This is a genomic window from Allomuricauda sp. R78024 (assembly GCF_044596045.1).
Taxonomy (GTDB): domain Bacteria; phylum Bacteroidota; class Bacteroidia; order Flavobacteriales; family Flavobacteriaceae; genus Flagellimonas.
The window spans coordinates 807,399-865,069 of sequence record NZ_CP138995.1; the positions used below are offsets into that span (position 1 = coordinate 807,399).

General features: G+C 37.3%; 53 protein-coding genes (2 of these 53 cut by a window edge). 20 read left to right on the plus strand and 33 right to left on the minus strand.

Annotated features, from left to right (window positions below; translation table 11 throughout):
• The 3 genes from SJY44_RS03580 to SJY44_RS03590 form a co-directional block, all read left to right on the plus strand.
• Positions 1-325, plus strand: partial view of a ribonucleotide-diphosphate reductase subunit beta gene (locus SJY44_RS03580; protein ID WP_396591317.1) — the final stretch only. 950 nt of this gene lie to the left of the window's left edge; 325 of the gene's 1,275 nt are visible here — the last part of the coding sequence; its start codon lies beyond the left edge, outside the window; its stop codon occupies positions 323-325.
• The gene (locus SJY44_RS03585; protein ID WP_396591318.1) at positions 326-2,116 is read left to right on the plus strand and encodes a ribonucleoside-diphosphate reductase subunit alpha; all 1,791 of its coding nucleotides are present in this window, start codon (positions 326-328) and stop codon (positions 2,114-2,116) included. It begins immediately after the preceding gene.
• 82 nt (positions 2,117-2,198) lie between these two features.
• Positions 2,199-2,909: an SDR family oxidoreductase gene (locus SJY44_RS03590; protein ID WP_396591319.1), complete on the plus strand. Its 711-nt coding sequence runs from the start codon at positions 2,199-2,201 to the stop codon at positions 2,907-2,909.
• Here the strand turns inward: SJY44_RS03590 and SJY44_RS03595 are convergent, their stop codons facing one another.
• From SJY44_RS03595 to SJY44_RS03610, 4 genes are all read right to left on the minus strand, one after another.
• On the minus strand, positions 2,910-5,636 hold the full coding sequence (locus tag SJY44_RS03595) for a PD-(D/E)XK nuclease family protein (protein WP_396591320.1): 2,727 nt from the start codon (positions 5,634-5,636) through the stop codon (positions 2,910-2,912).
• A 69-nt stretch (positions 5,637-5,705) separates the two neighbouring features.
• A complete protein-coding gene (locus SJY44_RS03600) occupies positions 5,706-7,064 on the minus strand; it encodes an OmpA family protein (RefSeq protein WP_396591321.1) in 1,359 nt (452 codons plus the stop codon).
• A 104-nt stretch (positions 7,065-7,168) separates the two neighbouring features.
• Positions 7,169-8,371, minus strand: coding sequence for a glycine C-acetyltransferase (kbl, locus tag SJY44_RS03605; RefSeq protein WP_298923768.1), 1,203 nt, complete (start codon positions 8,369-8,371; stop codon positions 7,169-7,171).
• Between the two features lie 11 nt (positions 8,372-8,382).
• Entirely contained in the window at positions 8,383-11,487 is a 3,105-nt protein-coding gene (locus SJY44_RS03610; RefSeq protein WP_396591322.1) for a UvrD-helicase domain-containing protein, read from the minus strand.
• 117 nt (positions 11,488-11,604) lie between these two features.
• Between SJY44_RS03610 and SJY44_RS03615 the strand changes: the two genes are divergently transcribed.
• Positions 11,605-12,213: a superoxide dismutase gene (locus SJY44_RS03615; protein WP_396591323.1), complete on the plus strand. Its 609-nt coding sequence runs from the start codon at positions 11,605-11,607 to the stop codon at positions 12,211-12,213.
• A gap of 669 nt (positions 12,214-12,882) precedes the next feature.
• Here the strand turns inward: SJY44_RS03615 and SJY44_RS03620 are convergent.
• The 4 genes from SJY44_RS03620 to SJY44_RS03635 all read right to left on the minus strand — a co-directional run bounded on the left by SJY44_RS03620 (position 12,883) and on the right by SJY44_RS03635 (position 17,051).
• The gene (locus tag SJY44_RS03620) at positions 12,883-14,781 is read right to left on the minus strand and encodes an amidophosphoribosyltransferase (protein WP_396591324.1); all 1,899 of its coding nucleotides are present in this window, start codon (positions 14,779-14,781) and stop codon (positions 12,883-12,885) included.
• Between the two features lie 45 nt (positions 14,782-14,826).
• Entirely contained in the window at positions 14,827-15,753 is a 927-nt protein-coding gene (locus SJY44_RS03625) for a PfkB family carbohydrate kinase (protein ID WP_298923776.1), read from the minus strand.
• A 97-nt stretch (positions 15,754-15,850) separates the two neighbouring features.
• On the minus strand, positions 15,851-16,486 hold the full coding sequence (locus SJY44_RS03630; RefSeq protein WP_298923777.1) for a ribonuclease H family protein: 636 nt from the start codon (positions 16,484-16,486) through the stop codon (positions 15,851-15,853).
• On the minus strand, positions 16,476-17,051 hold the full coding sequence (locus SJY44_RS03635) for a phosphoribosylglycinamide formyltransferase (RefSeq protein ID WP_396591325.1): 576 nt from the start codon (positions 17,049-17,051) through the stop codon (positions 16,476-16,478). The genes SJY44_RS03630 and SJY44_RS03635 overlap by 11 nt, the downstream gene beginning before the upstream one ends.
• A 162-nt stretch (positions 17,052-17,213) precedes the next feature.
• Here SJY44_RS03635 and SJY44_RS03640 point away from each other — a divergent pair, with 162 nt between their 5' ends.
• From SJY44_RS03640 to pyk, 5 genes are all read left to right on the plus strand, one after another.
• Positions 17,214-17,447, plus strand: a complete 234-nt coding sequence (locus SJY44_RS03640) for an acyl carrier protein (RefSeq protein WP_298923780.1) — start codon at positions 17,214-17,216, stop codon at positions 17,445-17,447.
• A 98-nt stretch (positions 17,448-17,545) separates the two neighbouring features.
• Positions 17,546-18,796 carry a beta-ketoacyl-ACP synthase II gene (gene fabF, locus SJY44_RS03645; RefSeq protein WP_396591326.1) on the plus strand — a complete coding sequence of 417 codons (1,251 nt, stop codon included), beginning with the start codon at positions 17,546-17,548 and terminating at the stop codon, positions 18,794-18,796.
• A gap of 11 nt (positions 18,797-18,807) precedes the next feature.
• Positions 18,808-19,551, plus strand: a complete 744-nt coding sequence (gene rnc / locus SJY44_RS03650) for a ribonuclease III (RefSeq protein ID WP_298923784.1) — start codon at positions 18,808-18,810, stop codon at positions 19,549-19,551.
• Positions 19,552-19,651: 100 nt separating this feature from the next.
• Positions 19,652-20,122, plus strand: a complete 471-nt coding sequence (locus SJY44_RS03655; protein ID WP_298923787.1) for an IPExxxVDY family protein — start codon at positions 19,652-19,654, stop codon at positions 20,120-20,122.
• Positions 20,123-20,124: 2 nt separating this feature from the next.
• Entirely contained in the window at positions 20,125-21,567 is a 1,443-nt protein-coding gene (gene pyk / locus SJY44_RS03660) for a pyruvate kinase (RefSeq protein ID WP_298923789.1), read from the plus strand.
• Positions 21,568-21,586: 19 nt separating this feature from the next.
• On the opposite strand, the gene SJY44_RS03665 is transcribed toward pyk, so the two are convergent.
• Complete coding sequence (locus tag SJY44_RS03665; RefSeq protein ID WP_396591327.1) at positions 21,587-22,108, minus strand: PAS domain-containing protein; 522 nt, start codon at positions 22,106-22,108, stop codon at positions 21,587-21,589.
• Positions 22,109-22,281: 173 nt separating this feature from the next.
• Here SJY44_RS03665 and SJY44_RS03670 point away from each other — a divergent pair, with 173 nt between their 5' ends.
• The 4 genes from SJY44_RS03670 (at position 22,282) to SJY44_RS03685 (ending at position 24,385) form a co-directional block, all read left to right on the plus strand.
• A complete protein-coding gene (locus SJY44_RS03670) occupies positions 22,282-23,130 on the plus strand; it encodes a helix-turn-helix domain-containing protein (protein ID WP_396591328.1) in 849 nt (282 codons plus the stop codon).
• Positions 23,131-23,221: 91 nt separating this feature from the next.
• Complete coding sequence (locus SJY44_RS03675; protein WP_165819345.1) at positions 23,222-23,380, plus strand: hypothetical protein; 159 nt, start codon at positions 23,222-23,224, stop codon at positions 23,378-23,380.
• Positions 23,381-23,411: 31 nt separating this feature from the next.
• Positions 23,412-23,960, plus strand: a complete 549-nt coding sequence (locus SJY44_RS03680; RefSeq protein ID WP_396591329.1) for a carboxymuconolactone decarboxylase family protein — start codon at positions 23,412-23,414, stop codon at positions 23,958-23,960.
• Between the two features lie 32 nt (positions 23,961-23,992).
• Positions 23,993-24,385, plus strand: coding sequence for a plastocyanin/azurin family copper-binding protein (locus SJY44_RS03685; protein ID WP_298923797.1), 393 nt, complete (start codon positions 23,993-23,995; stop codon positions 24,383-24,385).
• Between the two features lie 53 nt (positions 24,386-24,438).
• On the opposite strand, the gene SJY44_RS03690 is transcribed toward SJY44_RS03685, so the two are convergent.
• Positions 24,439-25,020, minus strand: a complete 582-nt coding sequence (locus SJY44_RS03690; RefSeq protein ID WP_298923799.1) for a TetR/AcrR family transcriptional regulator — start codon at positions 25,018-25,020, stop codon at positions 24,439-24,441.
• Positions 25,021-25,245: 225 nt separating this feature from the next.
• On the opposite strand from SJY44_RS03690, the gene SJY44_RS03695 reads away from it, so the two are divergent.
• Entirely contained in the window at positions 25,246-25,677 is a 432-nt protein-coding gene (locus SJY44_RS03695) for a COG2426 family protein (RefSeq protein ID WP_396592115.1), read from the plus strand.
• 49 nt (positions 25,678-25,726) lie between these two features.
• On the opposite strand, the gene dinB is transcribed toward SJY44_RS03695, so the two are convergent.
• A complete protein-coding gene (gene dinB, locus SJY44_RS03700) occupies positions 25,727-26,827 on the minus strand; it encodes a DNA polymerase IV (RefSeq protein ID WP_396591330.1) in 1,101 nt (366 codons plus the stop codon).
• 27 nt (positions 26,828-26,854) lie between these two features.
• Here dinB and SJY44_RS03705 point away from each other — a divergent pair, with 27 nt between their 5' ends.
• On the plus strand, positions 26,855-27,328 hold the full coding sequence (locus SJY44_RS03705; RefSeq protein ID WP_298923805.1) for a CYTH domain-containing protein: 474 nt from the start codon (positions 26,855-26,857) through the stop codon (positions 27,326-27,328).
• On the opposite strand, the gene SJY44_RS03710 is transcribed toward SJY44_RS03705, so the two are convergent.
• From SJY44_RS03710 to SJY44_RS03785, 16 genes are all read right to left on the minus strand, one after another.
• A complete protein-coding gene (locus SJY44_RS03710; protein ID WP_396591331.1) occupies positions 27,329-28,624 on the minus strand; it encodes a Zn-dependent hydrolase in 1,296 nt (431 codons plus the stop codon). It abuts the gene before it with no gap.
• 86 nt (positions 28,625-28,710) lie between these two features.
• The gene (locus tag SJY44_RS03715; RefSeq protein ID WP_396591332.1) at positions 28,711-29,190 is read right to left on the minus strand and encodes a GyrI-like domain-containing protein; all 480 of its coding nucleotides are present in this window, start codon (positions 29,188-29,190) and stop codon (positions 28,711-28,713) included.
• Positions 29,191-29,198: 8 nt separating this feature from the next.
• Positions 29,199-30,218, minus strand: coding sequence for a phenylalanine--tRNA ligase subunit alpha (gene pheS, locus SJY44_RS03720; RefSeq protein WP_298923810.1), 1,020 nt, complete (start codon positions 30,216-30,218; stop codon positions 29,199-29,201).
• Complete coding sequence (locus tag SJY44_RS03725) at positions 30,211-30,921, minus strand: hypothetical protein (protein WP_396591333.1); 711 nt, start codon at positions 30,919-30,921, stop codon at positions 30,211-30,213. The genes pheS and SJY44_RS03725 overlap by 8 nt, the downstream gene beginning before the upstream one ends.
• An 18-nt stretch (positions 30,922-30,939) precedes the next feature.
• On the minus strand, positions 30,940-32,802 hold the full coding sequence (locus tag SJY44_RS03730; RefSeq protein ID WP_396591334.1) for a SulP family inorganic anion transporter: 1,863 nt from the start codon (positions 32,800-32,802) through the stop codon (positions 30,940-30,942).
• A gap of 115 nt (positions 32,803-32,917) precedes the next feature.
• A complete protein-coding gene (locus SJY44_RS03735) occupies positions 32,918-33,544 on the minus strand; it encodes a carbonic anhydrase family protein (protein ID WP_298923814.1) in 627 nt (208 codons plus the stop codon).
• Complete coding sequence (locus SJY44_RS03740) at positions 33,528-35,135, minus strand: SulP family inorganic anion transporter (RefSeq protein WP_298923817.1); 1,608 nt, start codon at positions 35,133-35,135, stop codon at positions 33,528-33,530. Before SJY44_RS03740 ends, SJY44_RS03735 begins: the two co-directional genes overlap by 17 nt.
• A gap of 78 nt (positions 35,136-35,213) precedes the next feature.
• Positions 35,214-35,522 (minus strand): hypothetical protein, encoded by a 309-nt coding sequence (locus SJY44_RS03745; RefSeq protein ID WP_396591335.1) that lies wholly within the window; start codon positions 35,520-35,522, stop codon positions 35,214-35,216.
• A 56-nt stretch (positions 35,523-35,578) separates the two neighbouring features.
• On the minus strand, positions 35,579-36,343 hold the full coding sequence (locus tag SJY44_RS03750) for an SH3 domain-containing protein (protein ID WP_298923820.1): 765 nt from the start codon (positions 36,341-36,343) through the stop codon (positions 35,579-35,581).
• Complete coding sequence (locus tag SJY44_RS03755) at positions 36,340-38,073, minus strand: BatD family protein (RefSeq protein WP_298923822.1); 1,734 nt, start codon at positions 38,071-38,073, stop codon at positions 36,340-36,342. The genes SJY44_RS03750 and SJY44_RS03755 overlap by 4 nt, the downstream gene beginning before the upstream one ends.
• A 50-nt stretch (positions 38,074-38,123) precedes the next feature.
• Positions 38,124-39,008, minus strand: a complete 885-nt coding sequence (locus tag SJY44_RS03760; protein ID WP_396592116.1) for a tetratricopeptide repeat protein — start codon at positions 39,006-39,008, stop codon at positions 38,124-38,126.
• The gene (locus tag SJY44_RS03765; RefSeq protein WP_298923824.1) at positions 39,001-40,047 is read right to left on the minus strand and encodes a VWA domain-containing protein; all 1,047 of its coding nucleotides are present in this window, start codon (positions 40,045-40,047) and stop codon (positions 39,001-39,003) included. The genes SJY44_RS03760 and SJY44_RS03765 overlap by 8 nt, the downstream gene beginning before the upstream one ends.
• Positions 40,048-40,056: 9 nt before the next feature.
• Entirely contained in the window at positions 40,057-41,055 is a 999-nt protein-coding gene (locus SJY44_RS03770) for a VWA domain-containing protein (protein WP_298923826.1), read from the minus strand.
• A complete protein-coding gene (locus SJY44_RS03775) occupies positions 41,056-42,714 on the minus strand; it encodes a BatD family protein (protein WP_298923828.1) in 1,659 nt (552 codons plus the stop codon).
• Positions 42,714-43,580, minus strand: a complete 867-nt coding sequence (locus SJY44_RS03780) for a DUF58 domain-containing protein (RefSeq protein WP_298923830.1) — start codon at positions 43,578-43,580, stop codon at positions 42,714-42,716. The genes SJY44_RS03775 and SJY44_RS03780 overlap by 1 nt, the downstream gene beginning before the upstream one ends.
• Before the next feature lie 93 nt (positions 43,581-43,673).
• Positions 43,674-44,675 (minus strand): MoxR family ATPase, encoded by a 1,002-nt coding sequence (locus SJY44_RS03785; RefSeq protein WP_298923832.1) that lies wholly within the window; start codon positions 44,673-44,675, stop codon positions 43,674-43,676.
• 158 nt (positions 44,676-44,833) lie between these two features.
• Between SJY44_RS03785 and SJY44_RS03790 the strand changes: the two genes are divergently transcribed.
• The 3 genes from SJY44_RS03790 to SJY44_RS03800 are packed head-to-tail and all read left to right on the plus strand — an operon-like array spanning position 44,834 to position 47,619.
• Entirely contained in the window at positions 44,834-45,706 is an 873-nt protein-coding gene (locus SJY44_RS03790) for an aldo/keto reductase family oxidoreductase (protein WP_396591336.1), read from the plus strand.
• 18 nt (positions 45,707-45,724) lie between these two features.
• Positions 45,725-46,486, plus strand: a complete 762-nt coding sequence (locus SJY44_RS03795; RefSeq protein ID WP_396591337.1) for an SDR family NAD(P)-dependent oxidoreductase — start codon at positions 45,725-45,727, stop codon at positions 46,484-46,486.
• Complete coding sequence (locus tag SJY44_RS03800; protein WP_396591338.1) at positions 46,483-47,619, plus strand: ATP-binding protein; 1,137 nt, start codon at positions 46,483-46,485, stop codon at positions 47,617-47,619. Before SJY44_RS03795 ends, SJY44_RS03800 begins: the two co-directional genes overlap by 4 nt.
• On the opposite strand, the gene SJY44_RS03805 is transcribed toward SJY44_RS03800, so the two are convergent.
• From SJY44_RS03805 to SJY44_RS03820, 4 genes are all read right to left on the minus strand, one after another.
• Complete coding sequence (locus SJY44_RS03805; RefSeq protein ID WP_396591339.1) at positions 47,616-49,544, minus strand: amylosucrase; 1,929 nt, start codon at positions 49,542-49,544, stop codon at positions 47,616-47,618. The genes SJY44_RS03800 and SJY44_RS03805 overlap by 4 nt on opposite strands.
• Positions 49,545-50,489: a carbohydrate kinase gene (locus SJY44_RS03810; RefSeq protein WP_396591340.1), complete on the minus strand. Its 945-nt coding sequence runs from the start codon at positions 50,487-50,489 to the stop codon at positions 49,545-49,547.
• 47 nt (positions 50,490-50,536) lie between these two features.
• Entirely contained in the window at positions 50,537-50,950 is a 414-nt protein-coding gene (locus tag SJY44_RS03815; RefSeq protein WP_298923844.1) for a hypothetical protein, read from the minus strand.
• A 99-nt stretch (positions 50,951-51,049) separates the two neighbouring features.
• Positions 51,050-54,727, minus strand: coding sequence for a T9SS type A sorting domain-containing protein (locus tag SJY44_RS03820; protein ID WP_396591341.1), 3,678 nt, complete (start codon positions 54,725-54,727; stop codon positions 51,050-51,052).
• 208 nt (positions 54,728-54,935) lie between these two features.
• Here SJY44_RS03820 and SJY44_RS03825 point away from each other — a divergent pair, with 208 nt between their 5' ends.
• Positions 54,936-55,661, plus strand: a complete 726-nt coding sequence (locus SJY44_RS03825) for a metallophosphoesterase (protein ID WP_396591342.1) — start codon at positions 54,936-54,938, stop codon at positions 55,659-55,661.
• A 54-nt stretch (positions 55,662-55,715) separates the two neighbouring features.
• Positions 55,716-56,711, plus strand: coding sequence for an acyl-ACP desaturase (locus SJY44_RS03830; RefSeq protein ID WP_396591343.1), 996 nt, complete (start codon positions 55,716-55,718; stop codon positions 56,709-56,711).
• Positions 56,712-56,759: 48 nt separating this feature from the next.
• Here the strand turns inward: SJY44_RS03830 and SJY44_RS03835 are convergent, their stop codons facing one another.
• Complete coding sequence (locus SJY44_RS03835; RefSeq protein ID WP_396591344.1) at positions 56,760-57,323, minus strand: hypothetical protein; 564 nt, start codon at positions 57,321-57,323, stop codon at positions 56,760-56,762.
• Positions 57,324-57,348: 25 nt separating this feature from the next.
• Positions 57,349-57,671 carry the 3' portion of an OmpA family protein gene (locus SJY44_RS03840; protein WP_396591345.1) on the minus strand. 220 nt of this gene lie beyond the right edge of the window, so only the last 323 of its 543 coding nucleotides appear in the window; the start codon falls outside the window, past its right edge; the stop codon is at positions 57,349-57,351.

A 57,671-nucleotide genomic window follows, 5' to 3' on the forward strand; every position in this document is an offset into this window, starting at 1 on the left:
TGATGCCGATTACCATAATGTGATACAGGAAATGTGCAAAGATGCATTCATAGCAGAAAGCGAGGTGGTAGATTGGATTTTTGAGAAGGGCGAGCTTGATTTTCTGCCCAAAGCCTTGGTGAACGAGTTTATAAAGAACAGATTCAATAATTCCCTGGAGAGTATTGGGATCGATAAAATATTTGAGATTGATGAGACATTATTGACGCAAACAGAATGGTTTGATGATGAGATTATTGGCACCAAACATGGCGATTTCTTTGTAAAGCGCTCCATTAACTACAGTAAAAGAACACAAAGTATAACCAGCGACGACCTTTTTTAAATGAATGATCAAAAACATACCTTAAACGCACAAACATCAACAACTATTTCCGAGAGCGAACAACTTGTTAATGCAAGAAAAGAAGCACTCAAAAATTTAAGCAAGCAAGACCAAAAAGGATTTGAATGGCTTACGGAACACAGCCGAAACTTCTTAGCTTCAGGATATTTGACTGAAGGAGTTAGCGCTGAACAACGAATCCGTGAAATTGCAGATAGAGCTGAACAGCTTTTGCAGATGCCTGGTTTCTCTGATAAATTTTATGGTTATATGTCTCAGGGCTTTTTCTCTCTGGCATCACCTGTTTGGTCAAATTTTGGAAAAGAACGAGGATTGCCTATCAGTTGTTTTGGTTCGCATATTGATGATGATATGGGCAATATCTTATATACCCAGTCAGAGGTTGGTATGATGTCCAAACTGGGAGGGGGCACCTCAGGATACTTCGGAAAGATTAGACACCGTGGGGCAGAAGTAAAGAACAATGGGCAAGCGTCAGGAGCGGTACATATTATGCAGCTTTTTGAGTCTATGGTTGATGTGGTTAGCCAAGGTTCTGTAAGGCGAGGTCGTTTTTCCCCTTATTTGCCAGTTGAACACCCTGACATTTCAGAGTTTTTGGAAATCGGCACGGAAGGAAACCCTATTCAGGAGTTGACACACGGGGTTACGGTGACCGATAAATGGATGCAGGAAATGATCGATGGAGATATTGAAAAACGATCTGTTTGGGCAAAAGTATTACAGCGAAGAGGAGAGATGGGCTACCCCTATATTTTCTTTAGTGACCATGCAAATAATGCCGCTGCAGATGTCTATAAAGACAAACAACATACGATTTATGCCAGTAACCTTTGTACCGAGATTATGTTGCCATCAAATGATGATTGGTCATTTGTATGTGTACTATCATCGGTAAACGTATTGCATTACGACAAATGGAAAGATACCGATGCGGTAGAGACGATGGTATACTTTTTAGACGCTGTTATTACAGAATTCATTGAAAAATTGGAAGCTTATCGGGATTCTTCAAACCGTGAAGATCGCCAGACCTTTCTTTTTATGGAACGGGCTTACAACTTCGCAAAAGATAATAGAGCATTAGGGCTAGGTGTATTAGGATGGCACTCATTATTGCAGTCTAAAATGATGCCTTTTAATAGTCAAGAAGCATATAATTTAAACAATGAGATCTTCAGGAGCATCAAAACCAAATCCTATAACGCATCTGAAGCGTTAGCTAAGAAATTTGGAGAACCTGCTGTACTCAAAGGCTATGGTAGACGTAATGCTACCTTAAATGCGATTGCTCCAACAACTTCTTCGGCTTTTATCCTAGGTCAAGTATCGCAGGGGATAGAACCCATATGGTCCAACATTTATGTAAAGGATATTGCCAAGATCAAAACCACGATAAAGAATCCATTTTTAGAGCAACTTTTAGAGGACAAAGGAGAAAATACAACTGATGTTTGGCGAAGTATCCGTGATCAAGATGGCTCGGTACAGCATTTAGACTTCCTTACGCAACTTGAAAAAGATGTCTTTAAAACCTATTCAGAGATTGATCAATTGGATATTATTTATCAAGCTGCCAATAGACAAAACCATATAGACCAAGGACAGTCGGTTAACATTATTGTGCACCCAGATATGCCAGTCAAGGAAATCAATAAGATTCATGTAACTGCATGGAAATTAGGATTGAAATCGCTTTACTATCAGCACAGTATGAACGCAGCGCAGAAGTTTAAACAGAAAAAAGATTGCGCCAGCTGCGAAGCTTAAATAGGATGTAGCGTGCTTTTATTGGTAAGCGTAGTTAAGGATGACATTGTGCCTGCGACAAAATCTTTAAAATGTATAGACTATGAATTTGAAGGGTAAAGTAGCCTACATAACTGGTGGAACAAAGGGAATTGGATATGGAGTTGCCCAATCTCTGCTGCAACTGGGTATGAAGGTTGCCATAAGTGGAAGAAGTATAGAAGGAGTTAGCCAAGCCGCAAAAAGTTTAGGAGATGAAGCAAATGTGCTGGGAATACCTTCAGATGTTTCAAAGCTTACTGATGAAGTAAATGCTGTTGAGGTAGTTTTGGAGAAATGGGGGCAATTGGATTTTGTGCTGGCCAATGCTGGTGTAGGTCATTTTGCACCTGTTGATGAAATGGATGAAAGTGAATGGCATCAGATGATCAATGTGAACCTTAATGGTGTTTTTCATACATTAAAAGCTTCAGTAGAAGCATTAAAAAAGTCTGAAGGGTACTATATGACCTTGGCAAGTTTAGCAGGGACTAATTTTTTTACTCAGGGTGCAGGATATAATGCCACTAAATTTGGTGTGGTTGGCTTTACTCAGGCAGCGATGTTGGATTTGAGAAAATACAATATCAAGGTAACTACAATAATGCCCGGTTCCGTGGCAACCCATTTTAATGGAAATGAACCTTCTACAAAAGATTCATGGAAAATACAGGTAGAGGATATCGGAAAGCTTGTGGTTGATTTATTATTAATGAACCCTCGTACGCTACCAAGCAAAATAGAAGTGAGACCTACACGGCCCGATTTAAAGTAATTACATCTTTTTTTCAGTAAAAGGAATACTGGAGTTACAGATTTCTAGGATTATTCTCTTTAAATAACTTTCAAAAGTGTTGAGCGTATCGTGGTCTATATTGACCCCATTCGAGTAAAAGGGTAAAAAGCCTTGACTCAAATTTTTAAAGGAGTAAATCCCAGCATGTAAAGGATTGGCGTCATGCTTTTTAGAATATAAGAAAGCATAACATAGCAATTGAAATGCCTTGCTTTTATCATAATTTAAAACTAGTTCTTCCCAATCTGTAATTTTGACATTTCTAGGTTCTACTTTTCCAGTTTTATAGTCAATTATTCTGGTAACGCCATCAATTTGGTCAACCCTGTCCAATGTACCTTTGAGCTTTATAGGAAAAGCTAATTCTGGCATATTCAGTTGCACAACGAGTTTTTCTTCTAATCCCAAGATTTTTATTTCATGCTTTTCTAGTTGTTTTATTTCTTGAGCGATAAAATTCTGTAGATATTTTACGATTACATTGTAGACCAGAAGAAATTTGCCCTTTAAAATATCAACTCCGGGCAAGTTTTTGTAAAAGTGGGTTTTTACCACCTCTGGGGTTTTTGTTGCCAGATCAGCGGTATTTTCCAATGTTAAAACTTTATTGATAAGAGGTAGGTATAGTTCCTCTAGACTGTCGTGTACTATTGTGCCAAAAGTGTTGGCGGCTATCGTTTCCTCAACTTCAGTAACATCATTTACTTTAAGAATGTTCTTTTTATAGAACTCAAGTGGGTTTCTAATGTAATTGGTTAGAGAAGTTGGTGAAAATCCGTTATCTGCAAAAGACTCTATGTCTTTTAAAAGTAGTGGACTTTTAGATATCTCAGCTATAGGAGATGGTGAAATTTTAACTTGAGGAGATGCAATATGATGTGTGACGTATTTTGAAATGCTATCATCCGTGAGCAACTGAGAAATTAACCTGCTTTTTTCGCCACCTTCTAAAACGTCTGGTTCGGTGTTGTAGATGATATGAACATTTTTGGCACGTTGGATCAATCTATAAAAATGGTATGTATATATAGCATCCTTCTCTTTGTATGTGGGCAGTCCGTATTCCCGTTTTACATCAAAAGGGATAAAAGAATTGTTAGATTTTCCTGAGGGGAGTACACCTTCATTTACAGATGTAAGTATCACCGTTTCAAAGTCTAAATTTCGACTCTCCAGCATACCCATTATCTGCAATCCGGATAAAGGCTCACCGATAAAATCTAGCGTTTCCATAGTTGCTAGCTGTTTAAACAAGCTTTTAACTGATTTTAGACCTGGTTTAAGGTCAATAGCGTTTAAATGGGTTTTTAGTTGATTAAACAGGGTGTAAAATCGATATAAAGACTCAAGTTCTTGGGGGTTCTCTTCTACATCAAAGATTTTTTTTAAGCTTTGAATCAGCAACAGGCAATTGTCTATCCATTGTACTGATGAAATAGCTTTTGGCGGGAATATAATTTCCAATACCTGCTTTGCTCCGGTATATTTAGAAAGGTTGTTATGATTGAGATAAAGCCTATTAGTTTCTTTAATATCCTTTGGAATTACCTTTGCGAAGTCCACTTGTTGAGAAGCGGAAATAGATATGCTGTATGGGTTTGATAGAAATTCTAAAACATCTTTGTAAAACCACCCCTTCTCTGTGGAGGCTATATTGAGTTCTAAAAAGGACAGAAAAAATGAATACAGTACGGTTTTGTTAAGAGGCAGACCCATAGTGATGTTTACCTCATTGATTTCATTTGGAATAGCTTGAAGAATAGGGTTGAGCAAAGATTCATCTGCCAGAACCAGAGCTGTGTTTTTAAACCCAGTAGGGGATTCTGATTTAATTCCCTTTAAAATTTCCCCAACGTACTTGGCTTGTGAAATACTTTTGGGCACGCCTGTAATGGAAATGCTTTTAGGAGATAAAAAACTATTATGAACCCCAGTTAAATTCCTGACACTATAATAGGGCCATTGCCTTTTATAATTTCTGATAAAAAGACCAGCCTCATGAATAGCATCGTCAAGAAAATAAGAATCAATATCCCAATAGATTTGGCTATTGGTGTGTTCAAGAAAGTATTGTATGATGTTTGATTCTGCAGAATTGAGAGCATTGAAGCCTACAAAAACCAAGGAATCATTTTTATTGGTTTTACAATAATCAACAAGATTTTCATTTGCCTTTCTATAGATTAGGCCTTGATACCCTTTCTTTTGATTTAATAGCGAAGTAGTAAAAGAATTATATAAAGATTCAAGACTATTCCAAAACTGTAAATATTTTTGGATCAGTTCTGTTTTCTCATTTTTTAAAGACCAATGGTTGATTTCTTTTATGGCAGATAGATAGTTGAGGATATCCTTGGAGGGAATGAGATACCTGTCTATCTCATTAAAATCTTGAAGGAGCGTTTGCCCCCATTTTAAAAAAGTATAAAAATCATCATGAACTTCTATTTTGGAGCTTTTATAAACGGTATATAGTTGAATAAGCAAGTCTATGGAAGATGCAGAGGTAATACCAGAGATGTCTTCTACAAAATCCTCGATAGCCAGAATTTTTGGGCTAAAGCTGTTTTTGATAAGGATATTGGAAATGTGCTTTTTCAGAAAAGTGCCAGACCGTTTGCTGGGTAGAACGAAAGTTAATGACTCAATAGCCACTTCTTTTTTTAGCAGGTCATCCAGAACATATTGAAGAAAGCTTTGATGCATATGCTAAAAATAAAAAAGGCTCCGCATTTGCGGAGCCTTTTTTGAAAAGAAAACTTAGTTTTCTAATTCTTATTTTACCAAGTTGATTTCAACTCTTCTGTTTTGAGCTCTTCCAGCTCTGTTGTTGTTAGTTGCGATTGGCTTGTCTTCACCATATCCGATAGCAGTTAATCTATCAGCACCAACACCTTTGTCAATCAAGAAGTCTCTTACAGAGTTAGCTCTTGACTCAGAAAGTTTTTGGTTTGTTGAAGCACCACCAACACTATCAGTATGTCCTTCTACTGTAAACTTAGCATTAGGATACTCATTTAAGATAGTGATGATATCAACCATTACAGAAGTAGATTCTGCTTTGATAGAAGATCTACCAGTGTCAAACAAGATAGTTCTAGCATAATCGTTCAATTGTTTTTGAACTTCTTCAGTTACTTCTGGGCAACCGTTGTTAGCAACAGTACCAGCTACTTGAGGACATTGATCGTCTTTGTCAAGAACACTGTCACCATCAGCATCAGGCCAAGGGCATCCGTTGTTCTCAGCAGGACCAGCTTCGTTAGGACACTGATCATCTTTGTCAGCAACACCATCACCGTCAGCATCTGGACAACCAGCTAAAGCAGCAAGACCAGCTTCGTTAGGACAAGCATCATCTTTGTCAGCAACACCGTCACCGTCAGCATCTGGACAACCGTTCATTTCTTTAGAACCAGCTTCGTTAGGACAGCTATCTTTGCTATCTTCAATACCATCGCCGTCAGCATCTGGACAACCGTTGAATGCTTCTAGACCAGCAACCTCTGGACAAGCATCGTCTTTGTCATAGATTCCATCACCGTCAGTGTCAGTTCCACCAAATTTGATGCTAATACCTGCCATGTGTTGGAAATGCTTTACTAAATAATCTTCAAAAGCATGTTTGTACTGAGTCTGTAATGTTAAACCGATGTTTTCTGAAAACCAGATGTTTACACCAATACCTGCATTTGCAGTACCAGCACCAATTTCATCAACCCAAGTATAACCACCACCTATTTCCGCAAATGGGTCAATAGTTGTGTTTTTAAGGAAGTTGTACTTAATGGTACCATCTATAGCGTAATGCGAAAGATCATCAACCGCTTGGTCACCATTGTTTTCAATTCTATTTAAAGAACCTCTTGCACCTACAGAAAATCCACTTCCAATATATTTGGATGCAGCCACGTAAGAAACGGAAGGCAAGATGTTCCAGTGGTCAGAAACGTTGAAGTACTCATCAAACAATGTAGTACTAGAGAACGGGTTGTTCTCATCGTTGGTAGGATAAAGGTCAATTGCGTTCACCCCAAAACTAATCTGCCACGGATTATTCTCGTCTTGCGCTTGTAGGTTGTTAGCGCCTAAAACTAATAGGGCAACAACTAATAATTTGCTAAGATGTTTCATGCTCAAAATTTTAAGTTTAAGTGTTTATCAGCAGCAAATGTAAGTTGTTAAGACTTATTAACAAAATCAATTTTTCTTTTTTTTTGATGCATTACATGGAACATTTACTGCATTTCAACGATTTTCAATGTTTTTCCCACTTGAATGAATGCCTCAATTGCTTGATCCAAGTGATGCTGTTCGTGGGCTGCTGACAGTTGCACACGGATGCGGGCCTTGCCTTTTGGGACCACTGGATAGAAGAAACCAATTACATAAATACCCTTCTCTAAAAGCATATCTGCCATTTGTTGGGAAAGCTTGGCATCATACAGCATTACGGGTACTATGGCCGAATCACCATCAATAATGTCAAAACCGGCTTGTTTCATCCCTTTTTTAAAATATTCAGTGTTGCTTTGAAGTTTGTCTCTTAGCGAGGTATCCTTGTCCAACATTTCAAACACCTTGATAGAAGCTCCTACAATGGCTGGAGCAAGGGAATTGGAGAACAAATAGGGCCGAGACCTTTGGCGCAACATTTCTATAATTTCTTTTTTACCTGTGGTATACCCACCCATTGCGCCTCCAAGTGCTTTGCCCAAGGTGCCTGTAATAATATCTATGCGATTCATAACTCCTTTTTCCTCAAGAGTTCCTCTTCCGGTTTCACCAATAAACCCTGCAGAGTGGCATTCATCAATCATTACCATGGCATCATACTTGTCCGCTAAATCACAAATTTTATCTAGAGGAGCTAAGAGTCCATCCATAGAAAAAACACCGTCAGTAACGATAATTTTAAATCGAGCACCATCTTTTTCGCTTTGTTTGAGCTGAGCTTCCAAATCGGCCATATCATTATTGGCGTACCTATACCTTTTGGCCTTACAAAGGCGGACACCATCAATTATTGATGCGTGGTTCAACGAATCTGAGATTATGGCATCCTCTGCGGTCAATAAAGGCTCAAACACGCCACCATTGGCATCAAAAGCTGCAGCATACAAGATAGTATCCTCCGTGCCATAGAAGTTGGCAATCTTTTCTTCTAGTTCTTTATGGATATCCTGAGTGCCACAAATAAATCTAACCGAAGACATACCAAAACCATGAGAGTCCAGCGCATCTTTAGCTGCTTGTACTACATCTGGGTGTGATGAAAGCCCTAAATAATTATTGGCACAAAAGTTAATGACCTCTTGTCCTGTAGATATTTTTATGACCGCATCTTGTGGAGATGTGATAATGCGTTCTTTTTTAAATAGGCCTGCCTCTTTTATGGCGTCCAACTCATTTGCAAGATGCTCTTTTATTTTTCCGTACATAGTTTTTTAGTTTAAAGAAAAACGGGATTTATTAGGTGATCAATATAGACAATAATAGTATGTTTAATTTCAAAATCCATCTCTTTTAGCACATCAGCATATTGCGTAATCTGTTCTTTGTGAGATGGAGATGTTTTTCCTGTTTTATAGTCAATAATTGTTGCTTCATTATTTTTAATTGCAATTCGGTCTGGACGCAATGACCCTCCATCTATAGTTAGTATCTCTTGCTCATTCAATATTTGGTACTCATCAGAGAAATACCTCTTCAGTTCTGGATGATTGACAACACCAAGTATCTTTTCTTTTAGATAATTGGTGGCATCTTCAGGAATATGACCAGATAACTGAAGTTTTTCAATGGCATGGGGGACATCGTCACTTGTAATGATGTTGCTAAGTGCGAAATGAATAAGATTACCCATTTCAATAGCCTCTCTTTTTTCATCATCCCATAAATGACTGGATTTTGTTGAAATGGTAAAGCCTGGGTCTTCTTTTTGCCTTGTTAGATAAGAAATATGAAGATTTTCTGTGGACGATGCAGAAGCAGTTGCATTATTTTCCAGTGCTACGCCAAAAGCATAAACCTCCTGATGGTTTTTAGGAACCTCCTGGTTTTGCAAGTAACAATAAAATAAGTCCGAATAGGAGGTGACATTCATTAAGGAGGGACTGTTCTTACTTACTTCAGAAATAACATAGAGTGCTTTTTCAGCCCTGGTCAATGCCACATATAATACGTTCATGGCATCCAATTCCGTTTTTTTTACTTCATCAATATATACATCTGCTGTAATCTGGTTATAATGCAACATTTCTTGGTTTGTATTGATCAAGAATTCATCTAACCCAAAATCATGTTCGTCATTAACTTTGGGAACCCAAGATTTCTTTTTCTTTCGCTTATCATCTATTATCGCATTGGCAAAAGGAAAGATTACAATTGGAAACTCTAGGCCCTTGGCTTTGTGAATGGTCATGATTTTAACCGCGTTAACATTATCAGGAGCAGTAATGGAAAGACTTGCTTTTTTCTTTTCCCAATATTTTAGAAAAGAATGTAACCCTGGCCCATCTCTTTTTTCTACGATCAATACCTCATCCATTAAAAAAGAAAGATAGGCAGCTGTGTTTACAGATAGGTCAAACTGGATGATGGCCTTTTCAAGAATTGTGAAAACCGATTGCCCTTTTAAACTGTTCAGATGAAACCCATAAGTAGCGGAAAACAACTCTTCAAGGTTGTCGATGTTGGAGGATATAAAATCATGTTTTTCTTTTTTAGCCAGAAACATCAAGGTTTCATAGCGAGCTTCTTTATCATTTAAATCATCCATCACTTTTAGTAATGAAATAAGAAAACGAACCTTTTCATTGTTGCTCAACAACAAAGAATCTGAAGAGATAATGGGAATTTCTTTTTCAGATAGAAAATTGGCCAAAAGCATACCTTTATTATTATCACGGACTAGAATGCAAATATCAGAGAAGAAGTACTTTTTGGATATAACTTCATCAATAGTTTTTAGAACTTCATTGCAATAGGCTTCTTCCTTGTCATTGATGTTGTTGTCCAAAAATGATAATTGTACAAAACCACCAGACTTGTTATTGGGTTTTTGATTGCAACCTTCTAAAAAAAGATTTTTGTAATCCTCCCCCTTTAAAAATGGCGCAACCAATGTGAAAAAGCTATTGTTGAATTGGACAATTTCGCTATAACTTCTCCAATTTGTGTCCAAAGTGTTGATGTTAGGCGCCACTACAAAAGGATGGGATTTTAGATTAATAAGATTTAGAAATTGTTCTGCTCTGCCTCCACGCCATCTATAAATGGCCTGCTTTACATCTCCTACAAGAAATAAGGAACCACTTTCTTTTTTTTCATTTTCACTTTCTAGAGCGTTTCCAATCAAAGGAATGAGGTTGTCCCATTGCATTTTGGAAGTATCTTGGAACTCATCAATAAAATAATGCCTGTATTTTTCTCCCATCCTTTCATAAATAAAAGGAACAGGTTGATTTTTTATTTCTTTTGACAATAATGAATTCAATGACGAAATTGGAATTACATCCCTTTCAATTTCTATGTTCTTGATTTCTTTTGCGATTTCATTCAACAATGTAAGCGGAACTATATTGCCATAAATATTTTTGAAGTAACTACGTTTATAAATGCTCTTTTTGATGGATAAAAAACTTTCTAAAATAATACTTGTTAGATGGGTCGCATCTCTTTTATCGGCAGCTTTAAGGACTTTATTCTCAAGTAAGTTTTGTTCTAATTTGTTGTTGTAAAGCATTTTAATTCCAAACTCCCCATCAATTATTTTTCTAAAGTGTTTAGGGAGAGTCTGTCTTGGAAAATCAGAGGAATCAAATCCTTGATTTTCAATCTCCTGAAGTACTTTTTGCGCTTCAATACCGATATTGTTTTCAATCACTTTTATTTGTGAAGTGATGTTCTTTTGAATTTGTTGAAAATCACGTATCGATTTCGTTAGCAGTTTTTCCACATGCCCAGAATGATTTTCTTGAAAAAGCAATTTTCCAATTTCCACTAGGTCATATGAAATATTCCAACTCTTATCATCATCGATCTTTTCAAGTGAGAAAGCGAGCAAAACTTGAGTAAGTTCCTTATCTGTTCCTGCTCTTTCCAATAAATGTCCCACGGCTTCTTCCAAAAGCAATTCAACATCCAACTCTACCTCAAAATTTTGCGAAAGCTGAAGGTCGCGTGCAAATGTCTTTATAATCTTATGATTGAATTTGTCAATTGTGGAAACCTCAAAGAAAGAGTAGTTGTGCAAAATTCTTTTAAGTACTGTTTTTGATCGTTGTTGAAGTTGTTCGGCACTTAATGAAAGGTCTTGGCAGATTTCATGGAATAGTGTCCCTTGATTTTTATCACTTCCAAAAGCATGAAGGTTATCCAAAATCCGTGTTTTCATTTCCCCAACAGCTTTATTGGTAAAGGTAATGGCCAAAATCTGCCTAAATTTTATGGAGGAGTCATTGGACAACAGTAATTTTAGATATTCTTTGGCCAAGGTATAAGTCTTACCTGAGCCTGCGGATGCATTGTATATTTTAAAGCTGGAAGCCTCCAAAAAGTTTTTCTTGCAAATTACGGATTACCAACCTGAACTTAACATGGAATTGCATGAATATATGTCTTAAAACCGTATTTTTACAAGAATCATTAATAACTTAAAAACAATATAATTATGGCTTTTGAATTACCAAAACTACCCTATGCATATGATGCCTTAGAGCCACATATAGACGCAAGAACAATGGAGATTCACCATACAAAGCACCATAATGGATATACTACTAAATTAAATGGTGCAATTGCGGGAACAGATTTAGAAGGAAAAGGAATCCTTGATATTTTAGCCAATTTGGACATGTCCAATGGGGCAGTAAGAAATAATGGTGGTGGATTTTATAACCATTCTCTTTTCTGGGAGGTTATGTCTCCAAATGGAGGTGGAACACCAAGTGGAAATTTAGCTGCGGCCATTGACGATGCTTTTGGCTCTTTTGATGCATTTAAAGAAAAATTTAGCGCAGCTGCTGGTACAAGATTTGGGTCAGGTTGGGCTTGGCTATGTGTTCATAAAGGTGGCAAGGTTGAGGTTTGCTCCACTCCAAACCAAGATAATCCAATAATGCCAGAAACAGGATGTGGAGGACACCCTGTCTTAGGATTGGATGTCTGGGAACATGCATACTATTTAAATTATCAGAATAGAAGACCAGATTATGTAGAAGCATTTTTCAATGTAATTAATTGGGACAAGGTTTCGGAAAATTACGAAGCCAATAAATAATTAGGAGAGAGAATCCTGTTAAACTTAAAAAGGCCGAGCACAGTTCTGTGCTCGGCCTTTTTATTTTATAAATGCACCAAATAGAAAAGGGTGAGGAAGCCCTCACCCTTTTCGTCCCAAATCTTACCATAAACTTAACCTACTTATGCTATGGCAAAACTAAATTACTGGTATTGTGAGAAATAACAAAAGTTTTTGAGGAATTTTTTGATTCTTTGAAAAAAAGTTGCGAATAATTCAGCGAGGAAATTTGTTAAATCCTTGGGACTCAAATATAAAGAAGGCGGAGATTTCTCCGCCTTCTTTCCCCAAATCTTACCATGAACTTAACCTACTTATGCTATGGTCCTCCAAATGTAAGTCAAGGCTATGCTTAGTGAGAAAGCTTTTAGATGAAACCCTCGTTATTTGGTTGAATTACCAATCTTGTGGTTAGAGCGTACTATTACTAAAGAAAAGGATTACGTGATGCGGTATTTGGATTACTTAAAATAAAAAAGGTGGAATAGCTTCCACCTTTTTTGCCCCAAATCTTACCATGAACTTAACCTACTTATGCTATGGCAATACTAAAGTAGGTTTGACTTTTACCTGAGAATCAAAAAGACGGCAACATGCACGTTTCATCGATGAAATGCACACATTAACTTTAATTTAGATAGGACTCAATTAATATGCCCTTTCGTTCTTCCCTTCGTAGAAATTAATAAAAGCTCTGTTTACGACCCTGTTTCCTCCAGGAGTGGGATAATCCCCAGTGAAATACCAATCCCCTAAATTTTTTGGACAAGCCTGGTGTAAGCTTTCAATACTTTGATAGATAATATCTACTTCAGCATTGATACCTTCCGGACTCAAGATTTGAGCAATCTTTTTTGAAATTTGCTCAGGTGTAAAAGGCTCATAAAACTCTTTAACATGGTTAACAACTTCCTTGTCTTTAGAATTAGTTTGAGTTAAGCACTTTTCGTAGATCTCTTTTATTTTATCAGTGGTTCCATTTTCTTCGTGAAGCGCTTGGGCTGCTTTAAAAGCAACAAAATCTTCTAGTTTGGCCATATCTATACCATAACAATCTGGGTACCTTATTTGGGGAGCAGAAGAAACTACTATTATTTTTTTTGGAGATAACCTATCAAGAATTTTTAAGATACTCTTTTTTAAGGTCGTGCCTCTAACAATACTGTCATCAATAATTACCAGGTTGTCATTTTCCTTTACAGAGCCATAGGAGATGTCATATACGTGGGTTACAAGGTCATCTCTGCTGCTATCTTGCGTAATAAAGGTTCGTAGCTTAGCATCTTTAATAGCCACCTTCTCAATGCGAGGTCTAACTTCCAAAATTCTATGAAGCTCTTCACCTGTAATTTTTGGGCCTAAGGCTAGAATTTGTTCTTCTTTTTTTGCGTTAAGGTAGTTCTGTGCCTCCTTTACCATACCAAAGAAAGAAGTCTCGGCAGTATTGGGAATGTATGAAAAGACTGTGTTTACCAAATCATCATTTATGGCTTTTAAAATTTTTGGAAACAAGAGTTTACCCAACATTTTTCGTTCTTGGTAAATCTCTTTATCACTTCCTCTTGAAAAATAAATACGTTCAAAAGAACATGCTTTTCTTTCCGTGGGTTCAAGTATTTCCTCTAAATGAACAGTTCCTTTTTTCTTTATGATTATTGCATGTCCAGGGTCTAATTCCTTAACATCCTCGTATTTAACATTGAAAACAGTTTGAATAGCGGGTCTTTCCGAAGCTACAACCACAAACTCATCATCTTTGTAGTAATAAGCTGGTCTAATTCCTGCTGGATCTCTAACTACAAAAGCATCTCCATGACCCAACAAACCGCCCATAGTATAGCCGCCATCCCAATTCTTGGAAGCTTTGGTCAATATTTTTGCCACATTAAGTCGTTCCGCAATTAAGGGCGAAGCTTCCCTTTTATTAAACCCTTCTTTTTTTATTTGTTTGTAAAGCTTGGCAACAGCATCATCCAAGAAATGCCCTATTTTTTCCATTACGGTAACCGTATCGGCCATTTCTTTAGGGTGTTGGCCTATCGTAACAAGATTATTAAAAAGCTCATCAACATTGGTCAAATTAAAATTACCAGCAACAATTAGGTTACGGTGCATCCAATTGTTCTGTCTTAGGAATGGGTGAACGCTTTCAATACTATTTTTCCCAAAGGTGCCATATCTAACATGACCCATCAACAATTCACCTATATAGGGGATGTTCTTTTTCTGAAGCGCAACATCATCTACATATTCTGGGTTTTGTGTTAGAGAAGTATTAATGCGATCATTAATTTGGTCAAAGATGTCCTGTATTGGTTGCTGCTGTGCAGAACGCACCCTACTCATGTAACGCTCTCCAGGATCCATATCCAGTTTTATACTTGCAAAACCAGCACCATCTTGACCTCTATTGTGCTGTTTTTCCATCATTAGGTACATTTTGTTTACGCCGTAGAACGCTGTACCATATTTTTCTTTGTAGTACTCCAGAGGTTTAAGCAAACGGATCATTGAAATTCCGCATTCGTGCTTAATCGCATCACTCATATCTATATAAAATAAAAAAGCCCCGAAATAGTTCAGGGCAGTTATTTATGTTAATTCAATATTGAATTGTGTCAATTCTTTAAACTGCAACAAACGTTTGTCAATTTCATGTTTTTGCAGTGATATCATTCGTTCCGTTCCAAATTTCTCCACACAAAATGAAGCCAAATTAGAACCATGAATAATGGCATTCTTTATACTTTCAAAAGAAATATTTTTTGTCTGCGCCAAATGGCCAGCAAATCCGCCGGCAAATGTATCTCCAGCTCCAGTAGGATCAAAAACTTCTTCTAATGGTAGCGCGGGAGCAAAGAAAATATGTTCTTCATGGAATAAAAGGGCACCGTGTTCTCCTTTTTTAATAACTACGTATTTAGGTCCCATTTCCTGTATTTTGGCTGCTGCCTTCACCAAGGAATATTCATTGGTCAATTGACGGGCCTCTTCATCATTTATGGTAATTACATCAATATGCTTTATTACCTCAATCAACTCCGTCCATGTATTATCCATCCAAAAATTCATGGTATCCAAAATGATAAGTTTTGGTCGCTCTTCCATTTGATTGATTACACCTATCTGAATATTAGGATGTAAATTTCCAAGCATAACCACATCGGCATCTTTGAAATGTCCTGGAACAATAGGATTAAAATCACCTAAGGTATTTAGTTCTGTAACCAAAGTATCCCGTGAATTTAGGTCATTGTGGTATTTTCCTTTCCAATAAAAGGTTTTACCGCCTTTAACGATTTCAACCCCAGAGATATCTATGTTTCTGTCAGCAAAAATGTCTAAATAAGACTGTGGGAAATCATCACCTACAACAGAGACTATAGCAGATTCTACATTAAACTGGTCTGCTGCCAAACCTATAAAAGTGGCTGCTCCACCCAATATTTTACCTGTCTTGCCAAAAGGGGTTTCAATAGCATCGAAGGCCATACTCCCAACAATAAGCAATTTGCCCATTTGTGTAAATTTGCTGCAAATATACACTTAGATATTCCATTTATCATAACAGAGTGGACAATTAAGGAAAACTGGATTCAATTGTACAAAGCGTGGCTCACTTTCTTCCAAAATCTGCAGGAATTTCACCCCAGGCCTTGGTTTCCCATTTAGCAATAGGCGTATTGTAAGAATTTTTCTTTAACCATTCCTCGGCCCGTTCAATAAGTTCAAAGACTACTTTGTTTTTAGCATTTTTCTTCAACTTGGTGCCACATTTTTTCTTCCTTACCCAACCCATTGCAATTCTAGAATCTGAATAAAGTATGCGGGTACTTTTGTTATTTTTTAGAAAGGCCAATCCGTGCACGAGCGCTAAAAACTCACCTATATTGTTTGTTCCCTGTTCAAAAGGCCCCTGTTTAAAAAGCGTTCTTTTAGTTTTGGTATCTACACCTTGGTATTCCATCTTACCAGGATTACCACTAGAGGCAGCATCTACCGAAATGGAATTATAATTTGGCTCCCCAATTTTTAATAATTCTTCTGGGGTTAATTCCTTTTTGCTTTTTGACTTCCCTTTATATTCCAAATAATTGCTGTTAAAGGCTTTTTTTGCTTCTGCAAAATCTTGGAAAGATTTATACTGAGCTCCTTTGAACCCTTCAATTTGAGCTTTGCAATCAGCCCAAGCTTCATAAATACCAGGTCGTTTGCCTTTCCAGACAACATAAAATTTTCTCTTATTGGCCATCTTTCAATAGAAGTTTTTCTATCACCTTTGGAAAATGCTCATATTCCAGTTGATGCACTTTTTTAGCTATAGAATTGGCATCATCTGAAGGAGTAACCGTTGTTTTGGCCTGAAATATAATGGCTCCTTCATCATAATTTTCATTGACGTAGTGAATAGTGATACCCGTTTCTGACTCTGAATTGTCCTTAACAGCTTGATGTACTTTGCCGCCATACATGCCTTTTCCACCATATTTAGGTAACAATGCTGGATGAATATTAATGATGTTATTGGGGAAAACTTTTATTAAAGAAGCGGGTATTTTCCATAAAAACCCGGCCAAGACAATTAAATCTGGATTTAGGGCTTTGAGTAATCTAATCACTGCATCAGAACCAGAGAAAGCTGTTTTGTTAAAGTAGAAAGCTGGTGTTTCAAGTCTTTCGCAACGTTCCAAAACCGCGGCGGTTTTCTTGTTGGTTAGCACTGCACAAACCTTTATAGAATCCGTTTTCTTGAAAAAAGAGATAATATTTTCTGCATTTGAACCACTACCTGAGGCTAAGACTATAATTCGCTTCATTTGGGGACTTCTACTATGATTATGGACCTTTATTTATAAGGCTAAAGTAATATTCTGGAACAGAAGATGTTTAATTTAAAGCACATTTTATCGACAAATGGTGTATTTAATCCAAAGTTTTATATTTTTGCCAACGATTAAATTTTTAAAACCGATATAATTATGTCAGACATTGCATCAAGAGTAAAGGCTATCATCGTTGATAAACTAGGTGTTGATGAGAATGAAGTAGTGCCAGAAGCCAGCTTCACCAACGATTTAGGAGCGGATTCCTTGGACACTGTTGAACTTATCATGGAGTTTGAAAAAGAATTTGATATTCAAATTCCTGATGATCAAGCAGAAAACATTGCAACTGTTGGTCAAGCCGTCAGCTATATAGAAGAAGCGAAGTAATTTTATGATATCTTACTAAAGATTTTAAATTATCCATGTGATGATCATCACATGGATATTTTTTTTAATTTAGGTTCTAAAGGTTAAAAAATAGTTCAATGCAGTTAAAGCGAGTAGTAGTTACCGGAATGGGTGCGTTAACACCTATTGGGAACAATTTAGAGGCATATTGGGAAGGACTAAAGAATGGTAAAAGTGGTTGTGCGCCCATAACGTATTTTGATACGGAAAAGTTCAAGACCAAATTTGCTTGTGAACTTAAGGACTATAACCCACAAGATTTTTTTGATAGAAAGGAAGCTAGAAAATTAGACAAGTTTGCTCAGTATGCTTTGGTTTCTTCAGATGAGGCTATTGCAGATGCTAAATTAAATCTAGACGAGATAAATAAGTTGCGGGTAGGTGTTATTTGGGGAGCAGGAATTGGAGGTCTAGAAACCTTTCAGCAAGAAGTTTTAAACTTTGCCGAAGGAGATGGAACCCCAAGGTTTAATCCATTCTTTATTCCAAAAATGATCGCAGATATTGCACCAGCCAATATTTCCATAAAACATGGATTTATGGGACCAAACTACACTACGGTTTCTGCGTGTGCTTCTTCTGCCAATGCTATGTTCGATGCTTTAAACTCAATTCGTTTAGGGTATTGTGATGTAATTGTTACAGGAGGAAGTGAAGCAGCAGTTACTATAGCTGGAATGGGTGGTTTTAATGCCATGCATGCGTTATCTACCAGAAACGAAAGTCCGGAAACAGCTTCAAGACCGTTTGATGGAACCAGAGATGGTTTTGTTTTAGGGGAAGGAGCAGGTGCTTTAATTTTGGAAGAGTATGAGCATGCCAAGGCAAGAGGAGCAAAAATATACGCGGAAGTTTTAGGAGGGGGATTATCCAGTGATGCCCACCACATGACTGCTCCACATCCGGAAGGTATTGGTGTTGTTGAGGTAATGAAGAATTGTTTAGAGAATGCAGGACTGAAACCAGAAGATGTAGACCATATAAATACTCATGGAACTTCTACACCTTTAGGTGATGTGGCTGAACTTAAAGCTATTTCTAAAGTTTTTGGAGATCATGCTAAGAATATAAATATCAATTCTACAAAATCAATGACCGGGCACTTATTGGGTGCAGCAGGTGCTATTGAGGCTATCTCGGTCATATTGGCAATGGAACACGGTGTTGTACCTCCAACAATTAACCATACTACGGTAGATGAAAATATTGACTCTTCACTTAATTTGACCCTTAATAAGGCACAGAAACGTGAAGTTAATGTAGCTATGAGCAATACTTTTGGTTTTGGTGGACATAATGCCTGCGTTTTGTTCAAGAAATTAGGGTAGTTTTGTAAAAGATGAGATTTACTTCTAAAATATTCAATTCCCCACCGAAAACGGATGGGGATTTTTTTTTGGGAGTTAAAAAAATTCTAGGTTTCAAACCCAAGGACATAGAAATTTATAAAAAGGCTTTTCTGCACCGTTCTGTAAACAAAAGAGATGAAGAGGGGAACCCCATGAATTATGAACGCCTCGAATTTTTAGGGGATGCCATGTTGGGAACAATCATATCAAAACACCTTTACAATGAAGTTCCAGAAGGGGATGAGGGGTATCTTACCAAGATGCGTTCCAAGGTTGTAAGTAGAAAACACCTAAATGAATTGGGTAAAGACCTAGATCTTTTACGCTTTGTTGAGAGTAGAATCCCCAAATCACATTTTGGAGAAAACATACATGGAAATGTTTTTGAAGCTTTAGTAGGGGCAATTTATTTAGACAAGGGTTATACATATTGCGAGAAGTTTATCAAGGAACGAGTCATAGAACCTTATGTTGATATTGAACAGTTGGAAGGCAGGGTCATCAGCTATAAAAGTTTGGTCATAGAATGGTGTCAAAAACAAAAAAAGTCCTTTAATTATGACGTTTATGAAGACACCGGCAATGATGAATTAAAGCATTTTGCTGTTAAACTTACCATAGGAGAAAAAATACTGGCAAAGGCCAGGGCAACTTCCAAAAAGAAAGCAGAAGAAAAAGCATCAAGGAGGGCATATTTTGCATTGCAGAGCAGAATTGAAAATGAGCAACTTTAAATAAAGGTAAACTCTAACGTTTTCGTAGGGTTTCAGAAGTGCATTGTCCTATTTCAACTAGGCTGGCAAATGTATTAAGAGTATATTTACAGTTCGTGTTATGGCTATGTCAACGACGCATAAAATATCAGCAGACTTTTATGATGATAACTTTCAGCTCATCGCCATACATAGTGGCCTGGAGGATTATGCTATGACCTATGCTATAAACTCCAACTGTCAACTGCATTTAAAAAGAATGGAAAATGATTTGCAATTTGACAAAAACCTTTCGTTTTCTGTGTTTGAATGGGATGATGAAATGAATGATATGTGTTGGACACTAATTTCCAATAAATGTATGGTTGAAGAGGTTGTCCCATCAGATGGCTTTTTTGAAAGCAATACTTCCTTTAGGACAAATCATTTGATAAAAGAACGAAAGGAAGTTGATTATTTTTTAAAAATTGATGCTGGAGACGAATTAAAACTTGAAGAACAAGTTAGATTCATTAACAAAATACCTAAAGTTGTAACGGCCTATCCGTTAGAAACACAGACCTTAAAATCAAAAAGAAACCTAATCTTTTAGCAATGCCAACTAGAAAGAAGACAAAAATTGTAGCGACCCTAGGTCCTGCCACAAGTAAGAAGGAAGTCCTTAAAAATATGATGGAAGCGGGAGTGGATGTTTTTAGGATAAATTTTTCGCACGCTTCCCATGACGATGTTGCGGAACGCATTCAAATGATACGGGATTTAAATGGGGAATTGGGGATTAATACTTCAATACTTGCAGATTTACAAGGACCAAAGCTTAGAGTAGGGGTTATGGGAGGTGAAGCTGTTGTTGCTCCTGGAGATGAGATTACTTTTGCTACTGGGGAGCCTTTTGAAGGAACGGCAAAGAGGGTTTATATGAACTACCAAACCTTTCCTCAAGATGTAAAACCTGGTGAACTAATTTTATTGGATGATGGAAAATTAATTTTTGAAGTTAAATCCACGAACGGGAAAGATGAAGTTAAAACAACCGTTATACAGGGTGGTCCGTTAAAATCAAAAAAGGGGGTGAACTTACCCAATACAGATATTTCATTACCTGCTTTAACGGAAAAAGATATCAAGGATGCCATATTTGCCATTTCGCAAGAAGTGGATTGGATGGCACTTTCTTTTGTACGCCATAGTCAAGACCTTATTGGTTTACAGGATTTAATTAACAAACACTCCGAGCATAAAATTCCAATCATCGCCAAAATTGAAAAACCAGAAGCAGTTGAGAATATTGATAAAATTGTTGCGTATTGCGATGGTTTAATGGTTGCTAGAGGTGATTTAGGTGTGGAAGTTCCAGCACATGAAGTTCCTCTTATTCAGAAGAAATTGGTATTGCGGGCAAAGAAAGCTAGAATTCCCGTAATTATTGCCACGCAGATGATGGAGACTATGATTACAAGCCTTACTCCTACACGTGCAGAGGTCAATGATGTTGCAAACTCGGTAATGGATGGAGCTGATGCTGTAATGCTTTCCGGTGAAACTTCTGTGGGGAATTACCCGGTTCAAGTAATTGAAAAAATGTCAAGCATTTTAAATAGTGTTGAAGGCTCTAGTTTAATTAACGTTCCGCAAACACCACCTCATATCCGTACCAAAAGATATATTACCAAATCGGTTTGTTACCACGCGGCCACAATGGCAAACGAAATCCAGGCAAAGGCTATTTCTACACTTACAAATAGCGGATATACAGCTTTTCAAATATCGGCATGGAGACCAAGTGCCCACATTCTCGTTTTTACCTCTAACAAAAGGATTTTGACGCAATTAAATTTGTTATGGGGAGTAAAGGCCTTTTATTATGATAAATATGTTTCTACAGATGAAACCATAGAAGATGTAAACCAAATAGCCTGCAAGAAGGGGTTTTTGGATGTAGGAGATATGCTTATAAGTTTAGCGGCAATGCCAATAAAAGAAAAAGGAATGGTGAATACTTTGCGTATTACCGAAATAGAAACTTGTTCTTTTTAGAAAAACAGGTTAAGAAGATTTAGGCAACTTCCTTTTCAAAGGCGATAAAGTTTACCACTTTACCGGCTTTATCAAAAACAGGAGAACCCTGTATCCAACATTTATATGGAGAGCCATTTTTTCGATAGTTGAGCAAAACAACTTCAAAGGGGTCATTATTTTTTATAGCGTTTGAAACTTGTTTTGTGGTTTCAACACAAGTTTCTTTACCCTGAAACATTTTTGGTTTTTTCCCTATAACTTCATCAGATTCATAACCGTTCATCTGAAACATATTTTGGGAAGCATAAACGATGTTAAGATTGGCATCGGTTACAACGACAACATGTTCCTTGTCCATGATTTCATTACGGAAGGGCATCTCATTTTCCCATTTTTCTTTTTGGGCCAAATCACTTAAGTTTTTGACGTCTTGAAGATTTTTGCAGACTTTGCCAAAGTGTTGCGCATAAATATCCAATGAGCTTAATGGATAGCTATTTATTTCTTTGTTGCGATAAAAGTTGTTTATCGCTTCATCATAGAATTTTGTCTTTTCCATGCCCAATACTATAAAAAGTTTTAACAGTAGTAAAATCTAGGCAATACATTAACAGTATTGTTTAAGAAATCCTTTAAAAGGGGTTTTAAAATGGATGTAAGTATCAACAAGATAGCGTGACTAACAACTGGAAAAACCTGATTCTGCAACAATAAATTAGAAGGCAAAGTTTAATGAGACATGAATTTAAAGACCCTAAATTGGGTGCTATTTTAGGGCTAACGGATGACATTAAAAGAGATAATGATCGTTTCTCTATAACTTCCAATACGATCAAATTTTTATGGAACAGAAATGATGAACCCATAAAATTTGTTGTAGATGATATGGTTTTAGAACTTATGCCCAATCAAATTGTAACGGTCACCTACTTGCAAAATGTTTCCTTTACTAAAACCGACTTGCCACTTTCGGCTATCCTTTTTAATAGGGAGTTTTATTGTATTTCTGATCATGACAGTGAAGTCTCTTGTAATGGCATTCTCTTTTTTGGAACACAAGATTTACCGATAATTTCTATTCCAGAAGACCAACTACGAAAATTTAATATATGGTTTGAGGTTTTTTTGGAAGAATTCTCCACACCAGATAACATTCAAGGTGATATGCTTCAAATGCTTCTGAAAAGATTGATAATCATGAGTACCCGTTTAGCCAAGGAACAGCATATTGTTAAAGCACTTAATAACGAACAAGTAGATACCATTAGAAAGTTCAATTATCTAGTAGATATTCATTACAAAACCAAACGGAAAGTAAGTGATTATGCAGAAATGCTATTTAAATCACCTAAAACCCTATCTAATCTCTTTTCAATCTATAATCAAAGATCTCCACAACAAATTATTCTGGAACGTTTGACCTTGGAAGCAAAAAGACTTATTCATTTTACAGATAAGCAAAATCAGGAAATCGCTTTTGATCTAGGATTTAATGATCCAGCACATTTTAGTCGTTTTTTTAAAAAAATGACCCAAAAAACACCTTCGGAATACCGAGAAAACCTACTTATTTCTGCTTAAGGGAAACTTAGGCAAGCGGTCGGGAAATTACTACTAACAACACCCTGTCTTTTCGCTACATCTTTGCATTGTAATTAAAAGTAAAGTAAAGATGAACGCAATAGAAAAATCAGTTTTCAATCTCATAGAGATATTTAGAACTTCTAAGAAAGCAGAAGTACAGACCCTTATACCAGACACACATTGTGAGCAGAAGCATCACCATGATTTTTATTGTGATGCAGAAAAACCATTTGTAAAGAATTTTTAACCCATATAATAATTAAATAAAAGATAGAATTATGAGCACATTTAACGTACCTAAAAGAGAAGAAGTAAGTAGTAACAATCAAGCAATTTTTGACAACCTGGAAAAAGCAGTTGGCTTTGTTCCAAACCTTTTTGCCACCTATGCATACTCAGAGAATGCATTGGGTAATTATTTAAACCTTTCCAACGCTAAAACATCTTTGAAAGCGAAAGAAAAAGAGGTTGTAAACTTGGCCGTAAGCGAAGTGAACAGTTGTATTTATTGTTTGTCCGCACATACTGCAATAAGTAAAATGAACGGTTTCACAGATGACCAAATATTGGAATTAAGATCAGGGAATGCATCTTTTGACAATAGATTGGATGCATTGGCAAAATTGGCCAAGAACATCACAGAAAATAGAGGAACTACAGATGCAACCGTTTTAGACAATTTCTTTACTGCAGGTTGGACCAAAGAAAACCTTATTGATACAATTGTATTGGTAGGAGACAAAACGATTTCAAATTATATCAATAACACAACAGAAGTACCAGTTGATTTTCCAGTAGCTAAGCCTTTGGAAACAGTTGAAGCATAATAAATAAACCATAATAAATTAAATATCATAAAATGAGAAAAGTAATTGCAATTTTAGTATTTGCTGTTGGAACAGTATTTTCTGTAAACGCACAGGATAAAATGATGAAGGATGCACCGGTCAGAACACTGTCTTTGGAGCAAACTTCTGGAGAGTTTACACAAAAACAAATTACCGTTTCTGAAGGAACATATGTTTTTGACATTACGAACAATGGAGTAGGACATGAAGTAGGTTTTGTGTTGGTTAAAAAAGGGAAAGACGTTAGTAAGCCTGAAAACCATATCCAGACTGCTTATGTTACTCAAGCGGTAAAAACAGGAACTTCACAAACGTCAAAGCCAACTAAATTGGAAAAAGGAGAATACGTGTATTTCTGTCCTTTAAACCCTACATCAACGGATAATACCTTGATTGTAAAATAGTAACAAGTGTTATATAAATAAAAAGAGCCCCTTCAATTTTGAAGGGGCTCTTTTTATTGTACTACTTCAGAATTAGCAAAAAGTAATGGTGCTATGCTTCTAGCCGTATAGATGGGCCAATCATTTTTGAACAAATGACTCTCGGTAATGGCGCTATCATATAAAAGGTAGATTCCTCCAGATATTTTTTCGGTCTCGGCCTTGGAGATATTGGTAATATTGTCACCAACAACCTCTCCTAAGTACAATAACAGTTCTTTTTTTTGCTTCTGTATTACCCCTAAAATTTTTTTCTGTTTAGGTGAAAGTTCACCCAACGTTTTAAGTCCCCAACAACCATGAAAATCTTCCTCTCTGTACATATCCCTTAAAAGGTCAAAGATGGCCAACAACTGATTTCTCCCTTTTTTCCTCTTGGAAACATAACTTTTTAAGGATTCCAAGAAACTATCGTGGCGCTGTTTTAGATAAGCCATACAAATGTCCTCCTTGGATTTAAAATGGCTGTACAGCGTAGCTTTTGCTATACCAGATTTAGAAATAATTTCATTGATTCCCGTTGAATTATATCCGTTGGTATAAAAGAGATTACTTGCTGAAGTGATTATTTTGTTGTGTATTGTGATTTCCCCCATGGTATAAATATAACAAAAGACTGGTCTGTCTAGTTATTCTTATAAAAATTCAAATTTAAACACTTGTATCAGAGGGCGTTAAGATTTATGCTACGCTTATTTTAGTTCTATATATTGAGCTAGGAGTTTTAATTATAATTTAGCGTTTTATAGCATTGATTAAAGCATTTTCATGACTAGTTTAGCGGTCTAAATGATGCTGTGATATTAGACCTGTTAACTGCCATGCTTTGGAGTTTATCCCCTTTTGGTGAATCTAAATTGGGAATACCTTATGGGATTATGAGAGGCTTAAATAGTTATGTAGTTCTTATTGCCTGTTTTCTCGCCAATCTTTTGGTTTTTCCTTTAATGATGTTCTTTCTTGAGAACATTAATCGTTATTTGATAAAATGGCGTTTCTATAAAAAATCGGCAATCTATGTTGCCAAAAGGGCAAAGATCGGAACAGCAGGGAAAATTCAAAAATTCGGCTTTTTTGGTCTAGTGCTATTCGTTATGATTCCCTTGCCTGGTACAGGGGTGTATGCTGGTAGCATTGCATCGTATCTTCTTAAAATTGAAAAAAAGAAGGCATTTTTCGCCAACGCCCTTGGAATCTTCTTCTCTTCTATTATTATTTGGGCATTGACCATTTTTTCTGTAGAAGCAGTATAATTTTAGTTTTTGGATAAACGTAACCGGTTTTGATTGATTTAGATTGTAATCAAAAATCAAATTTGAGTTGAACTAAAACGGATTCTTTTTTTAGCTCTTCCTTTTTTTTCTCGGTGTTGAGGTTTGCCAACGAAATTCCCAATAAGCGAACAGAGTTTTCTAAGGTTGACTGATACAATAATTCTTTGGCGGTTTCTAGAATCAGCTCTTTTTTTGCAATATAATAGGGCAACGTTTTGCTTCTGGTCTGGAGTGTAAAATCGCTGTATTTAATTTTTAACGTAATGGTCTTGCCTGCTATTTTAGATTTTTGAAGCCTTCTTTCCAATTCATTGGCAATATTCTCTAATTTTTCCAGCATAAAGACTTCACTACTAAGATTCTCAAAGAAGGTGCGTTCCGCACCTACAGATTTTGGAATTCGATGGGGCTTTACTTCACTGTTATGAATTCCACGCACCACATAATAGTAGTATTTTCCACTTTTTCCAAAAGTGCTATCTAGAAATTCCAAGGATTTTTGCTTTAAATCGTTCCCTGTGAAAATCCCGAGCTTATACATTTTTTCCGCGGTCACTTTTCCCACCCCATAGAATTTCCGAATATCAAGGTCTTCCAAAAATCGGATGACTTCTTCAGGATTTACGGTTTTTTGCCCGTTTGGCTTATTATAGTCACTGGCTACTTTTGCAATAAACTTATTGATGGAAATTCCGGCAGAAGCTGTCAACCCTGTTTTGTCTAAAATCTTTTGTCGAATTTCTTTGGCGATAAGTGTTGCAGAAGGGTTGCCTTTTTTGTTTTCAGTTACATCTAGATAGGCTTCATCCAAGGAGAGTGGCTCTACCAAATCGGTATACTCGAAAAAGACACTTCTTACTTGTTGTGAAATCTCTTTGTAACGCTCAAAACGTGGTTTCACAAAAATTAAATCTGGACAGTTTTTTCTAGCAATATAACCAGCCATTGCACTACGCACACCAAATTTTCTGGCCTCATAGCTTGCCGCTGAAACTACACCGCGTTTGGAACCCCCGCCAACAGCAACAGGTTTTCCTTTAAGCTCGGGATTGTCATGTTGCTCCACAGATGCGTAAAAGGCATCCATATCCACATGAATGATTTTTCGTAAGGGAAAATCAAAGTCCATACTCAAATTTAGGGTATATTTATTTTGATGGAGCAATTAGAAATAGAACGCAAGTTTTTAGTAAAGTCGAACGCTTATAAAAAGGATGCAAGTTCTCAAACTCGAATTGTTCAAGGGTTTTTGAATACGGACCCAGAAAGAACAGTTCGTGTTCGAATAAAAGGAAATAAGGGCTTTTTGACAGTTAAGGGAAGAAGTAATGACTCGGGAACAACCCGGTTTGAATGGGAAGCAGAAATAAGTATCAGTGAGGCTACCAATTTGATTGATTTATGCGAGCCGGTTATTTTAGAGAAAATACGGTTTGAAATTCCCGCTGGAAATCATGTTTTTGAAGTAGATGAATTCTTTGGGGAAAACAAAGGATTAGTCGTTGCCGAAATTGAACTTGAGCATGAAGATGAGGTTTTTTTAAAACCAGACTGGTTGGGAACAGAGGTTACGGGAGAAATTAAATATTATAATTCTCAACTAAGTAAAAAACCTTTTATTAAATGGTAACTAGTCCAATTTCTTATCAAGCGCTAAAATAGTATGCAATAAAACATTGGCTCCATTCGCCATATCTTCAGCAGAGGTAAATTCTTTAGGCGAATGACTTATTCCATCTTTGCTTGGCACAAAAATCATTCCTGTTGGCGCTATGGTAGCTATATCTTGTGCATCATGTCCTGCTCCACTGGGCATATATTTGAAAGTATATCCAAGTTTTGAGGCAGCAATTTCTATTTCCTTTTGAATTTCAACAGCTGTCAATGCAGGTTTGGCAGTAGTATCCAGGGGGAGGAATTCTATATTTACATTGGATGCGGCAGCTATTACTTCGCCTTTGGCTTTTATTGCTTGAAATACTTTTTCGATGACATCAGAAGATAGATCCCTAATTTCCAAACTAGTGATTACTTTTCCAGGGATAACATTGGGTGCACCAGGTTCTGCCTTAATACGGCCTACTGTACCTACTTGACTTCCATTAAAACTATTGGTAATTTCATTCACGGCAACTATGAATTTAGCAGCTGCCAACAGTGCATCTTGTCTTGCATTCATTGGTGTAGTACCTGCGTGGTTACCAAAACCGGTAAAAACTACATCCCACCATTTAAGCCCAACAATGCCTTCTACTATGCCAATATCTAGATTTTCTTTGTCAAGAATGCCACCCTGTTCAATATGAAGTTCTAAAAAAGCAGCCATATCATCTTTTTTTCGAGCCACCTTGGCAATTTGTTTGGTGTCTCCGCCTAATCTCATAATGCCTTCTCCCATAGAAAAGCCAGTAGTATTTACCACTTCAAAAGCTTTTGTGCTTAGATGTCCAGACATTGCTCGGCTGCCCATAACGCCACCTTCTTCATTAGAGAAAATAATAATCTCTAGAGGGTGTTTGGTCATTATGTTGTTTTCATTTAGTGTTTCAATAACTTCTAAAGAGGCCATGGAACCAACACAGCCATCGTAATTGCCACCGTTGGGTACCCTATCAATATGTGAACCAAAAGAAATAACTTTTTTAGTTGCGTTTTGGCCTTTTCTATGACCAATAATATTACCGGCATAATCAACAGAAACTTGCAAACCTTGAGCTTTTAAGGTCAGTATGACCCAATTTCGAGCTTCAATATCAGCATCGCTAAAAGCAACTCTTTCTGTTTCTCCGTTTTCTTGCAGACCAAACTTTGCAAGTTCAAAGATTCGATTTTCAAGGCGATCTTGATTAATACTGAGCTTGGATTTCTGAGCTACTATAGTGCTTAATGAGAAGAAAATTAAAAGTGAAACGAGTCGAGTTAACATAATTTAATGCGTAATGGATGTTACAATTGACCTAAATATAGTTATAAAAAGACTCTTGTATTTACCCGCGTATAAAATGGCAGCACTTACTTTTTTTGCACTGGAATCCAAATTTCCTCTTCAGAATTGGAATCGTTGTTTTTGTAGTTCCTTCCCAAGACTTCAAAATGTGGCCTATCGTCCAGTTGATATTCAGAATTATTAGGGAGCCATTCGGTAAAAATGTATTGAAATATAGATTTATCCGCGCTGGATCCTTTATAGAAAAACACTGCGTATTCTCCGCTTGGGAGTGTAAAAGATTCCAGTCCATCTGGAACTGTATGGCAATTTAAAACTTCAACAGCGGCCCATTTTACAAATTGATTGGTAGGGTTAAAGTTTAAAAAATACGATGGACCATAAATTTGCATAGAGATGAAATCGGAGGAAACTCTATTTTCAATTTCTTGTGCTTTGGGTCTGAAACCCCTCCATAGTTCAAAAGTTGAATTATTGGCCAAGCTCATGGTAAAATGTGTGCCTACCAATTTCTTTTCCTCAAGAAGTACAATACGTGGCTGCATGTGCTTATTTAAAGGGCACTTTTGAACTGCTCTAAAAAGCGAATGTCGTTTTCACTTAATAAACGAATGTCAGAGATTTGATGAAGTAATAAAGCTATACGATCAATACCCATTCCAAATGCAAACCCTGAGTAAACTTCCGGGTCAATTCCACAGTTCTGCAGTACGTTTGGATCTACCATTCCACAGCCCATAATTTCTAACCAGCCTGTACCCTTGGTCATACGATAGTCCGTTTCGGTCTCAAGACCCCAATACACATCAACTTCAGCACTTGGTTCCGTAAACGGGAAGTAAGAAGGGCGTAAACGAATCTTTGATTTTCCAAACATTTCGGATGTGAAGTATTGTAATGTCTGTTTCAAATCGGCAAATGAAACGTCTTTATCTACGTACAATCCTTCTACCTGGTGAAAGAAGCAATGTGAACGTGCCGAAATGGCCTCGTTACGGTATACTCTTCCTGGCGATATGGTACGAATTGGAGGTTTGTTATTTTCCATATAACGAACCTGAACGGATGAAGTATGTGTGCGCAACAGCACATCTGGGTCAGTCTGTATAAAGAAAGTATCCTGCATGTCTCTAGCGGGATGATACTCTGGTAGGTTCAGTGCGGTAAAATTGTGCCAATCATCTTCAATCTCTGGCCCTTCGGAAACATTGAAACCAATTCTTGAAAAAATATCAATAATTTGATTTTTTACAATGGAAATAGGATGTCTTGCCCCAATTTCTATTGGTTCTCCCGGTCTGGTTAAATCACCGTATTTTCCTTTTATTTCTGCCGTATTTTCCAAAGCTGTTTTTAAAGAATCAACTTTTTGAGTGGCAGTATTTTTTAACTGATTGATAACCTGTCCAAATTCTTTCTTCTGTTCATTAGGTACATTTTTGAACTCAGCAAAGAACGTATTCAAAAGCCCCTTTTTCCCCAAATACTTAATCCGGAAAGATTCTATTTCATCTTTTGAAGTTGAAGTGAACTGTTCTACTTCACTCAAATGTTCCTTAATGGTCTCAATCATGGTCGATAGCGCTATTGGCCGACAAATTTAGCAAATTGTCTTTGAATATATAGGTAATAAGAAAATGAACCGCAACTCCACCCAAAAAGTGCCATAACCAATGAGTACCCATCGGGAAAATAGTCTGGGTTAAGTCGATACTTCTAAAGTATATGGCAATCGCAAAGATTAGAAAAGCAAAAACTACCCAACGCATGTTTGTAAACTTAGTTTTAGAAAGATACCAAACAAGGGGAACCATAATTGTAAGGGCGGTTATAACATACCCAATGGAAATACGGATAACTTCTTGCATTGGAAGTATTCGTAATACATACGATGTTCCAAAAAGGGCAGCTATAAACAAAACTCTCTGCCACCATTTAGAAACTATTTTAAAAATGAAATAAATGACCATTGCAAAGCAAAGCAACATTATGGGAACCCAGTCCAACAAGAGCCAAAATTCATGACTTCTAGTAGCGTGATAAATGGTACCGCCCACATAACTAATGGCAATGATTGGCAAAACCAATGTAAGAAATTGATGTTGTCTGGGATTTCTATAGACTTTCATGCCCCAATACCAGAGTATAATCAGGAAGATAAGGTTGCTAAAAGCATTGTAAGGCTCTACAATTAATCTACCTGCAATTGTTTCTTTATATATTGGTCCAGAATCGTTTGGAAAATTTTGGAAGAATGTCAGAAACAATAGAAGCATTAATTAATCAGTATGGATTTAAGCTATAATTTTGTCCTTTACATTTAGCTCTACCCACTTCATACAACTTTTAAAATTTTCAAAAATATGCTCCTTCGGTATTAAATCGGGGATTATATCAATCCGCTCCATCATGTATCTGGGTTGATCTAGAATTTCTACCAGTAGTACATAAACATCCCTGTTTTTTAGATCTTGTAGTACATCTTCCATGGCGTAAAGACCGGTTTGGTCCATGTATTGCATTCTGCCCATTCTTATAATTACAGTAGAAGCAGTATCTGGAATTTGATCTGCTAGCTGCTGAAATTCACTGGTCGAGCCAAAAAATAGAGGACCCTTAACGTGTTTGATAAAAACCTCATCTGCTAAATTTTTAGGAAAGTCTTTTTCATCAGCCCAAGCTTTTTCCTTGGACAATGGCTTTACATCTGATCGCTTTGCCGTTAAATCCCCCATTTTTTTCATGAACATCAAAGAGGCAAATACCAGCCCTATTCCTACTGCGTAAACCAAGTTCCAAATGGAAGAAAGAACCATTACAGCTAACATTATTATTACTTCCGAACTAAGTTTTAAGGGGCCTAGCCTAATATCTTTTGGAAGATATGGTATGGCTTTTAGACCTTTATAATCCATTACACCAATACCTACCGTGACCAAAATACCCGCTAAGACAGCTGCAGGAATTTGAGAAGCAACAGGCCCTAAGGCCAGAAGTATAATGAGTAAAAGGATACCTGCTACCATACCGGATAATCTTGTTTTCCCTCCAGAATTAATATTGACTACAGTCCTAATTGTGGCTCCAGCTCCAGGAATACCCCCAAAAAGCGCTGCAACACTATTTCCTATTCCCTGTCCAACCAATTCTTTGTTTGGTTTATGCTTGGTTTGCGTCATATTATCCGCAACTACAGAGGTCAAAAGAGAATCTATGGCACCTAAAAGAGCCAAAGTCAATGCGGTAAAAACATATGGGGCAATAGAGTTAATCTTGAATTGTGTAAAAATTTCTAAGTTTGGAAGCGGCAAACCACTTGGAATTTCTTCAATTGGGCGATAGGGTAACCCAAACCCAAATGCTATTCCTGAAACTACAATTAATGCGACCAAGGTGCTTGGAACAGCAGTAGTTATACGTTTAAAGCCATAAATAATAAAAATAGTCGCCAACGCAAGGACTAACTCAAGCCAGTTAATACTTTTCAGTGCCCGTGGCAATACTTTAAAAGTGCCTATTACTCCAGAAGCATCTTTTGCTGCCAACGTTTTGGCTTCCTTTTGCATGTCCGCGGGAGTAATCTCTTCCGCTCTCTTAATGGTTTCTTCAAAATCCTCTAAAACCAAAATCCCTTCACCTGCTTCTTCTCTAAGAATATTTTCCAATATTTCTTCTTCTGCATCAGCCATAAAACGACTTACATATTGGGTATCCTCTTTAGGATAATAACCAACGGCTGGAAGGATTTGAGTAACTAAAATTATAACTCCAATAGCTGTCATAAACCCGGAAACCACGGGATAGGGGATGTATTTTATATATTTTCCCAAGCCCATAAGTCCAAGTCCAATCTGCATGATACCAGCCAAAAGGAATATGGTCAATATTGCAGGAAGCGCTTTTCCAATATCACCGTCATTAATGGCAACAATACCACCAATAACAACCATACTCACTGCAGTCATAGGTGCGGTGGGGCCAGAAATTTGAGTATTTGTACCTCCAAAAAGAGCAGCAAAAAAACTAATAAAAATAGCACCATATAACCCGGCGCTGGGGCCTAGGCCAGAACTTACACCAAATGCAAGAGCCAATGGTAAGGCTACGATGCCAGCTGTTATACCACCAAATAAATCTCCTTTAAAATGCTTGAACATGGTCGCTATTTAGGTTATATAGTATTGCTGTCAAGATACTACTTTTGGGATAGTAAAAAAGGCCAATGAAATGTTAAACACTGACCTTTTTAGTATTAAATTTTATGAACTAAATCTACATGTAGTGAACTTTTCCGTTTGAAATATCATACATACCACCAACGATAAGGATTTCCCCGTTATCTTCCATTTCTTTTAAGACCGGACTTTGTTTCCTTATATTATCAATGGTCATTTTTACATTTTTTTCAGCCACAGAGTTTACAAAATCAAGATTTTTGGAAGTACGTTGACTTGCATCTGATGGCTCTGAAACAGCATTCACCGCGGGCCTTATTTTGCTAAGGAGCTCTGTGAGATTTCCCATTTTGGCATCATCGCATGCACCTTTTACGGCTCCACAACTTGTATGGCCCAAAACCACAATTATTTTTGTGCCCGCTAACTTACATGCAAACTCCATACTGCCCAAAATATCGGCGTTGACAATATTACCGGCAACCCTTGCACTAAAAATATCTCCAACACCTTGGTCAAAAACAAGTTCTGCGGAAACGCGTGAGTCTATACAACTAAGAATAGTTGCAAAAGGGTATTGACCGGTTGTGGTTTCTGTTACTTGTGCCAATAAATTTCTATCTGTCTGATTTTGCTCTACAAAACGCTTGTTCCCTTCCTTAAGAAGTTCCAATGCTGTGTTAGGGTTTAATGCGGCCTGTGTTTCTTTAGTCTGTGTGATCATATTGTAGATTTTTATGTCGATTAATGTCTAATTGAAAAAATTGAATATAACTATCAGGGTTTTCAACCATTCCTCTTTCGGAAATTAGTTTTATTCCTATGTTCTTGTTTCTTGCTTTTTCTGAAAAATCTTCCAGAATTTCGATAATGTCATTATCTAAGTAGCGTGTCTTTCTTACATCCAATTCAAGATATGAATTTTCAGGAAGACTATCCAACTCTTTAAGAATGGCTCCTTTATTAAAGAAAGTTACTTCTTCCGCTAAGGTCATTTTTATCTTATGGGCACCATTACTCTTGTCTTCAATGTGCAAGAAGTGAGAATTTTGGTAACTTTTAATCAAGATGACAATAATACCTACACCTAATCCAAGTCCAATTCCTATCAATAAATCAGTAAATACAATACCTACTACGGTAACTACAAAGGGGACAAATTGTTTCCACCCTAAATTATACATCTTTTTGAATAATCCTGGTTTTGCCAATTTATATCCAACTATAAAGAGAATAGCGGCTAATACGGATAAAGGAATCATATTTAGCAACTTTGGAATAAGCATCACTGAAATCAAAAGGAAAAAACCATGAATAATAGCCGATGCCTTGGTTCTACCTCCAGATTGTATGTTTGCCGAACTACGAACAATTACTTGGGTAATAGGTAAACCTCCTATCATACCAGAAATACTGTTTCCAATTCCTTGGGCCAATAATTCCTTGTTGGTTGGGGTAGTTCTTTTATAGGGATCTAATTTGTCAGTTGCTTCAACGCACAATAAGGTTTCCAAACTGGCCACTAAGGCAATTGTAAAAGCGGTAATCCAAATTTCAGGGCTTCCAATAACAGCAAAGTTTGGAAACCTTAAAAGATTTCCAAAGGACTCAATACTATCTGGAATAGGAACACTTACTAAATGATTACTTGATATAGCCAAGGACTCATTGTCCTTTGTGAAAATAAAATATAGGATTCCGACAACAACGGCTACCAAAGGACCTTGTACCAATTGAAATACTTTTGATTTTTTACTTAGTACCTTATCCCACAAAATGAGAATAAGTAATGCAGCTATGGCAACAATGGTTGCACCGGGACTAATAAAATTAAAGGTATTTATGATTTCACTGAAGGTATTTTCTCCATCTACTTGAAAAAAGGCAAAATCTCCCTCTGGATCTGCATCATAGCCAAAAAAGTGTGGAATCTGTTTTAGAATAATAATAATTCCAATTCCTGTAAGCATGCCTTTAATAACGGATGATGGGAAGTAATACGCGATTACCCCAGCTTTTAAAATACTAAAGATGATTTGGATAATACCCCCAAGCACAACGGCCACAAGGAAATTCTCAAACCCGCCCAAGGCAGTTATTGCGGTCAATACTATTGCAGCCAAACCAGCTGCGGGACCACTTACGCCAATTTGAGAACCACTAAGAGCCCCAACGATAATTCCACCGACGATACCAGCAATTAAGCCAGAAAATAAGGGAGCTCCACTGGCAAGGGCTATACCCAAACAAAGTGGTAATGCCACAAAAAACACCACAACACTTGCTGGCAAGTCATTTTTTAAATACTTGAACATGATAGTAAAATAGTTTAGTCTTCAGAATGTAAATTCTGTTGAAGACAGTTAGAAATTGATTAAAGCAAAACGGAGGTATTAAACCAATTTCCGGGGAGGGGGGAGAAGTATTTCAACTTTAAAATCTGAGTTTGAAAAGAGATATCTGTTACAGCCTTGATTAGGGTTTTGAAAAAACATACTATCTGAAGAAGTAAAACTGCTTAGAAACAGATTTTTTTCATCAAACTTTTTCTCAGACTCTTTTTCTTTGCTCTTTTCCTCTTCATTGTTATCCATAAGAACAACGATATCATAATCGTTATCCAACAACGGAATAAGAGACGGTGCCAATATGGAAAATATTAGCATAACAGCAATAAGAGGAAAGGCTATTGTTTTTAGCACCGTGTTGTTTTAACGCAAAAATAATAGTAAAGCTATTAGTTTTTGTTAAAAAAAATCTAAAAATCTTTCAACAATCTTAGATTTTCGTCAAGTAACCACCCAGTTTGACCATCTGCCAGTCTAATTTTTTTCCAATCATTGAGTTTTTCAAGCACGTTGACCTTTGTTCCTTCATGCAATGTAAAGACAACTTCACTGTTGTTGTTTGGCTCCGAAGTGATTTTGATTTCTTTGCTAAAGATAATCGCTGGATTGTCCGTTTTAAAGTCTTGGTACTGTAAATAGGCAATTAAAATACTTACCACTCCAAGTATTAAAGACATTACACTGGCAATAAAAGCAATTCGTTTTTGTGTGGCAAAACGCAAGAAGAAATAAGATAGATAGGCCAAAACAAACAAAATAAATAATGATACGGCCAAATATGCCCATTGATCAAAGGATAATATGTTTACAAAATCACTATACAGTTGAGCAATGTCTGTTTTGGGCATTTTTTCGACAGCGTCTAACCTCATATTTTGGGCATATCCCAGATTGTTTAGTATTTCGCCATCATTTGGTTTCAGAAGAAGTGCCTTCTCATAATAATAGATACTCGGGCCTATGGCATTAAGTTTATAATGGCAATTCCCTAAATTGAAATAAAGCTCCGCAGAATGTTCTCCGTTTTTAAGAATCTGTTCATACTTATCAATCGCTTTCGTGTATTCACCTTTATTATAGTTTTCCGTAGCAGCTGTAAAAAGAGAATTGCTTTGGGAAATTCCAAAATAGAATGAAGACAAACAGATTAAAATTGCTAGTGTTTTTGTACTCATAATTGTTTGTCCAATTTAGAGATTACTTCACTAGCTTTATCATAGTCATTCTGCATTTGTACATCGGAGAATGGGCTGTAACGTGCCATTTCACAATTCTTGAGAAGCCCAATAAACCCTTCTGTATTCTCCGTGCTTACTTTCTTTTCAGTGAGAATGGCCGTGATTTTTTCCTTACTAAATTCGGAAGTTTCAATCTTCAATTTAGCTTTTAAATAATTATGAAGTCCTTTTTCTAATGCTACGTAAAACGCTTCCTTATTTCCAAGTTCTTTTTTTGCAGTATAAAGGTATTTTTTGGCAAGCTTATTGGCACGTTTTATTTTGTTTCCTGCCACATCACTAGCAATAGCTTCTCTTTTCTTAAAAGAAAATACAGCAATCGGGATTAATAACAATGGAGCAAAAAGCATGAGGTAAAAGCTATTTGAACCAAAGAAGTAATTTGTTCCGATTTTACTCAAATTTGGGCTCAGTTTTATAAAATGAAATTGTTTTCCGGTGGCAACTACAAATTGTTTGTTATTAGATGAAGAGATACTGTTATCTGTGGATGAACCTACTGGCCCTTCCATTACTTCAATATTTATTTCTTCTGAATTCAAAGTAACATATTTTGAGGTCTTTGGATTGAAATAACTGAATGAAATACTTGGTATGGGGTATTTACCTCTGAATGATGGAACTATTGTATAATTGTCTGCAACCTTACCCTCCATTCCAGAAATATTTGTTCGCACGTTTTCATCAAACTCTGGTTCATATACTTCAAGAGCGCTTGGCAACTCTGGTTCTGGAAGCTGGAAAAGTTTTAGATTTCCTTTTCCTGATACTTCCACTTTTGCTTGAAGTGATTCTGAAGCATTCAATTGCCTTTTACTGGCTGTTACGGAGAATTCAAAATCACCAACCGCTCCGCCAAAATTTACTGGCCTGCCAGCTTCGGGTAAGGGTTTTACATTTAAGGTGCGCCTACCAGCAGAAACTGTTTTGCTGGTTTGGGTGTAAATACGTCCTCCAAAAAAATCTCTCCTATTTGTTGGAACATCTACAAAAATTTCAAGTGAAAGAGGTTCAATTTCCAAACTCCCAAATTTTTGAGGATATAACACTACTCTTTTTAAAATAACAAAACGATAAGGCTTGCCCTGATAAGTTCCATTTTGTGCGGTATGTTTAGTTACAGGAATGTCCTGGCTCCAAAAATTGTTGTATTTGGGATTATCCAAAGGGCGATAATTTGTAACACTTATAGATGGACTTACATAGAGTTTGTACACTACGGTCACAGCTTCATTTAGATATGGGTTTCCCTTGGAAACTTCTGCAACCAAATGGAGACTTTCATCTGCGACATCGTCAACTGTTTTTTCGTCACTTGGTTTATCCACGGCGCCAGTCACCTCTACTGCTTTGGGTAAGGTCTTATAAGTTTCTCCGCTAATTTCTATCGTAGCCTGTTTTATGGTAAACCTACCCCTTGCCGTAGGCACTAAAATATAAGAATAGGATTTTGAAAAACTTCGCTTACCATTGATCCATGAAGAACTAATGGATTGTGAGGGCCCCATGACCACCTTAAAACCTTCAAAAGGAGGAGGGCTAAAGTTATCTCCATCTTTGTTCATGGTGAATTCTACCCTAAGGCGTTCATTTATACCCAACTTTTCTTTGCTGAGTTTTATTTCAAATGAAACCTCATTTTCTTGGGCATAAGAAGAAACACCCATAATTAGGGTTACGCTTAAAACAAACAAAATTTTGTGGCATAACTTATACATCACCAATCCTTCTCATTTTTAATTTTTTTACCCTTAACCTTTTTGGCTTCCATTTTTTCTTGAACCTTCTTCTCTTCGTTTTGCATTGCCTCTAACAAATTTTGAATCTGCTGTTTAGAAAGTTGATTTGGTCTTGGTTGCTGTTTTTGTTCTTCGGGCTGATCTCCTTCATTGGGCTTTTTTTCTTGTTCTTTCTTTTTATCTCCGTCTCCTTCTTTGTTCTCCTCAGGCTTGTTTTCTCCATTATCACCCTCATCGCCTTTATCCTTGTTTTCATCTTCATTCTGTTCTCCTTCATTATCTTTTTTATTGTCCCCTTCGTCGTTCTGGTCTTTATTCTTGTCTTTTTCGTCCTCTTGGTCTTGCTTATCCTTGTTGTCCTCGTTTTGGTCGTTTTTCTGTTCGTCCTGTTGCTTTTTTAGCATTTCTTTAGCCAATGCCAAATTGTAACGGGTCTCTTCGTCCGAAGGATTATTTCTTAATGCTTCTTTATAGGCTTCAACCGCTTTTTGGTATTCTTTGTTTTTCATAAAAACATTGCCCATGTTATGAAAAGACTTGTGTTTATCCGGCTTTTCAGAAGCGGTTTCACCTGCTTGTTTAAAGCGACCAAAAGCTTCTCCGTAACTTTCCCTATTATAATAAGCTGTGCCTAGATTAAATGGGGCCACAGCGTTTTCACCACTTTTGGAAATAGCTCTTCTATAATCAGATTCTGCTGTGGGAAAGTCGTTTTCGGTTAATTGTTTGTTTGCTTCCCATGTAAGGTTCGTAGATGTTTTAAGAGCCTTTTCAGTTTCTTTTGCCACTTCCGTTTCATCCTGCGCTTGTGTGGTGAATCCAACAAAAAGTAGCAGGCCAAACATCAATCCTATCTTATACATTTTCATGTTCATTAAAAAGATTAAGTTTTTTCAACCATTTTGTTTTTCTGTCCAGAAGGAAGATATCCAAAAATAAAAATAAAAGCCCCAAGCCCAAGAACCATTGAAACTGGTCTTTGTACTCAGCAAATTGCTTGGCCTCAAATTCTTTCTTGTCCATCTGGTTCAATTGTTCCTTAATATACTCAACTGCATTTTCTGTATTGGAACCATCAATATATTCTCCATTGCCCTCACTTGCTATTTCTGACAGGACGGATTCATTAAGTTTAGTGATTACCACTTCACCTTTGTTGTCTTTTTTTAAGCTTTCAACGACACCGTTCCTTTTAATTGGAATTGGCGAACCTTTTGGTTTTCCGACACCTATGGTAAAAATGCGAATACCATTGTTTGAAGCGTTTTCAACGGCATCGATGGTGGCTCGTTCAGAATGATCTTCTCCATCTGAGACAATGAAAAGCACTCTATTGGTCTGCTCGGTATCATCATAATAGGTGCTAGCCAAATCTATGGCCGCGTTGATGGCAGTTCCTTGGGATGAAAGCATATTGGTATTCATACTTTGCAAGAACATTTTGGCCGCACCGTAATCAGTGGTAATAGGTAATTGGGGGTAGGCTTGCCCTGCATAGGCAATAATACCAATCCGATCACTGGCCAATTGGTTTATGATTTCTGAAATTAGCCTTTTTGCCTTTTCCAATCGGTTTGGTGCAATATCCTCAGCCAGCATACTTTTGGAAACATCCAATGCAAAAACAATGTCCACACCTTCACGTTTGACAGTTTCTAGTTTTGTTCCAATTTTAGGGTTTACAAGTCCAACGATCAAAAAAGTTAATCCTAATAAAAGAAGTATTAGTTTTAAGGCAGATTTAAAACTTGATCTATTTGGAGCCAACCTTCTTAATAGTGTATAATCTGCAAAATGACGCTGGGTTCTTTTTTTCCAGACCTGAAGAAAGAAAAAAGCCAAAACCATTACCGGGATAATGGCAAGCAGGTAGAAATACATTTTTTCGTCAAGTTGAATCATTCTTCCTTTTTAAATAAAGCTTTTAAAGATAGAGTTGCGAAGCCCCCACTCCAACAACAGCAAAGCTCCTGCCAAAAATATCAATGGCCTAAACTTTTCCTCATATTTATAATACTTAAACTCTTCAATTTCAGTTTTTTCCAGTTTATTTATTTCGTCATAAATCTCTTCTAACTTTTCATTATCGGTTGCCCTAAAATACTTTCCGCCTGTGGCCTTGGCAATTTCTTGCAGCAACTTTTCATCAATTTCTACTTGACGCATTCCAAACCTGAAAGTGCCATCTCGGTTATAGGCAACAGGAGACAGTGCATTACCATTTGTTCCTAAACCTATTGTATATGTTTTTATACCAAATTCCACAGCTAAATCCGCAGCCGTATTTGGTTCAATAAAACCTGAGTTGTTTACACCATCGGTCAACAGAATAATGACCTTGCTTATAGCCTTGCTTTCTTTTAATCTGTTGACTGATGTTGCCAATCCCATACCAATGGCTGTACCATCTTCAAGTTCACCGTAGGTGATTTCCTTAAGGGCTCTCAAGACAATTGACTTGTCGCTGGTTATGGGGGTTTTGGTATAACTTTCTCCAGCATACCCTACTAGTCCAATACGATCGTTAGGTCGCTGTTGAATAAAATCTCCAGCAACTTCTTTAAGTGCAGAAAGTCTATCTGGTTTTAGGTCCCGGGCCAACATACTTGAAGAGACATCTATTGCCATAACAATATCTATACCCTTAGTGGTTTTGGTTCTAGTGGAAATATCTTCTGTTTGAGGCCTTGCCAAAGCCATAATAATAGCGGAAAGAGCCAAGAGTCTTATTATAAAAAGAACAGGTTTTAATTTGGAAGCCAAGCTACTTACGGAAAACCCTTTTACACTGGAAATCTTAAGAGATGCAAGCTCATCTTTCCGTTTAAAAAAATACCATAGCAAAGCCAGAGGAAGCAGAAGGAGCAACCAAAAAAACTGAGGATTTGCAAATTCTATATTTTCAAACATTTAGGTCTGTGTTTTTACGTCTAGGTTGCTCAATATTCTACTCACTATCTGTTCGGCATAGTCATCACCATCTTCCCAGGTAATCATTACCTGTTGCATAAATCCTTTTCCTCCAAAGGAAAGAATGGTATACTTTGCCTTTTTTGATTTGTCGTTGAGAGGGTTGTTAATGTTTCCGGAACCGAATGTCTTTAGACCTTGTACTCCAGATTTAGTGGTAAATTCTTCCTGTTTGGTAATAATATTTTTTACTCCAAAACTTTCAAAAGTACCTAAGGTAGATTCTATTGCAGCATCAAAGTCGGGGTCTTCTTGTTCTTTGTAGGTGACGGAACTGGTCGCAACGGAAAAGACTCCTACATAACTTCCATATGTGAAAGTTTGTAATTCTTTAATTAACTCCTGAGCTTCTGGAGGCAATTCCACATCTTGACGTATTAGCACATCTGGTGTTTCAATTTCAATGGGAGGATAGCCATAAGAACTGGACACCCATTCCCCTTCCAATAATTCTTTTGTAGGATAACCAAAAACAGTATCCTTTACCTCTTTAAAACCATAATAGGCAATGGAAAGGCCACTTCCAAATAGCAGAATTCCAGCAAATATAGCCGCCGCCCAATAGATTTTTTTACGCTGTTTTTTCTTGGCGAGCTCCTCCAAGTATTCTTCAGTTTGAAGCAATTCTTCCTCGGTGGGTTCTGGTAACGCATCATGCGTCTTAACTACTATTTGCTCTACTAATTTCCTGTCTTGCTCCGCAACAGAGGTTGAAGGTTTGGACTTGGCAAATTTTACTAAATCTGCGGTCTGTAATATGTTCTGAAATTGAGTTAAGGTTTCATCATCCAACTTCAAATCTCCAGCATCTTTAAGCATTTCCAGTTTGGCAATCAATTGACCTGTCGTGCTCTCTAAAGCGGAAACATTGACATCTTCTTCCAAATAGGAGCGTACAATATCTGTTAGCTCTGAGTAATATTTTTTATACTCATCTTGAATTAGATATTTGGAGTTCTCCAGTTTTTTAAGTTCTAGTAATGCACGATCATAGGGTGGTAGCAATGCTTCCTTTTCCTCTTCTGTCAATGGTTTTTTTCTAAGGAAAAACCAGTAGACCAAACCACCAATAATGAAAAAGGTCAAAAGTATCCAAAGCACCATTTTCCAGATTTTGGCGTAGCTTTTTTCAACTTCGATTAAAGGTTTTATGTCAAACATCTTTTGTTTGGTGGTGTCAACCACAACGTCCGCTACTTTTATTTGAAAAGAATCTGTAAAAAAAGGCTGCTCATTTATTGCTATTCTTTGGGGGGGGATGGTGTATGCGCCACTGTCAAATTGGGTAAGAGCATAAATGCGTTGGAGGGTAACTTTATTTTTGTTTTTAACGGTATCCATCATTATTGCCTCAACACTTTCTAAAGGAGAGAAGGTCTGTCCCTCAGGAAAATGGACAATGTCCGTAGAATCAGTTTCAACGGTAATTTTGTATTTGATCTGTTCTCCTATTTTAATAGAGGTGGTATCTATCTCTGATGACACCTTTGATTGGGCAAAGGATAGTTGTGAACAGATTAGGATGATCAGAAAAAAAACATTCCTAACTCCCAAGTGGCCCCCAACCTTTATGTTTAACTTACTATTTTCCCGTTTCATTATCCCCTTCGTTTAAAATAGCCCAACAATTTTTTTACGTAACTTTCATCTACACGGCAATGTATTACGCCACAACCAGATTTGGTAAAGGAATCCTGAAAATAACTCACTTTATCTTTATGGAATTGGCCGTATGCCGCACGTACTTTTTTAGACCTTGTATTCACCAATTGCAATGCCCCTGTTTCTGCATCTTGCATTTGCACCATTCCTAAATTGGGAATGGATTCTTCACGCTCATCAAAAACTCTAATACCAGTTACATCATGCTTATTGCCAATAATGCGCAAAGTGTTATCATACCCATCTGATATAAAATCAGACAACACAAAAACAATGGCTTTTTTCTTCATCACATTGGTAAGGAACTTTAACGCTTCCGCAATATTGGTCTGGCTACTTTTTGGGGTGAATTCCAAAAGCTCACGTATAATGCGCAAGACATGACTTTTTCCTTTTTTTGGAGGAATAAACAATTCCACCTCATCAGAAAACAAAATCAAACCTACTTTATCATTGTTCTGTAATGCAGAAAAAGCCAATGTGGCAGAGATTTCTGTAATTACCCCTTTTTTAAATTGATTGGTAGTTCCAAAAAGTTCGGAACCACTAACATCAACCATCAACATCATGGTCAATTCCCTCTCCTCTTCAAATACCTTTATATAAGGCTCGTTGTAACGCGCGGTAACGTTCCAGTCAATACTTCTAACATCATCTCCAAATTGATATTGACGAACTTCGCTGAAGGTCATACCCCTTCCTTTAAAGGTAGAGTGGTATTCCCCACCAAAAATATGGTCGGAAAGACGTCTCGTCTTTATCTCAATTTTACGTACTTTCTTAAGTAGTTCTTTTGTATCCATCTGTAAGCAAACAGTGTTTAGCTGTCAGTATTTAGTGATGGCAGGTTATTTTTTGAGGATACCACCAATCGAAACTGTCAACTGTCAACTTTTCTAGGGTACTTCTACCTCGTTGACAATCTTGTTTATGATTTCCTCAGAAGTGATGTTCTCCGCTTCAGCTTCATAGGTTATTCCAATACGATGCCTTAACACATCATGAACAACGGCTCTTACATCTTCTGGAACAACATATCCTCTTCTTTTAATAAATGCATAGCACTTGGAGGCGTTTGCTAAATTGATACTTCCCCTAGGGGAGGCACCAAAGCTGATTAGGGGTTTTAGATTTTCAAGGTTGTATTTTTCTGGATATCTAGTAGCGAACACTAAATCCAAAATGTATTTTTCTATTTTTTCATCCATGTAAACCTCGCGAACCGCCTTTTGGGCACTTAAAATCTGTTTTAAGGTTACAACTGGTTTTATGGGTTCATTAGCGCCACTCAGATTTTGACGCATGATAAGTTGTTCCTCGTTAAGTTTTGGATAGTCAATAACTGTTTTCAACATAAAACGATCCACCTGAGCTTCAGGCAAAGGATAGGTTCCTTCTTGCTCAACGGGGTTTTGGGTAGCCATTACCAAGAATGGAGGATTCAACTTAAAAGTCTCATCTCCTATAGTTACTTGTTTCTCCTGCATGGCTTCAAGCAAGGCGGACTGTACTTTTGCAGGAGCCCTGTTAATCTCATCTGCTAAAACAAAGTTGGCAAAAATAGGTCCCTTTTTAATGGAAAAATCATTTTCCTTCATGTTGTAGATCATTGTTCCTACAACATCTGCTGGCAAAAGGTCCGGTGTAAACTGGATTCTGCTAAAATCTGCTTTTACGGCTTTCGCCAAGGTATTAATGGCTAATGTTTTTGCTAATCCAGGAACACCTTCTAAAAGAATATGACCTTGGCCCAAAAGACCAATTAACAGTCTTTCTACCATGTGTCTTTGACCAACAATAGCTTTATTCATCTCAAGCGTAAGCAAGTCAATAAAAGCACTTTCCTTAGCAATTTTTTCATTCACAGCACTAATATCAATAGTAGTGTTTTCTTCCATATAAACTTTTATCGTAATGTGTTAATGTTAGTGTTTTTCCTAAGAAGTGCAAAATGAAAATTAATTTAAAATCCGTCTGTTAATTAATGGTTAAAAAAAACGCTGAAGCCCCAGTTTTGTGAAGTATTTAAGGGTTTAATTTTATACTTTCACTCGATATGCAAGATACTGATTATTATTCCAGAATTATAGCAGGCGCTATGACCTGGGGAAGTTGGGGCAAAAAACTTCCAAAAAAGGAGATGATCGATTTAATGCTCCATTGTGTAGAAAATGGTCTTACAACTTTTGACCATGCCGATATTTATGGAGATTATGGTACAGAATCTGATTTTGGCAAAGCTTATACTGAAAGTGGAATAGAAAGGTCTTCCATTCAATTGATTTCTAAATGTGGAATTCAAATGACATCTGGCAGGGATAATCGTTTGGGACATTATGAATACAACAAGGAGTATATTATTTGGTCTGCCGAAGAATCCCTTAAAAAATTGAACACAGAGTATTTGGATTTGTTATTGTTGCACAGACCAAGTCCGCTTATGGAACCTTTTGAGATTGCCGAGGCCATCAATCAATTGCTGGAAAGCGGCAAGATTAAACAGTTTGGGGTATCTAATTTCACCCCTTCGCAAATCACAATGTTAGAAAAGGCAATTCCAGTTTTGGGCAATCAAGTTGAATTTTCTTTGTCGCACGATGCTCCAATGTATGATGGCACCTTTGATGATTGCATAGCAAATGGACGTATGGCTATGGCTTGGAGTCCGTTGGGTAGTGTATATAGAGAGGATAATGAGCAAACTAGAAGAATAAAGGGAACCATTACTGTTCTTGCAGAAAAATATAATGTAGAAGAGAGTCAGCTTCTTTTGGCATGGATTTTAAAGCACCCGGCCAAGGTTCATCCAGTAATCGGCACAAGCAATAAGGATAGAATTGCCCTATCTGCAAAAGCAGCGGAAATAGAATTAGAATTACAAGATTGGTTCACGCTTTTGGCTTCAAGTCAAGGGCATCCCGTACCTTAAAAAAGGAATATTAGGAATATGGAAAAGACACAAACAGTTTTAATTACTGGAGCAACCAGTGGCATAGGCAAAGCAACTGCAGAGCTATTGGCTAAACATGGGTTTAATTTAATTCTTTGTGGACGTAGACAAGAAAGACTGGATACGCTTCAAGAATATTTAGGAAGAAATACGAATGTTCATACCCTTAATTTTGATGTAAGGGACAAAGAAGCTGTTTTTAAAGCTATTGAAACCTTACCAATTCCATTTTCCCAAGTAGATATTTTAATTAATAATGCAGGGAATGCGCATGGTCTAGATACCATTGATGAAGGAAGTTTGGACGATTGGGATGCTATGTTGGACATTAATGTAAAAGGTCTACTATATGTTTCAAAGGCGATAGTGCCACAAATGGTAAAGCGTAAATCTGGTCATATTATAAACATTGGTTCTACCGCTGGCAAAGAAGTATACCCCAAAGGAAATGTGTATTGTGCAAGCAAGCATGCAGTGGATGCAATCAATCAAGGAATGCGGATGGACTTAAATGCATATGGCATTCGAGTTGGAGCCGTTAACCCAGGTCTGGTGGAAACGGAATTTAGTGACGTGAGATTTAAAGGAGATGCAGATAGGGCTGAAAAAGTATATCAAGGTTTTCAACCTTTAGAGCCTGAAGACATTGCAGATATTATTCATTTTACCATTACTCGTCCTTACCATGTTAACATTGCGGATTTGGTGGTAATGCCCACTGCTCAGGCTAGTAGCACTATTGTGAAAAAGGAACTATGATTAATAAACGCCTGTTGGTTAAGAATCTTTTAGCGCATAATGATGAAAATAGTTTTTATGACAAAAAAAGGTTTATATCCATAGGTGAAAAGGAAGGAAAAGCAAAATTTCTTAAACACGTTTGCGCGTTAGCAAATAGCAACCCAATAAACAATTCTTTTATTGTAATAGGTGTTGAAGATGAGGATAATAAAATAGTAGGCGTTGATTTTTTTGATGATAGCAAGATTCAGAATTTGGTAAACGCTTACTTGGATAACCCTCCTATTATTTCTTATGAAAATATACCTTTTCCGCATTTGCCAGAAGGTAAGGTGGTTGGCTTGGTGACCATAAAATCTAATGGAAAAATCTGTGCCCTTCGAAAAAATATATGGAAGTATTATGGGGGAGCAGTGTTCTTCCGGGAGGGTAGCATTAGTTTGCCCAAAGCTTTTGATATTGAACTCAAGGATATTAATTCAGAAGCAGTTGCTACCATAGAACAACATGCCAGAAACAATATTGAATTGACTTTGGACGCGGTCATTAGTTTTATCAATAGCAGACATGCAGATTTAACCAGCGATTACAAAGTATTTAAAGAACAGTTTGTGGTTTGCTGGGCAGGAAACAAGAAAAAAGTCAACAACAAGACCTATTATTCAAGAGTGGATATCGAATTGATAAATGAACAGGTAAAATTATTTTATTCTGCTTTGGATGACATTACCATTACCTATGATGATCATTCATTTAGTACTTTGGAATATGTACAGTTGGGATTGGGCTCACAACAGAAGTATTTCCCTTTGGAGAAAATGGTCATTACGTTTTCTGATAATGGCAAATACACCATCAATAGCGAATTGATTTTTGAACCACCACAATACGATAAAAAAACATTGCACCATGTTCTTAACACCAATAACTCCTTGTTGCAAAAACTTGAGAAGAAAATCAAATTAAACAAAGCGGAAGAAATAGATCTTACACATCTGCCTGCAACGTCTTTGATTTGTTATTTAAACGGATTTGAAGAGGCAAAAGAACAAATGGAGCAAGCACGGTCATTATTGAAAACCGCTAATGAAAGGGTATATACTTCGCTTAAAGAATCATTGCGAATCTTAAGAAAGGTAAGGTACAACTAGGATTTTTTTAACCAGAGAATTTGATAAGGGAGTACTTCTAATAGACCACTTTTGATTGATATTTTTTTATCGGACACCAAATCTTTTGGTTCACCCTTGGTGAAATACCCAAGTTTAAGAATCCAACTTGCTTCTATAACCTGAGGTTTTTCATCAAAATTGCAAATAACCAACAAGCCTTCATTGGAGTTTCCCGTTCTTTCGAAAACTAAAATATGATCATTGCCGGTATTATGCAGAGTTAAGTTGTTACTATCCGCAAAAACAGGATTTTCTCTCCTTATAGCAATCAATTTTTGCAGTGTTTTGAATATTTTGGACTCAGGAAGCTTTTTAGTATTCAATTTTGAAATAGTTTCCCAATCTTGTTTTGGTCTATTTACCCAGCGGCTATCTTCTTTTTTAGCAGATTCCTTCAAAAAAGAATAATCGTTTAGCGCTCCTATTTCATCACCCGCATAAATCATAGGAATACCGCCATAGGCGAGAATTACACCATGGAACATTATAATTTTTGCAATAGCTTCCTTGATCAGGGCATTATCATTTTCATTCAACCCTTTTTCCAATCCTAGTAATGAGGCAGCACTGCCAGTAATTCTGCCATCTCCTGTCTTGGGATTGTACATGAACATTAAACCAACAGCATCTGACCAATCCAAACGTTGGCAATAGTAATCCAGCAAAAATTTTCGATGTTGTTGTGGATTCCAACCAATTTCCTCAATGAACTGGTTCTCATACCCTAGTCCAATATCATCATGGCATCGAATGTAATTGATCCAAGTACAGTCCTTAGGTTTTGTGGGTACATGGGTAAGGCTTTTGTAAAGTAAGACCGTTTTTTTTGTAGCTACGGAATTCCATAACAACGCCATTAAAGAGGCATTATAGGCAACCTCACATTCGTTCCCTTCCTTTTGATCTTCACCAAAATATTTAATGATTTGGGTTGGAGCAACAATAGCCTCGGCCAAGAATATGGTTCCTGGAGCTACTACTTGTATGCACATTCTGAACAAAGCGATTATGTTATGAGCTTCTGGAAGATTTTGAGAAATGGTCCCCATTTTTTTCCAAAGAAATGCCAGTGCATCAAAACGCACCAAATCAACACCCATATTGGCCAATTTCACCAAATTGGTCAACATTTCCATAAAAACCTCTGGGTTGGTATAGTTCAAATCCCATTGGTAGCTATTGAAAACGGTCATGACCCAATGATCCATTTCAGAAATGTAAGTGAAGTTCCCGGGCGAAGTTTCTGGAAAAACTTCTGGCATGGATTTTTCAAACTCTTTTGGAATCGTATCGTTTTCGAAAGTATAGTAGTATCCTTGATATTTTTTGTCACCCTTTGCAGCTTTTTTTGCCCAAGAAAACTCATTGGAGGTGTGGTTGACCACAAAATCCAACATCAAGAACATATCTTGCTTTCGGAGCTCCTTCGTTAACTCCAGTAGGTCCTTTTTAGTTCCATACTTTTTGTCCACTTGAAGATAATTGTTCACGGCATAGCCGCCATCATTTTCTCCTTTGGGACGAGTGGTAATAGGCATGAGGTGCAAAAAATTAACCCCTAATTCTTTTAGATAAGGTAGTTTCTCTTTAAGTCCGTTCAAATCTTTATTAAAATGCTCCACATATAATTGCATACCTACCATCTTCTCTGATTGGTACCAATTCCCTATCTCTAATCTTTGCAGATCCTGATGCATTAATTCTGTTGCGCGCAAAGCAAATAGCTTGGGTAGAAGGTCTAGTAATTTTGAAAAGTCACCTCTGTGTTTCTCTTCTGGATATACAGAAAAAAATAGTTGTTGAATCAGACTTAAGTTTGTGGCCAGTCTAAGTTCAAAAAGAGCTTTTGGGTTCTTTTCCTCAAATTTTGATGAAATCAGTTTATGTAAAGTAGCTTGGTTCATTTAATTTTCAAGCTGTGATTTTGTTGGGAGAGCAACGATAGCACCGTAATTGGTAGTAGTAATAGCACCAGCTTTATTAGCTTTTTTTACCATTTTTAATAGAAGCTCGAAATCTTCAAAAACGCGATTAAAATTCCCCAGATCTGCAATCTGATACAATAAACAACCAATAAAGGCGTCTCCTGCTCCGGTTGTATCCACAGGTTTTACTTTAATGCTGGGAACTATTTTTTTAGTATTATTTAAACTTAATAAAGTGCCTTCTTTCCCAAGGGTAATGGTTATGATTTTAGTACCTGCTTCATGAAAAAAATCACAAGCTTCATGAATATCTTTCTTTCCGGATAAAAGCTGAGCCTCCTCTAAACTGAACTTACACAAGTGTGATTTTTCAATAAAAGGCCTGCATTTTTTAATAAACTGCTGTTCATTTTCTTTCCACAGATCGCCTCTAAAATTTGGATCAAAACTTATGAACATTTCTTTGGTGAACGCATCAAACAAATATTTGCCATATGTTTTTTCCAAAGAACCTCCTAAAAGGGCAGTGGCAGCTCCTAAGTGCAAAAGATTACCTTGAAAGTCCTTTCTTAAGGAAGGATCATATGTCAATTCTTTATCGGCTCCTCTGCTAAATACAAAATCACGTTCTCCGTCTTCAGCTAAAGAAACAAAAGCAAGTGTAGTAAAGGTTTTGGACTGTTGCGCCAATGAAATATCAACACCTTCTTTTTTGACTACATTAAGTAAAAAGCTTCCAAATGGATCATCTCCGACACAACCAATAAAGACTCCTTTTCCGCCAAGTTTGGCTATTGCGCAGGCAACGTTTGCTGGCGCACCACCAGCCTTTTTAGTAAATTCAGTGGCTTTGGAAAGATCATTCCCTTGTTTTTCAGCAACAAAATCTATCAAGAGTTCTCCAATGCAGAATACTTTTTTCATCCCTAGTATTGAAAATTAGGTATTCCAATGTAAGGAGAAAAAAAATGCTATTCCAAAATTTTATGCCCTATAATTGTAAAATAAGTGATTGTGGCATCTGAGCATAGGCTTTCTTTGGCCTTTGCTTCTATGGTGACACCGGTTTCTATTTGTCCGGGGTCAAAAAGGAAAACAACATCTAGTTTTTGCTCTTTGGAAAGCTTGTTGGTGATACTACTTCCAGACTCTAGAATTTCAATCACCTCTACAGCGAGAATATGCTCTTTTTGTGAACCGCAGATTTCTTTACTCGTTTCTGTAGTCCCAAGAATTTTTATTTGGAGCATTATCTCGTTAGGCCCCAATAACTGTTGTTCTAAAATAGCTTCTTCATTTTGATTACTTTCTAATAGGCCGATATCTTCTTTCTGATCACACGAATTGCTCAATAAGAAAAGTGCCAACAAAATAAAAGGTTTCATAAGGGTTTAACTTTTAAGTATATACGCAATAAATCATTTAGCGGATGTTAAAAAAAAGGCGTGATTAGTTCACGCCTTTTTAATGAAGTTTTTTAAAGCTTATTTTTTAATTATTTTGAAATTTTCGTTAGTGTTTAAACCTGTGATCTTTACAAAATAAATACCAGCAGGACTGTTGGAAGCATTCCAGATAATAGGCTTGGAGCTGTTTGTTCCTTCCATTTCAAAAACTTTTTGACCTACCATATTGAAGATTTGGGCGCTCACTTTTTTGTCTTCAGTATTTTTAAGAGCAAAGTAGAATTCGTCAGTAGAAGGGTTAGGCCAAACTGCAGTAATCACCTCAGTTTCTAAGGTAGCTAGTCTTTGAGGATCTTCCTGACCTGCAATTCCAGAGGGAGCAATTTCAACAGCGGTATCTCCTGTAGAACCGTTGTCCACAGTTCCAAAAATTTGGAATATATGGTCCTCAGGGTCACCTCCAAAAACAAGGTTTGTCGGAGTCCAATCTATAGCACCGGTTCCAAACAGGTCGGCCGTATCCCTAAATAGATTGCTGTTTCCAATTAATCCTGCTTGGGTTAACCAGAACCATTGTGTCTCGTCTGGCAAGAAGTTTAGATTGGCATATACAGAGAGCCAGTATGTTCCAGCTTCCAAAACGACTTGCTCTGGAAGGTCTAGGCCCAGATTAACATTTGTAGGAGCGGAAGATGGGGCTATTGCTCCACTATCATAGACAATAGCTCCTGGTAAACCTCCATTGTCCTCATAAATTACAACAGTTGCACTAGTTAATAAAGGGCTATTATTTGCACCTCCAAAAGCTGCAATGTTGTTTATGGTCCATTGGCTTCCCTCAGGGACTATAAAATCATCTGCTGATTGCAACAATGCTCCACCAAAATCTGGAATCAACTGTGACGGGGCACTGCTAGTAGATACGTCATTTTGTTCATAAATAGGAAACTCTGTAAGGGTTACGGTAAACCCTTCAGCAACTTGTTCTCTACCCGACGTGGCAATGAGTCCAATCGCTGCAGACCCATCAGAATCTGGAGCAAATGAGAGAGAAATTACATCGCCATCCATTACCGCTGTTACCAAGTCTGGATTTGAGTTGGTCATTTCAATGGAAATAGGCCTTCCTCTTGAACTAACAAATAAATCCTTTACATTGACTTCTTTGTCTGCACTGTTTATAGGTAAAACTAAATCGGGCAATAGATAGGCAGTACTTAGGTTGGCTTCAGGAGAAGGGGACGCATAGAATTGAGCATTGTAAACTCCATTTCCATGGGCGGCTACGGCAACAAACCCATCTTCTCTTGTTCTAACTTGAGGTACAACAACGTTGCCTACAATAGCAGGCTCTCGGAACCAACGTGTGCGGTCTCCATTTAAATAGAAAGAAGCATACAGTCCAGTACTTGTACCAGCAAAATAAATATTATTGTTTCCACTTATGGCAAACCACCTAACTGAAGGTCCGTTCCCGGTTCCATCCTTATTTTCCTCTAAGTTACCACTAATACTTTCCCAAGTCTCTCCCGCATTTTTACTCATAAAAATACTCTGGATATTGTAATTAGAGAAAACGGCTATAACACGATCTGAGTTCGTGGGATCAACATAAATTTGATTAATGTTTCCCTCGGGAAGTCCTTTTCCAGAAGAAATGTCCACTGGTGGTTGGTCATCAATATTTGCATTTTCTACTTTAAAAATCAAACCACTCGAAGTACCGTAATATAGTCTATTGGCCACAGGAAATTTAGAGATATCCAATCCAGAAATAATAGAACCATCTGGGGTGGCGGTCTGTGCCTGTTCGGCCCAATTTACAGAGGTAGGGGCGTTTGAGAATAAAGGAATTTCATCTAAATTATTGTTTCTCCACATGCGGTCACCCGCAGGCATGTACATTATATTATCATTGATTGGATCTAATACGAAGGGAGCTACAAAGTCAAATCCACTTGCTCCAGATGGTTGCACACGGGTGAAGGAAACAAATTCTCCAGCTTCATCAAAGTTAAAACGGAATACCACACCAAACTGAGCAGAAACATAACGAGTAAGACCGCCATCTGCTATGGCATTATATGAGCCATCACCACCAAAATCTTCTTCCCATGGATCATTTTTATTTAATGAATTGGTAAACCATGTTCCATTGTCTTGGAAACCTGCAACGATATCTCTGCTGTTTCCTTCTGGATCTATGGCAATGGCATATGGTTGGGTTGTGATGTAACTGTTGTTTAAAGATGTCCAACTAACAGGTTCGGTGTTTATGGTAATATCCTCTGTGACTTGTACGCCACCATCATTGGCCGATATGGCTTTGTTTGGGTTGGAAGGCAAGAAAACCAAATTGTGCTGATCGGGGTGGTGATTGGGATAAAGCCCAAAACTATCGCTGAAAATGGTATAACCACCTATCCATCCTTCAAAACCTGTAGGAGTGGTGAATCCCGTTGTAGACCTATAAAGGTTAGTGCCCCCTAAGAATACCAAATCTGGATTTGTAGGGTGTACCTTAATAATCATGTTATAAGCACCTTGAAGATCTAAATCACCTGCTACTCCTCCAATGCTAGTGGGAAGGTTCGCGGTTAAATCGACCCATTGCTCTTCTGGGGTTGCAGCATCTGCTTGGTATCTCCAAAGAAATGCCTCGCCAGCATTGCTTAAATCATAAGAAAAGAAAAAGACACGGTTTTCATCTGATGGATCATAAGCCATAACTGTTCTTCCAAAAGATGGAAATAAACCCTCTGGTGTTATGTTGGTCCAAGTGTCTCCATCTTGTGAGGTGTAAAAACCAGCATTTTCTGCACCAAATATATCCACGGTACCATAAAGGGTCCCGTTAGGAGTGATAATGACTTCGGTTTGACTATCAAATCCACTTGGTAGAACCTCTTCAAAAGATCGTGCACCATTTTTGGAACGGAATAGGCCGTCAAAAGTAGCTGCATAGACGTCACCATTTGCTGGGTGCACGGCAATGCTGTTGATTAAATCAAAAGAGGTAATTGAGGTTACATCGTTGTCAGAAGTATTTCGCATTCTAAACCAACTTCTCCCATTATTGTAAGATTTGTAGATTCCTGACCCTTGATAAAACGCTCCTGGCGCTCCAGCGGAGTTCCCATAACGCTCGCCCGATGCATAATACCAAATATTATGACGGTTCTTTCTTGGGTCTTGTACAATGCCCGTTATACTGGGGTTCTGCCATTTTCTGGTAACTCTTCTCCAAGTTTCTCCAGCGTTTGTAGAACGCCAAAGCCCTCCAGAAACTCCACCGGCCAAAATGGTATTTTCGTTCCTTCTATCGATGGCCAAGGCTCTGGTTCTGCCACCTACGTTGGCAGGGCCTCTACCTCTAAAATAAAAAAAACGCTTTTTAGAAGCTTCTCCACCATAGGTTTTTGACATTTCTTGCTGAATGTCAGTAGAGTCAATTTTGCCGGAGAATTCAGCAGCCCTCTCAAGAATGTTTTCCGGAATCTTTTTGGTAAATGGATCTTGTACTTGTCTAAATTCATAGGCCAATCTATCCATGGCACGGTCGCCAATTGCTTTTGGTTTTGCACCAACAGGTCCTTTTTTGCTATCATAGATTTTGGACTGTTTGTAAAGGTTGTGCCCTTTTTGAGGGGCATCATCATGTGTTTTTTTCAAATTTTGGGCCTGTGCTCCAGAAAGAAGGAGGAAAAAAACGGCGAAAAATGAAAATAGCGGTGTAGTGTGTAGTAGTTTTTTCATATAGTTGAGATTAAATGAGTTAGCCTTTCAATATAATAAAAAATAAAAGTAATGTTTAAATATTCCTACAAGTTTCGATGAAATACGCTGTTAACTAAATACCAATATGATGTTAAAAGTCATAGAGCTATAATTCATAATCTAAACTTTGTATAACTTTTTAATAACAGCATTTATTTGTTATGTATCATTGCTCAAAATTTACCATATGAGGACCTTGGTTGTAGGTGATGTCCATTCAGGATTAAAAGCATTGGAACAACTTATCATCAGAGCGAAAGTGACCCGGGAAGATCATCTCATTTTTTTGGGAGATTATGTGGATGGTTGGGGTAGCGCTGTGGAAACCATTGATTTCTTAATTAAGCTTAAAGATGATTTCAAATGCACCTTTATTAGGGGAAACCACGATGAACTTTGTAGGGAATGGCTATTGACCAAAGAAGAAAACCCACAATGGCTTGCCCACGGGGGCACAGCAACCAGAGACTCATATCTAAGGGCAGCTAGAGAAAGTTGGGACACCCACCTTGAGTTTTACGCTCAATTGGAAAACTATTATCTGGATGGTGATAATAGACTTTACCTACATGCGGGTTATACAAATTTAAAGGGAGTGACTTTTGAATATTTTGACCAATTGTTCTATTGGGATAGAACATTGTGGGAGTTGGCAAAGGCTATAGACCCAGCATTAAAACCAGAAGACAGATACTTTCCAAAAAGACTCACTCATTACAAAGAGATTTTTATTGGCCATACACCACTTTCTAAAAAAGATGTTGTTTCTCCTCAAAATGGAGCCAATGTATGGAATGTAGACACTGGTGCTGCTTTTATGGGAGCTTTGACAATGATGGACGTGGATACAAAAGAGTTTTGGCAAAGTAATCCCGTACATACTTTTTATCCTGAAGAAAGGGGAAGAAACTAACACGATAACACAGTTTATTGGATTTTAATAAGGAACTTTACCAAAAACAATAATATGTCATTAAAAAATATTCGGTTAGAGGTCATGCAAGCTATAGAGCCCAAAGTACAGGGTTTTATGGATTCGTTTCTTATACCAATTGATGAAATATGGCAGCCGAGTGATTTTTTACCAGATTCCCAGAACGATAACTTCTTTGCAGAGACGGAACAAATACGAGAAGAAGCAAAAGAGTTGGGATATGACTTTTGGGTTACTTTAGTTGCTGATACCATTACTGAGGAAGCACTGCCTACCTACGAATCTTGGTTGATGGATGTTGAAGGTATAGATCAACATAGTGGAAAAGAAAATGGTTGGAGCAAATGGGTTAGAGCTTGGACTGCTGAGGAAAATAGACATGGTGATGTGCTAAACAAGTATCTATATTTATCTGGGCGCGTAAACATGAGAGAAGTTGAAATTACGACGCAACATTTAATATCAGATGGCTTTGATATAGGAACAGATCGTGACCCATACAAGAACTTTGTTTATACTTCCTTTCAAGAATTGGCCACAAATATATCCCACAAGCGGGTGGGCAAAATGGCACGTCAAAAAGGAAACGTATTGTTAGGTAAAATGTGTTCCATAATTGCTGGTGATGAAATGAGGCACCATTTGGCCTATAGGGAATTTGTGAAAACTATTTTAGGAGAGGATCCCAATGGAATGATTGAAGCTTTTGCAGATATGATGAAAAAAAAGATTGTAATGCCTGCACATTTTTTAAGGGAATCAGGGGATAGCATTGGTACGGCATTTGAACAATTTTCAGATTGTGCTCAGCGACTTGGGGTATATACGGCACAAGATTATATTGAAATTTTAAGGAAATTAAATGATTACTGGGAGGTAGGAAATTTGAGAGGGCTTTCCGAACAAGCGGAAAAAGCTCGTGATTATTTAATGAAACTTCCAGAAAGACTTCAACGTATCTCTGAACGAATGCAATTTGGACAGGACCAGTATAAGTTTAAATGGGTCGAAGCAAATGGGATGTTATAAAACAAAAACCGGCCAATTGGCCGGTTTTTTTTATGATCAAAACTGAAATCAGAACTTGCCGGCTTTATGTTTGATTTGCCATTTGGATAAATCTTTCCATTGCCCTTCATAAGCCATTTTTGCTTGCATGGGCCATGATGCAGGATCATGGATTCTATATCTACTCCCTCCAGAGTCAAGTACTTCTTGGCATTTGATGGTAGAAGCTTCAGAAAGTGCTTTCCATGTTTTAATTCCGAAGTTATGAAATAGCCCTTCAATTTTAGGACCGATACCTTCAACTATTTTTAGATCATCCTGTTTTATTCTTTTTCCCATGGCCGCTTTTGCCGCAGCAATATCAAATGTTGCAGTTGAGGGCGCACTTGCAGTCAAATCAGCAGCAGGGGACGCAGGTTTTTCTGGGGCATCTGTAGCGGCAAGCTTTTTGTTACAGACAGCCAAATCAGCCTTTAGTTTTGTGTTTTCTGCTTCCAGTGTTTTGGTATCTGTAGAAGCATCAATAACGGAGACATCTTTGCTTTTTCCAATGAGATATCCTAGAACTCCTGAGATTATTCCCACCAATGCAGGAATGATCCAGCACCAGATATTTAGATTTTCAAAATTCATTTTCTATGGTTTTATAGTTGAGTACTTAGTTTATAGTTGAGGGCTCCTCTTCTTGTTTGGAAACGTGATATGTGATAGGCCCTAAAAGAATACCTTCATGAAAAATCATATCTTCTTTTAGCTCTCCCAAAGTATTGATTTGTGATGATGGAATACCGTTTAGCATCAAGTGATTTTTAACTGAATTGGCCCTTGCCAGTCCCAGATTTGAAAATGAAGTGTGGTTTTCTTCATTGCTTGAATAAAAGCCTGTAAGGTTGACTGTTTTCTGCTCGTTGGAATTTAGATAATCTTTAAGACTGGCAATACCATCTTTTAGTTCACCTGAAATTGGCATTAAGAAGGACG

What these genes read in the sequence shown, in the direction of transcription:
- SJY44_RS03585 (WP_396591318.1), top strand. Translation starts at nt 326, where the DNA reads ATGAATGATCAAAAACATACCTTAAACGCACAAACATCAACAACTATT.
- SJY44_RS03590 (WP_396591319.1), top strand. Translation starts at nt 2,199, where the DNA reads ATGAATTTGAAGGGTAAAGTAGCCTACATAACTGGTGGAACAAAGGGA.
- SJY44_RS03595 (WP_396591320.1), bottom strand. Translation starts at nt 5,636, where the DNA reads ATGCATCAAAGCTTTCTTCAATATGTTCTGGATGACCTGCTAAAAAAA.
- SJY44_RS03600 (WP_396591321.1), bottom strand. Translation starts at nt 7,064, where the DNA reads ATGAAACATCTTAGCAAATTATTAGTTGTTGCCCTATTAGTTTTAGGC.
- kbl (WP_298923768.1), bottom strand. Translation starts at nt 8,371, where the DNA reads ATGTACGGAAAAATAAAAGAGCATCTTGCAAATGAGTTGGACGCCATA.
- SJY44_RS03615 (WP_396591323.1), top strand. Translation starts at nt 11,605, where the DNA reads ATGGCTTTTGAATTACCAAAACTACCCTATGCATATGATGCCTTAGAG.
- SJY44_RS03620 (WP_396591324.1), bottom strand. Translation starts at nt 14,781, where the DNA reads ATGAGTGATGCGATTAAGCACGAATGCGGAATTTCAATGATCCGTTTG.
- SJY44_RS03625 (WP_298923776.1), bottom strand. Translation starts at nt 15,753, where the DNA reads ATGGGCAAATTGCTTATTGTTGGGAGTATGGCCTTCGATGCTATTGAA.
- SJY44_RS03630 (WP_298923777.1), bottom strand. Translation starts at nt 16,486, where the DNA reads ATGGCCAATAAGAGAAAATTTTATGTTGTCTGGAAAGGCAAACGACCT.
- SJY44_RS03635 (WP_396591325.1), bottom strand. Translation starts at nt 17,051, where the DNA reads ATGAAGCGAATTATAGTCTTAGCCTCAGGTAGTGGTTCAAATGCAGAA.
- SJY44_RS03640 (WP_298923780.1), top strand. Translation starts at nt 17,214, where the DNA reads ATGTCAGACATTGCATCAAGAGTAAAGGCTATCATCGTTGATAAACTA.
- fabF (WP_396591326.1), top strand. Translation starts at nt 17,546, where the DNA reads ATGCAGTTAAAGCGAGTAGTAGTTACCGGAATGGGTGCGTTAACACCT.
- rnc (WP_298923784.1), top strand. Translation starts at nt 18,808, where the DNA reads ATGAGATTTACTTCTAAAATATTCAATTCCCCACCGAAAACGGATGGG.
- SJY44_RS03655 (WP_298923787.1), top strand. Translation starts at nt 19,652, where the DNA reads ATGGCTATGTCAACGACGCATAAAATATCAGCAGACTTTTATGATGAT.
- pyk (WP_298923789.1), top strand. Translation starts at nt 20,125, where the DNA reads ATGCCAACTAGAAAGAAGACAAAAATTGTAGCGACCCTAGGTCCTGCC.
- SJY44_RS03665 (WP_396591327.1), bottom strand. Translation starts at nt 22,108, where the DNA reads ATGGAAAAGACAAAATTCTATGATGAAGCGATAAACAACTTTTATCGC.
- SJY44_RS03670 (WP_396591328.1), top strand. Translation starts at nt 22,282, where the DNA reads ATGAGACATGAATTTAAAGACCCTAAATTGGGTGCTATTTTAGGGCTA.
- SJY44_RS03675 (WP_165819345.1), top strand. Translation starts at nt 23,222, where the DNA reads ATGAACGCAATAGAAAAATCAGTTTTCAATCTCATAGAGATATTTAGA.
- SJY44_RS03680 (WP_396591329.1), top strand. Translation starts at nt 23,412, where the DNA reads ATGAGCACATTTAACGTACCTAAAAGAGAAGAAGTAAGTAGTAACAAT.
- SJY44_RS03685 (WP_298923797.1), top strand. Translation starts at nt 23,993, where the DNA reads ATGAGAAAAGTAATTGCAATTTTAGTATTTGCTGTTGGAACAGTATTT.
- SJY44_RS03690 (WP_298923799.1), bottom strand. Translation starts at nt 25,020, where the DNA reads ATGGGGGAAATCACAATACACAACAAAATAATCACTTCAGCAAGTAAT.
- SJY44_RS03695 (WP_396592115.1), top strand. Translation starts at nt 25,246, where the DNA reads ATGCTTTGGAGTTTATCCCCTTTTGGTGAATCTAAATTGGGAATACCT.
- dinB (WP_396591330.1), bottom strand. Translation starts at nt 26,827, where the DNA reads ATGGACTTTGATTTTCCCTTACGAAAAATCATTCATGTGGATATGGAT.
- SJY44_RS03705 (WP_298923805.1), top strand. Translation starts at nt 26,855, where the DNA reads ATGGAGCAATTAGAAATAGAACGCAAGTTTTTAGTAAAGTCGAACGCT.
- SJY44_RS03710 (WP_396591331.1), bottom strand. Translation starts at nt 28,624, where the DNA reads ATGTTAACTCGACTCGTTTCACTTTTAATTTTCTTCTCATTAAGCACT.
- SJY44_RS03715 (WP_396591332.1), bottom strand. Translation starts at nt 29,190, where the DNA reads ATGCAGCCACGTATTGTACTTCTTGAGGAAAAGAAATTGGTAGGCACA.
- pheS (WP_298923810.1), bottom strand. Translation starts at nt 30,218, where the DNA reads ATGATTGAGACCATTAAGGAACATTTGAGTGAAGTAGAACAGTTCACT.
- SJY44_RS03725 (WP_396591333.1), bottom strand. Translation starts at nt 30,921, where the DNA reads ATGCTTCTATTGTTTCTGACATTCTTCCAAAATTTTCCAAACGATTCT.
- SJY44_RS03730 (WP_396591334.1), bottom strand. Translation starts at nt 32,802, where the DNA reads ATGTTCAAGCATTTTAAAGGAGATTTATTTGGTGGTATAACAGCTGGC.
- SJY44_RS03735 (WP_298923814.1), bottom strand. Translation starts at nt 33,544, where the DNA reads ATGATCACACAGACTAAAGAAACACAGGCCGCATTAAACCCTAACACA.
- SJY44_RS03740 (WP_298923817.1), bottom strand. Translation starts at nt 35,135, where the DNA reads ATGTTCAAGTATTTAAAAAATGACTTGCCAGCAAGTGTTGTGGTGTTT.
- SJY44_RS03750 (WP_298923820.1), bottom strand. Translation starts at nt 36,343, where the DNA reads ATGAGTACAAAAACACTAGCAATTTTAATCTGTTTGTCTTCATTCTAT.
- SJY44_RS03755 (WP_298923822.1), bottom strand. Translation starts at nt 38,073, where the DNA reads ATGGGTGTTTCTTCTTATGCCCAAGAAAATGAGGTTTCATTTGAAATA.
- SJY44_RS03760 (WP_396592116.1), bottom strand. Translation starts at nt 39,008, where the DNA reads ATGTATAAGATAGGATTGATGTTTGGCCTGCTACTTTTTGTTGGATTC.
- SJY44_RS03765 (WP_298923824.1), bottom strand. Translation starts at nt 40,047, where the DNA reads ATGATTCAACTTGACGAAAAAATGTATTTCTACCTGCTTGCCATTATC.
- SJY44_RS03770 (WP_298923826.1), bottom strand. Translation starts at nt 41,055, where the DNA reads ATGTTTGAAAATATAGAATTTGCAAATCCTCAGTTTTTTTGGTTGCTC.
- SJY44_RS03775 (WP_298923828.1), bottom strand. Translation starts at nt 42,714, where the DNA reads ATGAAACGGGAAAATAGTAAGTTAAACATAAAGGTTGGGGGCCACTTG.
- SJY44_RS03780 (WP_298923830.1), bottom strand. Translation starts at nt 43,580, where the DNA reads ATGGATACAAAAGAACTACTTAAGAAAGTACGTAAAATTGAGATAAAG.
- SJY44_RS03785 (WP_298923832.1), bottom strand. Translation starts at nt 44,675, where the DNA reads ATGGAAGAAAACACTACTATTGATATTAGTGCTGTGAATGAAAAAATT.
- SJY44_RS03790 (WP_396591336.1), top strand. Translation starts at nt 44,834, where the DNA reads ATGCAAGATACTGATTATTATTCCAGAATTATAGCAGGCGCTATGACC.
- SJY44_RS03795 (WP_396591337.1), top strand. Translation starts at nt 45,725, where the DNA reads ATGGAAAAGACACAAACAGTTTTAATTACTGGAGCAACCAGTGGCATA.
- SJY44_RS03800 (WP_396591338.1), top strand. Translation starts at nt 46,483, where the DNA reads ATGATTAATAAACGCCTGTTGGTTAAGAATCTTTTAGCGCATAATGAT.
- SJY44_RS03805 (WP_396591339.1), bottom strand. Translation starts at nt 49,544, where the DNA reads ATGAACCAAGCTACTTTACATAAACTGATTTCATCAAAATTTGAGGAA.
- SJY44_RS03810 (WP_396591340.1), bottom strand. Translation starts at nt 50,489, where the DNA reads ATGAAAAAAGTATTCTGCATTGGAGAACTCTTGATAGATTTTGTTGCT.
- SJY44_RS03815 (WP_298923844.1), bottom strand. Translation starts at nt 50,950, where the DNA reads ATGAAACCTTTTATTTTGTTGGCACTTTTCTTATTGAGCAATTCGTGT.
- SJY44_RS03820 (WP_396591341.1), bottom strand. Translation starts at nt 54,727, where the DNA reads ATGAAAAAACTACTACACACTACACCGCTATTTTCATTTTTCGCCGTT.
- SJY44_RS03825 (WP_396591342.1), top strand. Translation starts at nt 54,936, where the DNA reads ATGAGGACCTTGGTTGTAGGTGATGTCCATTCAGGATTAAAAGCATTG.
- SJY44_RS03830 (WP_396591343.1), top strand. Translation starts at nt 55,716, where the DNA reads ATGTCATTAAAAAATATTCGGTTAGAGGTCATGCAAGCTATAGAGCCC.
- SJY44_RS03835 (WP_396591344.1), bottom strand. Translation starts at nt 57,323, where the DNA reads ATGAATTTTGAAAATCTAAATATCTGGTGCTGGATCATTCCTGCATTG.